The sequence below is a fragment of the Streptomyces sp. NPDC058741 genome (assembly GCF_042746715.1).
Lineage (GTDB): Bacteria > Actinomycetota > Actinomycetes > Streptomycetales > Streptomycetaceae > Streptomyces.
Map to the genome: position 1 here is coordinate 1 of NZ_JBHYQH010000030.1, position 57671 is coordinate 57671.

General features: G+C 70.2%; 37 protein-coding genes and 4 pseudogenes (1 of these 41 running past the window's edge). 20 read left to right on the plus strand and 21 right to left on the minus strand.

The window, feature by feature from the left end; genetic code table 11:
- Positions 1-105 precede the first annotated feature (105 nt).
- Positions 106-1395: an HRDC domain-containing protein gene (locus ACFW6P_RS22470; RefSeq protein ID WP_386347716.1), complete on the plus strand. Its 1290-nt coding sequence runs from the start codon at positions 106-108 to the stop codon at positions 1393-1395.
- Between the two features lie 11 nt (positions 1396-1406).
- On the opposite strand, the gene ACFW6P_RS22475 is transcribed toward ACFW6P_RS22470, so the two are convergent.
- The 3 genes from ACFW6P_RS22475 to ACFW6P_RS22485 are packed head-to-tail and all read right to left on the minus strand — an operon-like array spanning position 1407 to position 4494.
- Positions 1407-2237 (minus strand): carbohydrate ABC transporter permease, encoded by an 831-nt coding sequence (locus ACFW6P_RS22475; protein WP_386347713.1) that lies wholly within the window; start codon positions 2235-2237, stop codon positions 1407-1409.
- Positions 2234-3181, minus strand: a complete 948-nt coding sequence (locus ACFW6P_RS22480; RefSeq protein ID WP_386347710.1) for a carbohydrate ABC transporter permease — start codon at positions 3179-3181, stop codon at positions 2234-2236. Before ACFW6P_RS22480 ends, ACFW6P_RS22475 begins: the two co-directional genes overlap by 4 nt.
- Positions 3181-4494, minus strand: coding sequence for an ABC transporter substrate-binding protein (locus ACFW6P_RS22485; RefSeq protein ID WP_386424445.1), 1314 nt, complete (start codon positions 4492-4494; stop codon positions 3181-3183). Before ACFW6P_RS22485 ends, ACFW6P_RS22480 begins: the two co-directional genes overlap by 1 nt.
- Before the next feature lie 163 nt (positions 4495-4657).
- Between ACFW6P_RS22485 and ACFW6P_RS22490 the strand changes: the two genes are divergently transcribed.
- The 4 genes from ACFW6P_RS22490 to ACFW6P_RS22505 all read left to right on the plus strand — a co-directional run bounded on the left by ACFW6P_RS22490 (position 4658) and on the right by ACFW6P_RS22505 (position 11527).
- Positions 4658-7030: a glycoside hydrolase family 2 protein gene (locus tag ACFW6P_RS22490; protein ID WP_386424447.1), complete on the plus strand. Its 2373-nt coding sequence runs from the start codon at positions 4658-4660 to the stop codon at positions 7028-7030.
- Positions 7027-8064, plus strand: coding sequence for a LacI family DNA-binding transcriptional regulator (locus ACFW6P_RS22495; protein WP_386347701.1), 1038 nt, complete (start codon positions 7027-7029; stop codon positions 8062-8064). Before ACFW6P_RS22490 ends, ACFW6P_RS22495 begins: the two co-directional genes overlap by 4 nt.
- A gap of 119 nt (positions 8065-8183) precedes the next feature.
- Positions 8184-9401 (plus strand): thiolase family protein, encoded by a 1218-nt coding sequence (locus tag ACFW6P_RS22500; protein WP_386347698.1) that lies wholly within the window; start codon positions 8184-8186, stop codon positions 9399-9401.
- Entirely contained in the window at positions 9398-11527 is a 2130-nt protein-coding gene (locus ACFW6P_RS22505) for a 3-hydroxyacyl-CoA dehydrogenase NAD-binding domain-containing protein (protein ID WP_386347696.1), read from the plus strand. Before ACFW6P_RS22500 ends, ACFW6P_RS22505 begins: the two co-directional genes overlap by 4 nt.
- 87 nt (positions 11528-11614) lie before the next feature.
- Here ACFW6P_RS22505 and ACFW6P_RS22510 read toward each other — a convergent pair whose 3' ends face one another.
- Complete coding sequence (locus ACFW6P_RS22510) at positions 11615-12634, minus strand: hypothetical protein (protein ID WP_386347694.1); 1020 nt, start codon at positions 12632-12634, stop codon at positions 11615-11617.
- An 80-nt stretch (positions 12635-12714) separates the two neighbouring features.
- Here ACFW6P_RS22510 and ACFW6P_RS22515 point away from each other — a divergent pair, with 80 nt between their 5' ends.
- Positions 12715-13086 (plus strand): NTP pyrophosphohydrolase, encoded by a 372-nt coding sequence (locus tag ACFW6P_RS22515; protein WP_386347691.1) that lies wholly within the window; start codon positions 12715-12717, stop codon positions 13084-13086.
- Between the two features lie 18 nt (positions 13087-13104).
- On the opposite strand, the gene ACFW6P_RS22520 is transcribed toward ACFW6P_RS22515, so the two are convergent.
- From ACFW6P_RS22520 to ngcE, 11 genes are all read right to left on the minus strand, one after another.
- Positions 13105-14604 carry an amino acid permease gene (locus tag ACFW6P_RS22520; RefSeq protein WP_386347688.1) on the minus strand — a complete coding sequence of 500 codons (1500 nt, stop codon included), beginning with the start codon at positions 14602-14604 and terminating at the stop codon, positions 13105-13107.
- 154 nt (positions 14605-14758) lie between these two features.
- On the minus strand, positions 14759-16699 hold the full coding sequence (gene dxs, locus ACFW6P_RS22525) for a 1-deoxy-D-xylulose-5-phosphate synthase (RefSeq protein ID WP_386347686.1): 1941 nt from the start codon (positions 16697-16699) through the stop codon (positions 14759-14761).
- Positions 16700-16888: 189 nt separating this feature from the next.
- The gene (locus ACFW6P_RS22530) at positions 16889-18181 is read right to left on the minus strand and encodes a sugar ABC transporter permease (protein ID WP_386347684.1); all 1293 of its coding nucleotides are present in this window, start codon (positions 18179-18181) and stop codon (positions 16889-16891) included.
- The gene (locus tag ACFW6P_RS22535; RefSeq protein ID WP_386347682.1) at positions 18178-18969 is read right to left on the minus strand and encodes an ATP-binding cassette domain-containing protein; all 792 of its coding nucleotides are present in this window, start codon (positions 18967-18969) and stop codon (positions 18178-18180) included. Before ACFW6P_RS22535 ends, ACFW6P_RS22530 begins: the two co-directional genes overlap by 4 nt.
- 160 nt (positions 18970-19129) lie before the next feature.
- Positions 19130-20239: a substrate-binding domain-containing protein gene (locus ACFW6P_RS22540; RefSeq protein ID WP_386348091.1), complete on the minus strand. Its 1110-nt coding sequence runs from the start codon at positions 20237-20239 to the stop codon at positions 19130-19132.
- A gap of 134 nt (positions 20240-20373) precedes the next feature.
- Complete coding sequence (locus tag ACFW6P_RS22545; protein WP_386348088.1) at positions 20374-21585, minus strand: ROK family protein; 1212 nt, start codon at positions 21583-21585, stop codon at positions 20374-20376.
- Positions 21586-21754: 169 nt separating this feature from the next.
- The gene (locus ACFW6P_RS22550; RefSeq protein WP_386424449.1) at positions 21755-22516 is read right to left on the minus strand and encodes an erythromycin esterase family protein; all 762 of its coding nucleotides are present in this window, start codon (positions 22514-22516) and stop codon (positions 21755-21757) included.
- Between the two features lie 172 nt (positions 22517-22688).
- The gene (locus ACFW6P_RS22555) at positions 22689-23597 is read right to left on the minus strand and encodes an alpha/beta hydrolase (protein WP_386424451.1); all 909 of its coding nucleotides are present in this window, start codon (positions 23595-23597) and stop codon (positions 22689-22691) included.
- A 182-nt stretch (positions 23598-23779) separates the two neighbouring features.
- Positions 23780-24703 (minus strand): carbohydrate ABC transporter permease, encoded by a 924-nt coding sequence (locus ACFW6P_RS22560; RefSeq protein WP_386424454.1) that lies wholly within the window; start codon positions 24701-24703, stop codon positions 23780-23782.
- Positions 24703-25629, minus strand: coding sequence for a carbohydrate ABC transporter permease (locus ACFW6P_RS22565; RefSeq protein ID WP_386424457.1), 927 nt, complete (start codon positions 25627-25629; stop codon positions 24703-24705). The genes ACFW6P_RS22560 and ACFW6P_RS22565 overlap by 1 nt, the downstream gene beginning before the upstream one ends.
- Before the next feature lie 41 nt (positions 25630-25670).
- Positions 25671-27125 (minus strand): N-acetylglucosamine/diacetylchitobiose ABC transporter substrate-binding protein, encoded by a 1455-nt coding sequence (gene ngcE / locus ACFW6P_RS22570; RefSeq protein ID WP_386347671.1) that lies wholly within the window; start codon positions 27123-27125, stop codon positions 25671-25673.
- A 368-nt stretch (positions 27126-27493) separates the two neighbouring features.
- Here ngcE and ACFW6P_RS22575 point away from each other — a divergent pair.
- Positions 27494-28155, plus strand: a pseudogene (locus ACFW6P_RS22575) (discoidin domain-containing protein); the annotation flags it as partial.
- A 543-nt stretch (positions 28156-28698) separates the two neighbouring features.
- Here ACFW6P_RS22575 and ACFW6P_RS22580 read toward each other — a convergent pair.
- The 5 genes from ACFW6P_RS22580 to ACFW6P_RS22600 are packed head-to-tail and all read right to left on the minus strand — an operon-like array spanning position 28699 to position 35419.
- Positions 28699-29676: a formylglycine-generating enzyme family protein gene (locus ACFW6P_RS22580; RefSeq protein ID WP_386424459.1), complete on the minus strand. Its 978-nt coding sequence runs from the start codon at positions 29674-29676 to the stop codon at positions 28699-28701.
- On the minus strand, positions 29673-30317 hold the full coding sequence (gene ribA, locus ACFW6P_RS22585) for a GTP cyclohydrolase II (protein ID WP_386347666.1): 645 nt from the start codon (positions 30315-30317) through the stop codon (positions 29673-29675). Before ribA ends, ACFW6P_RS22580 begins: the two co-directional genes overlap by 4 nt.
- Positions 30314-32191 (minus strand): WD40 repeat domain-containing protein, encoded by a 1878-nt coding sequence (locus ACFW6P_RS22590; protein WP_386347663.1) that lies wholly within the window; start codon positions 32189-32191, stop codon positions 30314-30316. The genes ribA and ACFW6P_RS22590 overlap by 4 nt, the downstream gene beginning before the upstream one ends.
- 21 nt (positions 32192-32212) lie before the next feature.
- The gene (locus tag ACFW6P_RS22595) at positions 32213-33493 is read right to left on the minus strand and encodes an MFS transporter (RefSeq protein WP_386347661.1); all 1281 of its coding nucleotides are present in this window, start codon (positions 33491-33493) and stop codon (positions 32213-32215) included.
- A 12-nt stretch (positions 33494-33505) separates the two neighbouring features.
- Entirely contained in the window at positions 33506-35419 is a 1914-nt protein-coding gene (locus ACFW6P_RS22600) for a WD40 repeat domain-containing protein (RefSeq protein WP_386347658.1), read from the minus strand.
- 423 nt (positions 35420-35842) lie between these two features.
- Here ACFW6P_RS22600 and ACFW6P_RS22605 point away from each other — a divergent pair, with 423 nt between their 5' ends.
- The 10 genes and pseudogenes from ACFW6P_RS22605 to ACFW6P_RS22650 all read left to right on the plus strand — a co-directional run bounded on the left by ACFW6P_RS22605 (position 35843) and on the right by ACFW6P_RS22650 (position 49438).
- Entirely contained in the window at positions 35843-36625 is a 783-nt protein-coding gene (locus tag ACFW6P_RS22605; RefSeq protein WP_386347655.1) for a flavin reductase family protein, read from the plus strand.
- Between the two features lie 214 nt (positions 36626-36839).
- Positions 36840-37751: an isopenicillin N synthase family dioxygenase gene (locus ACFW6P_RS22610; protein ID WP_386424462.1), complete on the plus strand. Its 912-nt coding sequence runs from the start codon at positions 36840-36842 to the stop codon at positions 37749-37751.
- Positions 37752-37840: 89 nt separating this feature from the next.
- A pseudogene (locus ACFW6P_RS22615) lies at positions 37841-38873 on the plus strand (dihydrofolate reductase family protein).
- Positions 38870-39760, plus strand: coding sequence for a carbon-nitrogen hydrolase family protein (locus tag ACFW6P_RS22620; protein ID WP_386347649.1), 891 nt, complete (start codon positions 38870-38872; stop codon positions 39758-39760). The pseudogene ACFW6P_RS22615 and the gene ACFW6P_RS22620 overlap by 4 nt, the downstream one beginning before the upstream one ends.
- A gap of 253 nt (positions 39761-40013) precedes the next feature.
- Positions 40014-40676 (plus strand): annotated as a pseudogene (locus tag ACFW6P_RS22625) (glycoside hydrolase family 92 protein); the annotation flags it as partial.
- A 1397-nt stretch (positions 40677-42073) separates the two neighbouring features.
- Positions 42074-44297, plus strand: a pseudogene (locus ACFW6P_RS22630) (SpoIIE family protein phosphatase); the annotation flags it as partial.
- A 577-nt stretch (positions 44298-44874) separates the two neighbouring features.
- Positions 44875-45957, plus strand: a complete 1083-nt coding sequence (locus tag ACFW6P_RS22635; protein ID WP_386347646.1) for a sugar ABC transporter substrate-binding protein — start codon at positions 44875-44877, stop codon at positions 45955-45957.
- Between the two features lie 13 nt (positions 45958-45970).
- Complete coding sequence (locus ACFW6P_RS22640; protein WP_386424465.1) at positions 45971-46750, plus strand: ATP-binding cassette domain-containing protein; 780 nt, start codon at positions 45971-45973, stop codon at positions 46748-46750.
- Positions 46741-48021: a sugar ABC transporter permease gene (locus ACFW6P_RS22645; protein ID WP_386424467.1), complete on the plus strand. Its 1281-nt coding sequence runs from the start codon at positions 46741-46743 to the stop codon at positions 48019-48021. Before ACFW6P_RS22640 ends, ACFW6P_RS22645 begins: the two co-directional genes overlap by 10 nt.
- A 61-nt stretch (positions 48022-48082) precedes the next feature.
- Positions 48083-49438 (plus strand): ABC transporter substrate-binding protein, encoded by a 1356-nt coding sequence (locus ACFW6P_RS22650; protein ID WP_386424469.1) that lies wholly within the window; start codon positions 48083-48085, stop codon positions 49436-49438.
- Between the two features lie 81 nt (positions 49439-49519).
- Here the strand turns inward: ACFW6P_RS22650 and ACFW6P_RS22655 are convergent, their stop codons facing one another.
- Positions 49520-52333, minus strand: a complete 2814-nt coding sequence (locus ACFW6P_RS22655; RefSeq protein WP_386347634.1) for an aconitate hydratase — start codon at positions 52331-52333, stop codon at positions 49520-49522.
- A gap of 264 nt (positions 52334-52597) precedes the next feature.
- Here ACFW6P_RS22655 and ACFW6P_RS22660 point away from each other — a divergent pair, with 264 nt between their 5' ends.
- The 3 genes from ACFW6P_RS22660 to ACFW6P_RS22670 all read left to right on the plus strand — a co-directional run.
- Positions 52598-52798 (plus strand): DUF4236 domain-containing protein, encoded by a 201-nt coding sequence (locus tag ACFW6P_RS22660; protein ID WP_386347632.1) that lies wholly within the window; start codon positions 52598-52600, stop codon positions 52796-52798.
- 84 nt (positions 52799-52882) lie between these two features.
- The gene (locus ACFW6P_RS22665) at positions 52883-54412 is read left to right on the plus strand and encodes a helix-turn-helix domain-containing protein (protein WP_386347629.1); all 1530 of its coding nucleotides are present in this window, start codon (positions 52883-52885) and stop codon (positions 54410-54412) included.
- A gap of 226 nt (positions 54413-54638) precedes the next feature.
- On the plus strand, positions 54639-57671 hold the 5' end (the start) of the coding sequence (locus ACFW6P_RS22670; RefSeq protein WP_386424472.1) for a protein kinase. Its footprint extends 3336 nt past the window's final position; the window shows 3033 of its 6369 coding nt (coding positions 1-3033); the start codon lies at positions 54639-54641; its stop codon lies off the right edge, out of view.

The window sequence follows — 57671 nt, forward strand, 5'->3', positions numbered from 1 at the left end:
CGTCACCCGCCCGCTCCCCCCGGGGACGTGTTTTACGCCCCCCCGCGCCCCCCCTTCGAACCGTCCCGGCGCCGGCCGCCGTCCATCCACGGATACCCTTGACAGGTGACCGACGCCCACGACACCGCAGCAGACAGCCCACTGCGAACCACCGGAGGCGCCCCTCCGGACGACGGCGGATCTTCTGTTACGGAGGCGCCGATCCCTCTGCTGGAGCCGCGTGAGGGCATCCCGCCCGTCATCGCGGACGAAGCCGCCCTGGCCCGGGCCGTCGCCGCCTTCGAGACGGGCACCGGCCCCGTCGCCGTCGACGCCGAGCGGGCGTCCGGCTACCGCTACGGCCAGCGCGCCTACCTCGTGCAACTGCGCCGCGAGGGCGCCGGCACCGCGCTGATCGACCCCGTCGCCTGCCCCGACCTCTCCGCCCTGGGCGAGGCCCTGTCCGGCGCCGAGTGGGTGCTCCACGCGGCCACCCAGGACCTGCCCTGCCTGCGCGAGATAGGCATGGTGCCGACGCGGCTGTTCGACACGGAGCTGGCCGGGCGGCTGGCCGGGTTCCCCCGGGTCGGCCTCGGCGCGATGGTGGAGGGCGTCCTCGGCTTCGTGCTGGAGAAGGGCCACTCCGCCGTCGACTGGTCCACCCGTCCGCTGCCCGAGCCCTGGCTGCGGTACGCGGCGCTGGACGTCGAGCTGCTCGTCGACCTGCGCGACGCGCTGGAGAAGGAGCTGGACCGGCAGGGCAAGCTCGACTGGGCCCGCCAGGAGTTCCACGCGATCGCCTCCGCTCCCCCGCCCGAGCCGCGCAAGGACCCCTGGCGGCGCACGTCCGGCATGCACAAGGTGCGCCGCCGGCGGCAGCTGGCCGTGGTCCGGGAGCTGTGGCAGACCCGGGACCGGATCGCGCAGCGGCGGGACGTCTCGCCCGGAAAGGTGCTGGGGGACGCCGCCATCGTGGAGGCCGCGCTGGCACTTCCGGCCAACGTGCACGCGCTCGCCGCACTGAACGGTTTCGGACACCGCATGGGCAAGCGGCAGCTGGAGCAGTGGCAGGCGGCCGTGGACCGGGTCAAGGACCTGAGCGAGGCGCAGCTGCCGCAGCCGGGGCAGCAGGTGCCGGGCCCGCCGCCGCCCCGGGCGTGGGCCGACAAGGACCCGGCGGCCGCGGCCCGGCTGTCCGCGGCGCGGGCCGGGGTGTCGGCGCTCGCCGAGCGGCTCGCCATGCCGCAGGAGAACCTGATCACGCCGGACACCGTGCGGCGGGTGTGCTGGGAGCCGCCGGCGGTGGTGGACGCGCAGTCCGTCACGGCGGCGCTGGCCGGCCACGGGGCCCGGCCCTGGCAGGTGGAGCAGGTCACACCGGTGCTGGTGGCCGCGTTGTCCGCCGAGGCGCCGTAGAAGGCGCCTCGTCACCGCGTCGCCCCCTGGGTGAAGCCGTTGTAGATGTAGCGCTGGAGGCACAGGAAGACGATCAGGGTCGGGAGGATCACCAGGATCGCCCCGGCCGAGATCGTCTCCCAGTGGGCGCCGAAGGGGCCCTTGAAGCGGAACAGGGACGTCGAGATCACGCCAAGATCCTCCGAGGGCATGTAGAGGAACGGGATGTAGAAGTCGTTGTAGGTGGTGATGCCCTTGACGATCACCACCGTGGCGATCGCCGGCTTCAGCAGCGGAAAGATGATCTTGCGGTAGACGGTGAAGGAGTTGGCGCCGTCCAGGCGGGCCGCCTCGTCCAGGGAGACCGGGATGGACCGCACGAACTGCAGGAAGATGTAGATCGACACGATGTCGGTGCCCATGTAGAGGGCGATCGGGGCCCACAGGCTGTCGAACATGCCGAAGGTGTTCACGATCTGGAAGGTCGCCACCTGGGTCGTGACGCCGGGGACCAGCGCGGCGATCAGGAACAGTGCCACGACGAGTTTCCTGAAGCGGAAGGTGAAGCGGTCGATGGCGTAGGCGGTCATCGAGCCGATCAGGACCGTGCCGCCGATGGCGAAGAGCAGGATGACGGCCGTGTTGGCGAACGCCGAGAGCATCCGGCCGTCCTGGAACGCCGTCACGTAGTTGCCGAGGTTGAGCAGGTCGCCGGGCAGGGCGAGGGCCCCGCTGCCGTCGGCCATCTCCCGCTCGGTCTTCAGCGACGTCAGCAGCACGGCCGTCAGCGGCAGCAGGACCACCACCGTCGCGGCGATCAGGGACAGGTACACCGAGGCGCGGGCGAGTGCGCGGCGTGTCATGCGAGGTCCACCTTGTCGTCGGGGACGAGGCGCCGCTGGACCCAGGTCACCGCAAGGACGATCAGCAGCAGCACGATCGCGGCCGCCGAGGCGAGTCCCGTCTTGTTGAACTGGAAGGCCAGCTTCACCGTCTGGATCACGAAGGTCTCGGTGCCGGTCGCCCCGCCGGTCATGACGTACGGGATCTCGAAGGCCGACAGGGAGCCGGAGATCGACAGGATCACCGTGAGCGACAGCACCGGCTTGATGCCGGGCGCGATGATGTGGCGGAACTGGTGCCAGCGGTTGGCGCCGTCCAGCTCGGCCGCCTCGTAGAGCTCGCCGGGGATCGACTGGATCGCGCCGAGGAACAGCACGAAGTTCAGGCCCAGGTAGCGCCAGACCGAGACGGCGGCGAGCGAGGTGTTCGCCGACGCCGGGGTGCCGAGCCAGGCGCGGTCGGTCTCCACGCCGAGCAGGCCGAGGACGGAGTCGAGGGTGCCGCCGTCCTGGAAGAAGTAGAGGAAGACGAAGCCGATCGCCACCCCGTTGATCAGGTACGGGAAGAACAGCACGCCCTTGAAGAAGTTCCGGAAGCGGACGTTGAAGCTCAGGACCGTGGCGAACCAGAGGGCGGCGGCGATCTGGAGGACGGAGGCGGCCAGGTAGTAGCCGCTGACCCAGAACACCTCGAACAGGTCGGAGCGCGTGAAGAGTTCGGCGTAGTTCTCGGCGCCCGTGTAGTGCAGCTCGGGGCTCACGCCGTCCCAGTCGGTGAAGCTGTACGCGACCATGTTGGCGATCGGCGCGTACGTGAAGACGATCAGCAGCGTGAGCGGGGCGAGCAGGAAGAGCCACGGGGTGGCCCCGCGCCACCGGCGTGCCGGGCGCGGGGCGGGGGCCGGGACGGGGGCGGCCGGCCCCGGGGCCGGGGCGGCGGCCGCCTTCGCGGTCGTGTCCGTCATCAGGACCCCAGCGACTTCTGGGTGTCGGTCCACTTCTTCGCGAGGCCGTCCAGGAAGTCGTCCAGGCTGCCCCGGGTGGCGCCGCGGGCGAGGTCGACGAGGTCCTGGCGGTAGTCGGGCTTGTTGATGCCGACCTCGGACCGGTTGTCGATGGCCTTGACCTGGGCGCCCTTGGTGTCGTCCAGGTCGAGGATCCTGACCCCGGCCTCCTCGTAGGGCCTCAGGACGTCGGGCAGCGGGTCGGACTTCAGCGGGGACAGGGTCAGGTTGTCCGCCGCGTACCCGGACTTCTCGGTGAACCAGTCGATCCAGGCGCGGGCGGCGGCCTTGTGCTCGGAGTGGACGTTGACGGCCTGGTTGTAGTCGGGCAGCGCCACCGCGCAGAACCTGCCGTCCTTCTGGGCGGGGAAGGGCATGAACCCGATGTCCTCGGGGTCGGTACCCGCCTGCTTCGCCGCGGCCCGCATCTGGGTCACGGCCCAGGAGCCGAGCCACATCGTGGCGATCTCGCCCTTGGCGATCCTCGGCTTGGAGGCCTCCCAGTTGGTGGTGGTGGGGTCCTTCTCGATCAGGTCCTCGCGGACGATGTCGTGGAGCAGCGTGTCGGCGACGCGCAGATCGGCGCCCTCGGCCCAGGGGTTGCCCTCGGCGAGTCTGGTGGTGGCCTGTTCGTCGCAGCTGACCGAGCCGTTGACCTGGGTCCACTGGGTGAGCGGCCACATGTCCTTGAAGTTGGTGTAGTAGGGGATCGCGTCGGTCTTCGCCCTGATCGCCTTGAGGTCGTCGAGGAACTCGGCCGGGGTCGTCGGCCAGTCGGCGACGCCGGCCCGCCGCCAGACCTTCTTGTTGTAGAGGAAACCGGGGACGGCGCCGAGCGGGCTCTGGCCGTAGACCTTGCCGTCGACGGTGGTGTAGTCGGTGAAGCGGTACTTCTCGCTGCGCTCGGCCCGGCTGCCGAGCGAGGCGAAGAACCTGGGGTAGTCCTTCTTCTCGATCACACCGGGGATCATGAGGACGTCGCCGTAGTTCTCCGTGTTCATACGGATCTTGACTTCGCCCTCGTAGTCCGTGATGCCGTCGAACTCGACCTTCACGCGGGGGTAGGTCCGGTTGAACTCGGCCGCGTACTTCTTCATGGTCCCGTCCTGCACGAGGTCGGTCCGGTGGGTGAGGACGGTGATGGTCCCGGTGACCTTGGACGGGTCGTCGGGCGCCTCGGCGTCGGCGCCCTTCGCACTGCCCCCGGTGCCGGTGCAGCCCGAGGCGAGCAGGGCGGCACCCACGGCGAGGGCGAGGAGGGTACGGCTTTTCATGTGCGTCAGCTCCGTTCGCGGAGAGCAACTCTGGACGGACGAGCACGTGCGGTATGGCTGGTTCGGCACTCTGACAGCGTCAGCTCAACCGGTAAAGTCCCAATCGCGCCAACGATGCGAAACCGACACATGACTTGTCACTGAACCGGTTAAGGGAGTGCGCATGCTGGAGGCCACACCGCTCGGCGACGGATGGACCCTGCGGCACGAGTCGGACACGCTGCCGGCCGTCGTCCCGGGCTGCGTGCACACCGACCTGCTGGCGGCCGGGGCGATCCCGGACCCGTTCCTCGGCCGCGCCGAGAGCGAGGTGGCCTGGGTGGGGCGCCGGGACTGGACGTACGAGCGGGAGCTCGACGGCCGGTCCGCGCAGGAGCAGACCGACCTGGTCTTCGACGGGCTCGACACCGTCGCCGAGATCGCCCTGGACGGGCGGCCGCTGGGGACGGTGCGGAACATGCACCGCTCGTACCGGTTCGACGTCACGGGCCTGTCCGGGCGGCTGTCCGTGCGGTTCGTCTCCGCCTACGCCGAGGCGGAGGCCGTCCGGGGCCGGCTGGGCGAGCGGCCCGGCGCCTACGCCGAGCCGTACCAGTACGTGCGCAAGATGGCCTGCTCGTTCGGATGGGACTGGGGACCGACCCTGGTGACGGCCGGGATCTGGCGGCCGGTGCGCCTGGAGCACTGGTCGACGGCCCGGATCGCGCGGGTGCGCCCCCTGGTCACGGTCGAGGAGGACACCGGTGTGGTCGAGCTGGCCGTCGCCGTCGAGCGGACCCGGGTGGAAGTGCCGCTCGTCCTGGAGGCCACGGCCGGCGGGGTGCGGGCCCGCGCGCAGGTCGAGGGCACGGACGGGGTGGTGCGGCTGCGGGTGCCGGACGTGGCGCTGTGGTGGCCGCGCGGCTACGGCGACCAGCCGCTGTACGACGTGGAGTTGAGGCTGCTGCACCAGGACGGTGAGCCGCTGGACGCGTGGCGGCGGCGCGTCGGCTTCCGGACCGCCGGCCTGGACACCTCACCGGACGGCCACGGCACCGGCTTCACCCTCGTCGTCAACGGCGAACGGCTCTTCGCGCGGGGCGTGAACTGGATCCCCGACGACGTCCTGCCCTCCCGCGTCACCCGCGCGCGCTACCGGGAGCGGCTGGAGCAGGCCGCCGGCGCGGGCGTCGACCTCGTACGGGTGTGGGGCGGCGGGATCTACGAGAGCGAGGACTTCTACGACGCCTGCGACGAGCTGGGCCTGCTGGTCTGGCAGGACTTCCCCTTCGCGTGCGCGGCCTACCCGGAGGAGCAGCCGCTGCGCGGCGAGGTGGAGGCCGAGGCCCGGGAGAACGTCGTACGGCTGATGCCGCACCCCTCGCTGGTGCTGTGGAACGGCAACAACGAGAACCTGTGGGGCTTCAGGGACTGGGGGTGGGAGCCGCGGCTGGCCGGGGGATCCTGGGGCGAGGGCTACTACCTGGGCCTGCTGCCGCGCGTGGTGGCCGAGCTGGACCCGACCCGGCCGTACACGGCGGGGAGCCCCTGGTCCGGGTCGTGGCGGCACCACCCGAACGACCCGGCGCACGGCACGCACCACTCGTGGGAGGTGTGGAACCGCGAGGACTACGCCGCCTACCGGCACAGCGTGCCGCGGTTCGTCGCCGAGTTCGGCTGGCAGGCGCCGCCCGCGTACGCCACACTGCGCCGGGCGCTGCCGGGCGAGGAGCTCGCCCCGGACTCCCCCGGGATGCTCCACCACCAGAAGGCGGACGACGGCAACGGCAAGCTGGAGCGGGGGCTGGCGCGGCACTTCGCGGTGCCGGCGGGGGACTTCGGCCGCTGGCACTACCTCATGCAGCTCAACCAGGCGCGTGCGGTCGCGGCCGGCATCGAGCACTGGCGGTCGCACTGGCCGGTGTGCGCGGGCACGGTCGTCTGGCAGCTCAACGACTGCTGGCCGGTGACGTCCTGGGCGGCGATCGACGGGGACGGCCGGGAGAAACCGCTGTACCACGAGCTGCGGCGGCTGTACGCGGACCGGCTGCTGACGCTGCGGGCGGCGGACGGCCGGCTGGAGCTGGCCGCCGTCAACCAGGCGGCGGACGACTGGGCCGGGACGCTGGTCCTGCGGCGGATGTCCGTCGGGGGCGAGGCGCTGGGAGCGTCGGAGGTGGAGCTGACCGTCCGGGGGCGGAGCGTGGCGCTGGCCGGGGTGCCGCCCGAGCTGGCGCCGGCCGGGCCGAAGGAGTTCCTCGTCGCGGATCTGGACGGGCTGCGGGCGCTGCACTTCCCGGCGCCGGACCGCGAGGTCCCCTACCCGGCGCCCGAGTTCGAGGTCGCTCTCGCGCCGGGCGGCATCACCGTCACCGCCCGCACCCTGGTACGGGACCTGCTGCTCCAGGCCGACCGGCTGGACCCGGGGGCGCGGGCCGACCGGGGGCTGGTGACACTGCTGCCCGGCGAGGAGGTGACCATCGGGGTGCGCGGATGGAAGACTCCGGACGCGGAAGTCGCCCGTTCGGCCCTGTACTGCGTGGAGCCCACCCGATGACGGCAACGCCCACCCCTCGCGTCACCATCAAGGACGTCGCCGCGCGCGCCGGCGTGTCCAAGGGTGCCGTGTCGCTCGCCTTCAACCACAAACCGGGCCTGTCCGAGGCGACCCGGGACCGGATCTTCCGGGCGGCGCGGGAGCTGGGGTGGGCGCCGAACCCCACGGCGCGGACGCTGGCAGGCTCCCGGGTGGACGCGGTGGGGCTCGCGGTGTGCCGGCCGGCCCGGATGCTGGGTCTGGAGCCCTGGTACATGGAGTTCGTCTCGGGCGTCGAGAGCGTGCTGGCCGAGCACTCGTGCTCCCTGCTGCTGCGGCTGGTGCGCGACCTGGAGGAGGAGGTGGGGGTCCAGGAGGCGTGGTGGCGGGGTCGGCAGGTCGGCGGGTCGATCCTGGTCGACTTCCGGGACGGCGACCCCCGGGTGGAGCTGGCGGAGCGGCTGGGGCTGCCGGTGGTCGCCGTCGGGCACCCGTCGCTGACCGGGCGCCTCACGTCGGTGTGGACCGACGACGCCACGGCCGTGACGGAGGCGGTGCGTTATCTGGCCGCGCTCGGGCACCGGCGGATCGCGCGGGTGGGCGGGGCGGCGGACCTCGGGCACACCTCGATCCGGACGGCCGCCTTCGACGAGGCGGTGGGCGCGCTGGGCCTGGCCGGGGCGTGGCAGGTGGCGACGGACTTCTCGGGGGACGCGGGGGCGCGGGCGACGCGGTCGCTGCTGACGGCGGCGGCGCCGGACCGGCCCACGGCGATCGTGTACGACAACGACATCATGGCCGTGGCCGGCCTGTCCGTGGCGGCGGAGATGGCGCTGCGGGTGCCTCAGGACGTGTCGCTGCTGGCGTGGGACGACTCGCAGCTGTGCCGGCTGACGCATCCGACGCTGTCCGCGATGAGCCATGACGTGCACGGATTCGGCGCGGAGGTGGCCCGGACGCTGTTCTCGGTGATCACCGGCGGTGAGGGCGGGTCGCATCCTGTGCCCACACCGGTGCTGACGCCCCGGGGGTCCACGGCTCCGCCGATGGTGTGACCTTCGCCGCTCGACGGGTCAGGACTGGGCAGCTACGTTACCCACAAGTAGCATGGGCCTGAGCGCGCGCTCAGCGCATCGCAGCAGCACTGCAGATCTGACCCTGGAGGAGAGCCATCGTGCCTCGTACCGTCAGGGACGTCGTCTTCGTAGACGGCGTCCGCACCCCGTTCGGCAAGGCGGGCCCGAAGGGCATCTACCACGAGACCCGTGCCGACGACCTCGTCGTGAAGGCGATCCGGGAGCTGCTGCGCCGCAACCCCGGCCTCGACCCCAAGAAGATCGACGAGGTCGCCATCGCCGCGACCACGCAGATCGGCGACCAGGGCCTCACCATCGGCCGCACCGCGGGCATCCTCGCCGGGCTCCCGCAGTCCGTGCCGGGCTACAGCATCGACCGCATGTGCGCCGGCGCCCTGACCGCCGTCACCACGGTGGCCGGTTCCGTGGCCTTCGGCGCATACGACATCGCCATCGCCGGCGGTGTCGAGCACATGGGCCGCCACCCCATGGGCGAGGGCGTCGACCCGAACCCGCGGTTCGTCTCCGAGAAGCTGGTCGACGAGTCGGCCCTCTTCATGGGCATGACGGCGGAGAACCTGCACGACCGCTACCCGCAGATCACCAAGCAGCGTGCCGACGAGTACGCCGTGCGCTCCCAGGAGAAGGCCGCCAAGGCGTACGCCAACGGCAAGATCCAGGCCGACCTGGTGCCGATCTCGGTCCGCCGCACCTCCTCCGAGGCCGGTGAGACGGGCTGGGGCCTGGTCACCGCCGACGAGCCGATGCGCCCGGGCACGACCCTGGAGAGCCTGGCCGGTCTGAAGACCCCGTTCCGCGTCCACGGCCGGGTCACCGCGGGCAACGCGGCCGGTCTGAACGACGGCGCCACCGCCTCCCTCATCGCCTCCGAGGAGTTCGCGCGGGAGAACGACCTCCCCGTGAAGATGCGCCTGGTCTCCTACTCCTTCGCGGGTGTGGAGCCCGAGGTCATGGGCTACGGCCCGATCCCGGCCACGGAGAAGGCGCTGGCGCAGGCCGGCCTGTCGATCTCCGACATCGGCCTGTTCGAGATCAACGAGGCCTTCGCCGTCCAGGTCCTCGCCTTCCTCGACCACTACGGCATCGCCGACGACGACGAGCGCGTCAACCAGTACGGCGGCGCCATCGCCTTCGGCCACCCGCTGGCCTCCTCCGGCGTCCGCCTGATGACGCAGCTGGCCCGCCAGTTCGAGGAGCAGCCGCACGTCCGCTACGGCCTGACCACCATGTGCGTCGGCTTCGGCATGGGCGCGACGGTCATCTGGGAGAACCCGCACTTCGAGGGGGACAAGTGAGCACCACCGCCGAGCTTCTGAAGCAGGCTTCCGAGCTGTTCCCGGACGAGGTCGTCACCGCGGCGCACGTACGCCACTTCGACCTCCCCCTGGCTGCCGGGCGCTTCGCCCTGATCACCCTGGACAACGGCCACGACCACACCAAGCCGACCACCTTCGGCCCGGCCTCGCTGGCGAACCTCAACGCCGCGATCGACCAGGTCGAGAAGGAGGCGGCGGACGGCGAGATCGTCGGTGCCGGCATCACCGGCAAGCCGTTCATCTTCGCGGTCGGCGCCGACCTCAAGGGCGTGGAGATCCTCAAGGAGCACGAGCACGCCCTCGCCATCGGCAAGGGCGGCCACGAGGTCTTCAAGCGGCTGTCGCAGCTGGCCGTGCCGACCTTCGCGTACTACAACGGCGCCGCGATGGGCGGCGGTGTCGAGGTCGGTCTGCACTGCACCTACCGCACCGTCTCCGCGGCCGTGCCGGCGTTCTCGCTGCCCGAGGTCTTCCTCGGCCTGGTCCCCGGCTGGGGCGGCTGCACGCTGCTGCCGAACCTGATCGGCCCCGAGAAGGCCGTCTCGGTGATCATCGAGAACAGCCTCAACCAGAACAAGCAGCTCAAGGGCAAGCAGGTCTACGAACTCGGGATCGCCGACGCGATCTTCGAGGGCGCGGACTTCCTGGAGCAGTCGCTGATCTGGACCTCCGCCGTCCTCAAGGGCGAGCTGCAGATCGAGCGCCCGGTGATCGACCGCGGCGAGGGCTGGGACCAGGCCGTCGCCAAGGGCCGCTTCATCGCCGACTCCAAGGTGCACGGCGCGGCCCCGGCCGCCTACCGCGCCCTGGACATCATCGCCGCCGCCAAGAACGGCGACCTCCAGCAGGGCTACGACGCCGAGGACCAGGCGCTCGCCGACCTCATCATGGGCGGCGAACTGCGCTCCGGCATCTACGCCTTCAACCTGGTGCAGAAGCGCGGGAAGCGCCCCGCCGGCGCCCCGGACAAGTCGCTGGCCCGCCCGGTCACCAAGGTCGGTGTCGTCGGCGCCGGCCTGATGGCCAGCCAGCTCGCCCTGCTGTTCCTGCGCCGCCTGGAGGTGCCGGTCGTGCTGACCGACATCGACCAGGAGCGCGTCGACAAGGGCGTGGGCTACGTCCACGCCGAGATCGACAAGCTGCTCGGCAAGGGCCGCGTCAACCAGGACAAGGCCAACCGCCTCAAGGCGCTGGTGTCCGGCGTCCTGGACAAGGCCGAGGGCTTCTCGGACGCCGACTTCATCATCGAAGCGGTCTTCGAGGAGATGGGCGTCAAGCAGAAGGTGTTCGCGGAGGTCGAGGCGGTCGCCCCGGCGCACGCGATCCTCGCCACCAACACCTCCTCGCTGTCGGTGTCGGAGATGGCGTCGAAGCTCCAGCACCCCGAGCGGGTCGTCGGCTTCCACTTCTTCAACCCGGTCGCGGTGCTGCCGCTGCTGGAGATCGTCCGCGGTGAGAGGACCGACGACGCCTCCCTGGCCACGGCGTTCGGCGTCGCCAAGAAGCTGAAGAAGACCGCGGTCCTCACCAAGGACGCCCCGGCGTTCGTCGTGAACCGCATCCTGACCCGCTTCATGGGCGAGATCCAGAACGTCATCGACGAGGGCACCCCCGTCGACGTCGCCGAGCGGGCCATCGAGCCGCTCGGTCTGCCGATGTCGCCGCTGGTCCTGCTGGAGCTCGTCGGCCCGGCGATCGGCCTGCACGTCTCCGAGACGCTCAACAGGGCGTTCCCGGACCGCTTCACGGTCTCCCCGAACCTCAAGGCGGTCGTCGAGGCGGGCAAGCGCGGCTTCTACGTCTACGACAGCGGCAAGCCCGAGCTCGACCCCGAGGTCGCCGCGCTGCTGAAGCAGGGCGACACCGTCCTGGCGGAGGAGCAGGTCCGCGAGCGCGTCCTGGACGCGGTGGCGCAGGAGATCGGCATCATGCTCGACGAGGGCGTCGTCGCCGAGGCGCAGGACATCGACCTCTGCCTCATCACGGGCGCCGGCTGGCCGTTCCACCTGGGCGGCATCACGCCGTACCTGGACCGCGAGGGTGTCTCGGAGCGCGTGAACGGCAAGAAGTTCCTGGCTCCGGGCGTCGCGAGCGTCCCGGCGTAACGCGTCACTCCCCGAGGAGGGGCGGGGCGTACGGCAGTGGTCCGTACGCCCCGCCCCTCCCTCGTGTTCGGCTGCCGCGCGGGGAGTTCAGATCTCCCGCCACGCCTCCAGCGCCAGCCCGGGCTCGTCCTTGCGGCGGGTCAGGCGCACGGTCCCCGTGGAGGGCGCCAGGGAGGCCGCGACGACCTCCTCGTGCTCGTCGAGCGTCACCGACACCAGGGCGTCGGCGGGCAACAGCGGCCCGGACTCCGTCCACCAGGCCCCGGCCGGCTCCTGCTCGGTGGGGTAGGCGGCGAAGGCGACCCGGCCGCTCGCCGAGCGCTGTGCGAGCACGATGCAGTCGTGCTCCTCGATGACGCACCGTACGGCCGAGACGGGACCCGGTCCGGCGGCGGCGAGGAGGGTCACCGGCTTCTCCCCGGGGCGCCAGGCGCACAGGTCTCCGGACAGGTCCGTGAAGAAGAGGGTGGTGTGTCCGGCGGACGTCGCGAGCGCCCGCAGGGTTCCGGGACGTACGGGCGCGTCGATCCCCTCGGCCCGCACGGGCTTCTCGCCGTCGCCCTCCTGGCGCCAGCGCAGGATCCGGCCGGGCGCCGCGGCATACAGCTCCACCAGGCCCGACTCCCCCGTCACCGGGGCGAGCTCCCCTTCGACACCGTCCCCTTCGAGGTCGTGCCAGGCGCCCCAGCCGCCCTTCACCTTCTGGTTGCGCAGGCTGACCCCGCCGCCGCCGTTGCGCACGAAGACGTAGGCGCGCCCCGCGCCGTCGACGGTCACGGCGGGCGGGCCGGTGCGGTCGCCCTTCTTGTCCGGGTGGCCGATCGGGACCCAGTCGAGGGGCGCGAGGCGGGGCCGGAAGTGCGTGGAGTGCACCAGCCCCGACTCCCCCGGCACGGTGGGCCGCCAGGCGGCCAGATGGGCGTACCCGTCGGCGCCCTGTCCCACCGCCGCGGCCGGGAGCAGCCTCTGGGTGCCGCCGACGGTTCGCGGGGCGTCCTCCCAGGGGCCGCCGGGGCCCAGTTCCGCACGGCACAGGACGGCGTCGCCGGAGGGCAGATAGACGGTGAGGCGGCCGTCACGGCCGCGGATGAGCCAGTCGCCGTTCACGGCTTCACCTTATGCGGCCGGGCCGGCGGGACGTACCGCCCACCCCTGCCCTGGCCGTGTCCGCGTGCGACCCTGGCCGGATGGACGACACCGCGCCGCTCCTGCTCGTCGTCGACGCCGCCAACGTCGTCGGGTCCGTGCCCGACGGGTGGTGGCGGGACCGCAAGGGGGCGGCGGAGCGGCTGCGCGACCGGCTGGCGGTGGACGGGGCGCCGGGGGTGCCCGGGCCGGTGGAGATCGTGCTGGTGGTGGAAGGAGCGGCCCGGGGGGTGGAGTCGGTGCCGGGGGTGAGGGTGTCGCCGGCTCCGGGCAGCGGGGACGACCACATCGTGGAGGTCGTCGCCGCGGCCGGCGGGCGCGCGGTGCTGGTGGTGACGGCGGACCGCGAACTGCGCGGACGGGTCGGAGAGCTGGGTGCGGAGGTGGCCGGGCCGCGCACGGTCCGCCCGTAGCGGCCCGGCCCCCGCACGTCAGACCCGGTCCGCCGCCTGCGTCTGCTCGGGCTTGGCCAGCCGGCTGTGTGTACGGCCGTAGACGAAGTACACGACGAAGCCGACCGCCATCCAGATGCCGAACCGCACCCAGGTCTCCGTCGGCAGGTTGATCATCAGCCACAGGGACGCGCCCACCGACAGGATCGGGATGACCGGCACCCACGGGGTGCGGAACGCCCGGGGCAGGTCGGGCCGCGTCCGCCTGAGGATGATCACGCCGATCGCGACGACCACGAACGCGAACAGCGTGCCGATGTTCACCAGGGCCGCCAGCTCCGTGAGCGGCGTGAACCCGGCCAGGACGGCGATGAGCACGCCGAGCAGGATCGTCGGCCGGTGCGGCGTCTTGAAGCGCGGGTGGACGTGCGAGAAGAAGCGCGGCAGCAGCCCGTCACGGCTCATCGCGAAGAACACCCGGGTCTGCCCGAGCAGCAGGATCATGCACACCGTCGTCAGGCCGACCGCGGCGCCGAAGCTGATGAAGCCCGCGTACCACGGGTGCCCGGTGGCCTTGAAGGCGTCGGCGAGCGGCGCGTCGACGGAGAGCTTGGTGTAGTTCTGCATGCCGGTGACGACGATCGACACGAGGACGTACAGGGTGGTGCAGATCAGCAGCGAGCCGAGGATGCCCCGCGGCATGTCCCGCTGCGGGTTGCGCGTCTCCTCCGCGGCCGTGGCCACCACGTCGAAGCCGATGAAGGCGAAGAACACGACGGACGCGGCGGTGAAGATGCCCATTACACCGAAGTTGGACGGGGCCCAGCCGAACATCAGCTGGATCAGCGGGGCCTGGAGACTGCCGCCGGCCTCGACGGCCTTCGCCTCCGGGATGAACGGGTCGTAGTTGTCGGCCTTGATGAGGAACGCGCCCGCGACGATCACCACGAGCACGACGAGCACCTTGATGGCGACGACGATCGAGGTGATCCGCGCCGACAGCTTCATGCCGAGGACGAGGATGCCGGTCAGGACGAGGACGAGCCCGGCGGCGAGGATGTCGAACCCGAACACGTCGGCGCCCTCACGACTGCCCAGGGCCGCGGGCATCGTCCAGCCCGCGTTGTCCATGAGCGACTGGATGTAGCCCGACCAGCCGACGGCGACCACCGCCGTGCCGAGCGCGAACTCCAGGACGAGGTCCCAGCCGATGATCCAGGCGGGCAGTTCGCCGAGGGAGGCGTACGAGAACGTGTAGGCGGACCCGGCGACCGGGACCGTGGAGGCGAACTCGGCGTAACAGAGCGCGGCCAGCGCGCAGACGACACCGGCCACCACGAACGCCAGGGCCACCGCCGGACCGGCGTTGTCCTTGGCGACGGTGCCGGTGAGGACGAAGATGCCGGTGCCGATGATCACGCCGACGCCGAAGACGGTCAGATCGAGCGCGGACAGGGATTTCCTGAGCGCGTGCTCCGGCTCCTCGGTGTCGCGGATGGACTGCTCGATCTTCTTCGTCCGGAAGAGGGTGCTGCTCACGGGGGCCTCCACGCTTGTCGTCCTCGACATGATCGAGAGGTGGCTTCCTGCGTATGCCCGGGGCATGGACATATTCACGCCAATGGGCCGGTCGCACCACCCTCGCGGTGGGGAAACCGGCCCATCCCGAACCCGTTCGGCGGCTCGGCCCGCCTCAGTCGCGCGCGCTCTCCACCGGGTCGACGGCGTCCACGGCCTCGGCCGCGCCGCGCTCGTACCGTCCGTCCAGCTCGGCGACCAGCCCGGTCACCTGGCGGGCGATGTCCGGCGCGGTGAGGCCGATCTCGGCCAGGACCTCGGCGCGCGAGGCGTGGTCGAGGAAGCGCGGCGGGATGCCGAAGTCGCGCAGCGGCACGTCGACGCCCGCGTCGCGCAGCGCCTGCGCGATCGCCGAGCCGACGCCGCCGACGCGGCTGTTGTCCTCGACGGTGACGACCACGCGGTGTCCCTCGGCGAGCGGCGCCATGGCCTCGTCGACGGGCTTGACCCAGCGCGGGTCGACGACGGTCGTGGAGATGCCCTGCTTGTCGAGCAGACCGGCGATCTCCAGGCACATCGGCGCGAGGGCGCCCACGGAGACCAGCAGCACGTCCGGGCGGTCGGTGCCGGGCTCGCGCAGCACGTCCATGCCGCCGACGCGGCGCACGGCGGGTACGGCGGGGCCGACGGCGCCCTTGGAGAAGCGGACCACGGTCGGCGCGTCGTCGACGGCGACGGCCTCGCGCAGCTGGGCGCGGACCTGGTCGGCGTCGCGCGGCGCGGCCAGCCGCAGCCCCGGCACGACCTGGAGGATCGACATGTCCCACATGCCGTTGTGGGAGGCCCCGTCGGTGCCGGTGATCCCGGCCCGGTCCAGGACGAAGGTGACGCCGCACTTGTGCAGGGCGACGTCCATCAGCACCTGGTCGAAGGCGCGGTTGAGGAAGGTCGCGTACACCGCGAACACCGGGTGCACCCCGCCGGTCGCGAGGCCGGCCGCGGAGACGGCGCCGTGCTGCTCGGCGATGCCGACGTCGTAGACCCGCTCCGGGAAGCGCTTGGCGAACCTGTCGAGGCCGACCGGCTGCAGCATGGCGGCCGTGATGGCGACGATGTCCTCGCGCTCCTCGCCGAGCCTGACCATCTCCTCGCCGAACACAGAGGTCCAGTCGGCGCCGGAGGAGGCGATGGGCAGGCCCGTGTCGGGGTGGATCTTGCCGACGGCGTGGAAGCGGTCGGCCTCGTCCTGGAGGGCGGGCTGGTAGCCGCGGCCCTTCTCGGTGAGGCAGTGCACGATGACGGGGCCGCCGAACCGCTTGGCCCGCGCCAGGGCGGACTCCAGGGCCTCCAGGTCGTGCCCGTCGATCGGCCCGACGTACTTCAGGCCGAGGTCCTCGAACATGCCCTGCGGGGCGATGAAGTCCTTCAGGCCCTTCTTCGCGCCGTGCAGGGTGTCGTACAGCGGCCGGCCGACGACCGGGGTGCGCTCCAGGACCTCCTTGGTGCGGGCGAGGAAGCGCTCGTAGCCGTCGGTGGTGCGCAGGGTCGCCAGGTGGTTGGCGAGGCCGCCGATGGTCGGCGCGTAGGACCGCTCGTTGTCGTTGACGACGATGACGAGCGGGCGGTCCTTGGCGTCGGCGATGTTGTTCAGCGCCTCCCAGGCCATGCCGCCGGTCAGGGCGCCGTCGCCGATGACGGCCACGACGTGGTCGTCGCGCTTCATCAGCTGGTTGGCCTTGGCGATGCCGTCGGCCCAGCCGAGGACGGTCGAGGCGTGCGAGTTCTCGATGACGTCGTGCTCGGACTCGGCCTGCGAGGGGTAGCCGGACAGGCCGCCCTTCATCTTGAGCCTCGAGAAGTCCTGGCGGCCGGTGAGGAGCTTGTGGACGTAGGACTGGTGGCCGGTGTCCCAGAGCACCTTGTCCTTGGGCGATTCGAAGACCCGGTGCAGGGCGATGGTGAGCTCCACCACGCCGAGGTTGGGGCCGAGGTGACCGCCGGTCTTGGAGACCGCTTCGACAAGGAAGGTCCGGATCTCCTCCGCCAGCCGGTTCAGCTCTTCCAGGCTGAGCCGGTCCAGATCGCGCGGTCCCCTGATTCGGGTCAGCAGCGGCACCCGTGCCTCCTTGCAGTAGAGCTGTTGCCGGGCGTGTCGAGTCTAATCTTCCGCCATGGCGGACGGTGGCCGGGCGGTGGGTCGTACATCACCCGATAGCCGTACCCGGCGCGGCGCGTTCCACGACACGGCTGTGCCCGGCACCGCCATGGGTGCCGGGCACAGGTCCGGGGACGGGCGCCGATGCCGTCAGGCGCGGCCCGCCGTCCGCTGCGTCCTGCGGGTGACCGAGTCGATGACCACGGTCGCCAGCAGCACGCCACCGGTGATCATGTACTGGACCGGCGCGCCGGTGCCCTGGAGGGCCAGGCCGTACTGGATCGAGGTGATCACCATGACACCGAGCAGGGCGTTCCAGATGCGGCCGCGGCCGCCGAAGAGGCTGGTGCCGCCGATGACGGCCGCCGCGATGACGTTCATCAGCAGGTCGCCGGCGCCGGCGCTCTGGTTGGCGGCGGCGATCTTGGAGGCCCAGAACAGGCCGCCGACCGCGGCGAACAGGCCCGCTATGGCGAAGACCGAGACCCGGACCGCGACCACGTTGATGCCCGCGCGGCGGGACGCCTCGACGCTGCCGCCGAGCGCGAACACCTTGCGGCCGTACGCGGTGCGGCGGACCAGGAAGTCCATGGCGACCAGCACGACGATGAACAGCAGCAGCGCCAGGGGCAGGCCCTTGTACTGGTTGAACATGACCGCTGCGGCGAAGGCGACGACGGCCAGCAGACCGGTGCGCAGCAGGATGTCGCTCAGCGGCCGGGACGGGACGCCGGCGGCCTCGCGGCGGCGGCTGTCGAGGAAGGCGGCGGCGAAGTAGCCCACGACCGCGAGCGCCGCGAGGCCGTACGCGGCGGCGACGTCGGAGAAGTAGTGCGTGGTCAGCTGTCCGACCACGCCGTCGCTGTCGATGTTGATCGTGCCGTTCTCGCCCAGCAGTTGGAGCATGAAGCCGTTCCAGAACAGCAACCCCGCCAGGGTGACCGCGAAGGCCGGTGCCCCGATCTTCGCGAAGAAGAAGCCGTGCAGCGCGCCGATCAGCGCTCCGCCGACGACGGCGATCAGCAGGGCGAGCCATTCGTTGACGCCGTGCGTGATGGAGAGCACGGCGAAGACGGCGCCGGAGACACCGCTGACCGAGCCGACCGACAGGTCGATCTCCCCGAGCAGCAGCACGAAGATGATGCCGACGGACATCATGCCGGTGGCGACCATGGCGACGGAGATGTCGTTGAGGTTCTTCGCGGACAGGAAGGCCGAGTTCAGGCTCTGGAAGATGACGCAGATGACGACCAGGCCGACGACGACGGGGATCGACCCCAGGTCACCGCCGCGGATCTTGCGCTTGAACTCGCTGAGGTAGCCCGCGAGGCCCTGCTCCCGGACGAGCAGCCGGGGGTCGACGGCGGTGTCGGAACCGGCGGCCGCCTCGGGGTTCTCCATGATGACCTCGCCGGTGGGCGTGGAGGTCTTGTCGATGCTCACTTCTGAGCCTCCCCGTTGCTGCGCGCCGCACGGCGGGTCACGGCGTTGTCCGTGGCACCGGTGATGGCGGAGATGATCTCTTCCTGCGAGGTCGACTTGACCTCGAAGACGCCGTTGTTGCGGCCGAGGCGCAGGACGGCGACCTTGTCCGCGACGGCCTTGACGTCGGCCATGTTGTGGCTGATGAGGATCACGGCGTGGCCGCGCTCGCGCAGCCGCTCCACGAGGTCGAGGACCTGCGCGGTCTGCTCGACGCCGAGGGCGGCGGTGGGCTCGTCGAGGATGACCAGCTTGGGCTCGCCGAGCATGGAACGGGCGATGGCCACGGTCTGGCGCTGACCGCCGGAGAGCGAGGCGATCGGGATGCGGACGCTGGGGATGCGGATCGACAGCGTCTGGAGCAGCTCACGGGAGCGGCGCTCCATCTCGACCTCGTCGAGGACACCGCGCTTGCGGATCTCCCGGCCGAGGTAGAGGTTGCCGACGACGTCGATGTTGTCGCACAGCGCGAGGTCCTGGTAGACGGTCGCGATGCCCAGGTGCTGGGCGTCGTGCGGCTTGTTGATCTGGACGGCCCTGCCGTCCCATTCGATGACGCCCTCATCGATGGGGTGCACGCCGGCGATCGTCTTGACCAGCGTGGACTTTCCGGCGCCGTTGTCGCCGACCAGGGCGACCACCTCACCGGCGTGGACCTCAAGCTCTACGTCGGTGAGCGCCTGGACGGCACCGAATCGCTTGGAGACCCCGCGCAACGCCAGCACGGGCGTAGCGGACACGTGAACCATCTCCTTCGCCGCCTGACCCGGCGGGAGGTTGTGCAGAAGAGTGGGAGGGGGGTTCCGTCCGGCGCCCCGCCTAGCTTGCGGGGCTGGTGTTGCGGGGCGCCGGAGGAGCTGTGCGCGGCTGTCCCGCGGGCCGTGCGGCCGGCGGGAGTCGCGGGACCGCTTACTTGAGGCCGAGCTTGTCGCAGGCCGCCTTGAACTTGGCGGTGCAGATCTCGTCGACCGTGTAGACACCGTCCTTGATGACGGTGTCCTTGATGTTCTCCTGGGTCAGCGAGACGACCGGCACGAGGACGGACGGGACGCCCTTGGTGGTGGGGCTGTCGACCTTGTCCTTGGCGACGGAGTCGAGGGACTCGCCGCGGGCGAGCGCGACGGCCATCTTCGCGGCGGCCTCGGCCTCGGGGGCGTACGGCTTGTAGACGCTCATGTACTGCTCACCGGCGACGATGCGCTGCACACCGGCGAGTTCGGCGTCCTGGCCGGTGACGGGCGGCAGCTTGTCGAAGCCGCCGGCCTTCAGGGCCGTGATGATGCCGCCCGCCATGCCGTCGTTGGCGGAGTAGACGCCGACGATCTTGTCCTTGCCGAGGGCGGAGATGGCGCCCTCCATGTTCTTGTTGGCGTTCTCCGGCTTCCACTCCTTGGTGTCGTACTCCTTGCCGATCTTCACCTTGCCGTCGAGCACGGAGTGGGCGCCCTTCTTGAACAGGGCGGCGTTCGGGTCGGTGATCGACCCGTTCATCATGACGATCTGCCCGTCCTTGGCCTTGTCGCCCAGGGCCTTCAGCAGGGCCTCGCCCTGGGTCTTGCCGACCTGCTCGTTGTCGAACGAGGTGTAGGCGTCGATCGGGCCCTCGGCCAGGCGGTCGTAGGCGACGACGGGGATGCCGGCGTCCTTGGCCTTCTTCACCGAGTTGGCGATCGCCTTGGCGTCCACCGCGTCCAGGACGAGCACGTCCACCTTGTTGGTGATCATGGTCTCGACCTGCTGGTTCTGGACCGTGGCGTCCTGCTTGGCGTTGGCGTAGACGACCTCGCCCTTGTTGTTCGTCAGCTCCTTGATCTGCTTCTCGATCAGGACCCGGTCGAACTTCTCGTAACGCGCGGTCTGGTTCTCCGGGAGCAGGAGACCGACCTTGATGTTGTCGCCCTTCTTGGCGGCCGCGTCCTTCGAGGAGTCGCTTCCGCCGTCGGCCTCCTTGGCGCTGCCACAGGCGGCGAGGGAAACGGCCATGGCGGTGGCGGCAACGGCAAAGGCGGCACGGCGCATACGCGTGTTCACTTCTAGAAACCTCCCTGACGAGGCCGCGACATTGCGGCCGAGGTGGCTGGAAGTCAACTCGGCCATACGTGCGACGTCAAGAAGTAAATCCTTAACGAGATGGCAACGGTGCCATCCGTTCTCTAAGTGAAGGCAGGCGTGGCCGCCTGCAGCGCCCCGGCCGCAGTCCCGTCCAAAAGCGTCGAATCGCCCATCTCGCTGAGGGCCAGGGCGAGCGCCCCGAGCACCTCGGCGCGGCCGCCGAGAGCCCCGGGGAGCACGGACAACTGCCGTGCCGCGCTGGGGATCGCGTAGCGCGAGACGGACTCCCGGATGGGCCCGAGCACCAGCTCGCCGGCCTCGGCGAGATCACCGCCGAGCACGACACGGCTCGGGTTCAGCAGGTTGCAGAGGTTGGCCACCCCACTGCCGATGTGGCGGCCGACGTCGGCGATCACCCGACGGCAGCCCGGGTCTCCGTCCCGTGCGAGCCGCACGACGCCCTCCATGGTCAGATCGGTGCCGTGACTGGACTGCAGGAGCGGCAGCACGTAGCGCGCGGCCGTGAAGGTCTCCAGGCAGCCGCGGTTGCCGCAGCGGCAGACCGGGCCGGATTCGTCGAGTGTAATATGCCCTATTTCTCCAGCGGTGCCCCCGGGGCCCCGGTAGATTCTGCCGTTGATCACCAGGCCGGCGCCGACTCCGCTCGCGACCTTGATGTACGCCAGGTCGCGCTTGCCCCTGCCGCTGCCCCAGACCATCTCGCCCAAGGCGCCGAGGTTGGCGTCGTTGTCCACGTGCACGGGGACGCCGAGACGGCCGCGGAGCTCCTCGGCGGGCCTGGTGCCGGTCCAGCCCGGGAGGATGGCCGTCGAGCCGAGGGTGCCGGACTCGACGTCGATGGGGCCGGGGACGCCCAGGCCCACGCCGGCGATCTTGGAGCGGTCCACGCCCGTGGCCTCGATCAGGCGGCTGACCAGCTGTTCCGCGCGGTCGAAGCCCTGGGTCGACGAGGCGTCGACGTCGAGGGGCTCGGACTCCTCGGCGAGGACCTGGTGGGCCAGGTTGCCGATGGCGACGCGCAGGTGGGTGTGACCGAAGTCGACGCCGATGACGATGCCGGCGTCCCCGCTGAGGGAGACGCTGCGGGCCCTGCGGCCGCCGGACGAGGTCGGGGTGACCTCGACGGTGCCGTTCTCTTTCAACTCCCGCACGATATTGGAGACCGTCGCCGCGGACAGGCCCGTGGTACGGGCGATCTCGGCCTGGGTGAGGGAGCCCGCCAGGCGCACGGCACGTACGACCCGTTCCAGGTTGGCTCGGTGCAGCGATGACTGCGACCCCGGAGTCTCCACGACGACCTCCTGCGCGCGGGGCCGCATCGATGAGACCCCGTCCATGTCCAACTAGTGAACTCTAAGCTGAGCCGTTCGGGTTGCCTCCCGTCAAGAGGTTGAGCCGATTCCGGGGTGTGCGCATGTCGTCGCGGACCGCTACGGAAGGAGGCTCGGGGCGCTCCGGCCGTCATTCCGGCAGCAGCCGGGCCGCCTCCACCCGGTGCAGGTGCACCAGCGGGTCCGAACTGGGCCGCAGCGCCGTGGGGGCCGGCGGGACGGGCCACACGGTGCCGATCTCCCTGGTGGGGCGTGGCACGCTCAGCCACCGGCGGGCGGGTTCCGGGACGGTGCGCAGATCCAGCAGGCAGTCCCGGAAGGGCACCCGCTCCAGCCTGTGCTCGTTGCTGCCGGGGCCGGGGGGACCGGCCGTGAAGGTCCCCAGGGTGGTGTCGGGGCCGTAGGCCACGAAGGAGCCACGGCCGAAGCCGGTGCGCAGGCTGACGTAGCCGCCGCCGAAGCGGTCGCGGAGGAAGGCGCCCTGCGGGCGGGGGTACTCGGGGCTGTCGCTGACCAGCGCGCCATGGCCGTCGTGCGCGGCGAGCAGGATCCGGTCGCCTCTGAACCGGTGCCACCAGGTGAGACTGGCGGCCATCTGCTCGTCCCGGTACAGGTCCTGCTGAACGAGCTGCTCCTCGTCCTGCGTGAGGACGGGGACGGTGGAACGGCTCCAGGGTCCCGTGTAGCGGTGGGCCGCCCGCGCGGGCCAGGTGGCGCACGGTTCGGGCGGCCAGGCCCAGTACCGCCCGACCTCGCCGGAGCGGGCCCGGGCGTACCACCCGTGGGCGGGGTAGCGCCGTGGGTGGCGCGGGTTGGGGCTCTCCGAGCACTCCACGGCGTAGGGCGGCTCCACCTCCGGGTACACCGGCTCCTCGTCCCCCTCCGCGGGCACCGGGGGCCGGGGAGTCCCGACGGTGCCGCTGGGCCCCGCGAGCGAAGGCGTGCGGCCTTCCCACAGCGCCTGGAGGGCCTGGGCGCGTTCGGTCCAGCCGGGGTCGACGACGTAGAGGCCGTTGACGACCGCAGCGGCGGTGGCCGCACAGGTCCACTCCCCCCGGGGACGCTCACGCAGGCGCCGCAGCCGGCTGGTACTTGTCCCGGGTGGCCCGCGGGGTGCCGGCCGAGGAGGCGCGGCGGTCGGCCGTCGTGCCGCCGCGCAGGGCGAGGAAGCGGGACAGGGTCCGGGCCGACCCGACGTCGGCTCCCTGCCGCAGCTCGGTGGGCAGCCGAGGGCGCGTCCGCACCCACCGGACCGGATCGACGTTGCCGTGCAGGACCATCGCCCGGACCCGGTGCGGGAAGAGGTCGGCGTAGGTGGCGCCGAGGAACGTCCCGTGGGACACGCCGAGGTAGGTGGGCTTCCGGTCGCCCCCCGCCCGGCGCAGCAGATCCAGGTCGCGGGCGGTGTCGGCGGTGGAGGCGTGCCCCAGCCGGCCCGGGACGCGCTGCTCGCAGAGCCGGCCCAGCTCGGCGAAGGCGGAGATCCAGTCCTCGCGTTCCCGGCTGCCGACGGGGAAGCCGTCCGGCACCCGCGCGGCCCGGGCGGTGAACTCGTCCGCGGAGCGGTAGCACCTGACGGCCGTCGAGCGCCGGACACCACGGGGGTCCCCGCTGACGACGTCGAACCGCTCACGCAGCTCGCGGGGCAGCAGCTCGTACGCCCCGGGCAGGGCCGCCGGGGTCGAAGAACAGCGAACCGCCCCGGCGGTCAGGGGCGGTCGCCGGCCGCTTGACGACGGCCAGTCCGATCCGGCGCCCGCCGGGACGCAGGTGGTCGAGCGGGACCTCGACGGCCGCGCAGGAGTAGCCCGGTGCGTACGGGCAGGCGCGCAGGCCGGCGTGGGGACGGGGGCCGGCGCGGTCCGGCCGCCGGGCGCCTCGGCCGCGGCCGGGGTGGCAGCGGACAGGGCGCAGGCCACGGCCGCCGCGACGGCGACGCCCTTCCACCTCGGGCCCTGTCGGGGAGCTGGCACGGGTGATCCTTCCGGGTCTCCGGCTCTCGGGCACGCGCCCTCACCCGCAGCCTGTGCGGGGTGCCGCGCGAGACCCGCGCAGATGACCCGTACGGGCGCCTCCGCGGCTCCGTCCGGATGAGCCGGGCGGTCGCCCGCCCCGGTGGGTGCGCGCCGCATTACCGCCCCGGCGGCGCCCCGGGCTACTTCAGCGCCCCCGCCGTCAGCCCCTGCACCACCTGCCGCTGGAAGATCACGTACGCGGCGAGGACGGGCAGCATCGCCATCACCAGGCCCGCGAACAGCCCCGACCAGTCGCCCTTGTAGCCCTGGCTCACCGCCAGCTGCACCAGCCCCTGGGTGAGGACGCGCTTGTCCGGGTCGGTGTTGAGCACCGTCGGGAGCATGTACTGGTTCCACTGCCCCAGGAAGTTGAAGATGCCGACGCTGATCAGGCCGGGCTTGGCCATGGGCAGCATGATCTGGAAGAACGTGCGGCTGTGGGACGCCCCGTCCACGAACGCCGCCTCCGCCACCGAGGTCGGCAGGGTGCGGAAGAACGCCGTGAGGAAGAAGACCGTGAACGGCAGCGAGTAGGCGATGTAGACCAGGATCAGGCCGTGGAGGGTGTTCAGCAGGCCCATGTTGTTCACGACGTAGAACAGCGGGACCAGCGCGAGCATGATCGGGAAGCTCATACCACCGATGAACAGGTAGTAGATGAAGCGGTTGCCCGGGAAGTCGAAGCGGGCCAGCACGTAGGCGGCCATGGAGCCGAGGACGAGCGTGCCGACGAGCGAACCGCCCACCACCAGCACGGTGTTGAGGAAGTAGTCGCTCATGTTGGCCTGGGTCCACGCCCGCGACCAGTTGTCGAAGTGCAGGGAGTCCGGCAGGGACCAGGGGGAGCTGAAGATGGAGCGGTCGTCCTTGAAGGACGTCATGACCGCCCAGAGCAGCGGCAGGACCACCATGAAGGCCCAGAGGACGAGGACGCCGTGGGAGAAGACGTTGAGGACCGTGCCCTCCTTCTTCTCCCGGGTCGGCGGGGCCGGCGGGAGGTCCTCCTTGGCCAGGACGGCACCGGACTCGGCCGGGAGCGGAGCGGGGGTTCCGGTCGTCTTCATCAGTACTCCAGCCGCTCGCGGCGGCCCAGCCGCATCACCACGGCGGCGAAGGCCAGCGTGACGACGAGCAGGGCGACACCGATGGTGGTGGCGTAGGCGGCCTGCCCGTCCCGGAACGCCTTCTGGTACACGTACAGGACCATGACGGTGGTCGAGTAGTCGGGGCCGCCCGGCCCGGTCGTCATGATCTGCACGACCGCGAACGACTCGGCGCCCAGGGCGAGGATGCCCATGTAGACCCAGCCGGACTGCACGGTGTCCCACAGCAGGGGCAGGGTGATGCGGAAGAACGTGGTGACGCGGTTCGCGCCGTCCAGCAGGGCCGCCTCGTACATCTCCCCCGGGATGGAGGCCATACCGGCGGAGAAGAGGACCACGAAGAAGCCGACCGTGGACCAGACGAGGACCGCCGTCACGGCCCACAGCGCGAGGCCGGGATCGCCGAGCCACAGCGGCTGGACGCCGTCGAGGCCGATCCCGCGCAGGAGCGAGTTGATCGCGCCGCTGTCCGGGTTGTACGCGAACGCGAACAGCAGCGCGACGATGGCGATCGAGAGGACCTGCGGGAAGAAGTAGACGATCTTGTAGAAGGAGGAGCCACGGACACCGGTGACCACCGGGCCGTTCTTCCTCTTCCTGCCGCCCACGTTGATCATGAAGGCGAAGAACAGCGCGAGGCCGATCGTCACCACCGGCAGCAGGAGGGCGAACAGCAGGCTGTGCTGCAACGACTTCCAGAAGATCTCGTCGTCGAGCATCCGGCTGTAATTGCCGAAACCGACCATCTCGAATTCGGGGCTCAGGCCGGTCCAGTCCGTGAACGAGTAGTAGATGGACTGGAGGAACGGCCAGACCACGAAGAGCGCGTACAGCCCCAGGGGCAGCGCGAGGAAACCCACGATGAACCGGTACTTGCCGTGCTGCATCGCCACTCCGGTGCCGTTGCGGACATGAAAGTCCGGTGCCGTTACTGGTGCTTGTAGTGCTTGATGGAGTCGTCCTTGGCCGCCTCGTCGGCGAAGCCCTGGATCCTCTTGATGGCCTCGGCCGGGGTGAGGCGGCCGGCCATCATCTCACCCAGGCCGGACACACCGATCTTCTCCTTCTGCAACTGGACGTACCAGTCCTGCAGACGGGGGTTCACCACGTTCTCGCCGGCCTTGTCCAGCGCCGCGACGCCCGACTTCAGGCCGGGGGTGAGGGCGATGCCGTCGGTGCCGCCGTTGTACGCGGTCAGCGACTTCACCTTGCTGGTGAAGTTCTTCGACGAGGCCTCGCTGAGCATGATGCGCAGCTGCTCCATGCCGCCCGCGGCGTTCTTCGCCTTGGCCGGGACGATGAAGGGCTCGCCGCCGGAGGCCCAGATGGTGCCGAACGGCATCTTGTCGGAGGAGTCGAGGCCGGTGGGCGCGGAGACGGCCAGGTCGAAGTCCTTCGGGATGACGTTCGCCGACTCGTTCTCCACCCAGGAGCCGTTGGGGAGGAACAGCGCCTTGCCCTCGGCCCACGCGGTCTGCGACTGGATGTGGTCCAGGCCCGGAGTGCCCTTGAGGACGTAGCCCTTCTTGTAGAGCTCGTAGTACGCCTCGAAGCAGGCCTTGACGGCCGGGTGCTTCCAGGCGTTCGGCTCCAGGTTGTCGATGGCGTCGAGGACCTCGCGGCCGCCGACCTTGCCGATCATCGGGTAGAGCGAGAAGGGGATGTAGTACGGGTACTTGCCCGCGTACGTCCAGCCCGCCATGCCCTTCTTCTTGGCCTTCGCGCAGACCGCGAGCATCTGGTCCCAGGTCTCGGGGTACTGCTCGTCGAGCGAGTCCAGGGCCTTCTGCGAGTACCAGACGCCGTACACGGTGTAGGCGTAGTAGAGGATCCAGGCCTTCTCGCCGTCGAACTGGCCCATCTCGACGATGCCGGGACGCAGGGTGTCGCGGACCTTCTTGGCCGGGTCGTCGTAGGAGGGCGCGTCCAGCAGCGGGGTGAGGTCGCTGAGCTGGTTCTTGCCGACGAGGACGCCCATGTCCATCTGCTCGGCGCCGGAGTTGTCGATGAGGTCCGGCGGGGTGCCCTGGTTGAAGCGGGGCTGCAGGGTGGACTGGATCTTCTGGGTGGCGGAGAACTTCACCTGGGCCGTGGGGAAGTTCTTCTCGTAGATCTTCACCGCGTCCTCGGCGTACTCCTTGCCGAAGCCGCCGTCGAAGAGGACGAACTCCATGCCCGCGGTGTCGTTGACGGCGAGCGGGTTCTTCGCGGTCTTCTTGCCGGCCTTGGCCTTGTCGCCGCTGTCGCCGCCGCCGCTGCTCGCGCAGGCGGACAGGAAGCTCATGGTGGGGACGGAGATCAGCCCGAGCGCGGCGGACCTTCTGATCAGATCACGGCGGCCGACACCCTCGGTGCCGTGGTTCTCGGCGGAAGTGGATCCCATGCTCAAGTCCTCGCCTTCTCCAGGACTCAGGCGGTGAACCGGATCCTTCCCGGCACCGCGATCGGGTCAAGCTGGGTCGTGCAGGAAAGTGCGGGTGGTGACGTGTGCGTCGTGCGAATCGCCCGACAGGTATAGTCCACTTCCCGCCAGCGGATCAAGATCGAACGCAAGGTTGGCCGTGGGTCTTATCCGAGTTGAGACCTCGCGGAAGGATGAGCGGCTCGCAGGTCGCACGCAGAAAGAATGCTTGCGGTCGCGCTCGAACACCACAGGCAACACCCTTGACACCGCATGACACTTGAGCAACTACTGGTCCTTGCACAGAGATGGTGACAACGTTGTCCGCTGCGGAGGGAGGGTACCTGTTGATGCAGCGGAAAGCTCGGCGCAGATGGGGGTCGGCGGTCGTGTCGGCGACCGCCTTCGCTTGGCCCTGAGTTCGCAGGGCGTTGCGGTCGCACTGCCCCAGGCCCCCTGGAAACCCGATCGGGGGGGCACGTCCTCCTTCGAGGCGGACGGCCCGTCTCCGGACAGGCTGAACACCGTCGGCACCGGTGCCGACGGCGGCGAACGCGCCTCGGGCGTCGACGGCGGGTACAGCAGCGGCATACCGGGCAACGTGACCGACCGGGTCACCGATGTCCGCGCCAGTTCCGAGAACGCGGGCGGCGGGGAGGTGGAGGAGAACCTCGTCGACGGCGAACCGAGCACCAAGCGGCTCACCTCCGTGCCCACGGGCTGGGTGGAGATGGACCTGGACGAACAGGTCAGACTGGCGTGTTACGCGCCGACGTCCGCCAACGACGCCGACGAGCGCGACCCCCGGGACTGGCCCCTGAAGGGGCCGGCCGACGGCAAGGAGTGGACGACGCTCGACACCCGCTCCGGGGAGTCCTTCCAGGAGCGGTTCCAGACGAAGACGTACGACCTGGCCGAGCCCGCCGAGTACCGGCACGTCCGGCTGGAGGTCACCCGGAACAACGGCGGCGGCATCCTGCAGCTCGCCGACCTCCAGCTGTCCACGGGCGGCCCGACGGCGACCGGGTGGGCAGTGTCAGCGGGAGCCGGTACGACATCTGTCTGGACCGGATCGAACGCACCTGGGCTCACCACCGCGAGGAGATCTGCCGACCGAAGATCGACGCCTTCGCCCCTTTCTCCCCCCTCCCCCGCACGCCCGCCAGGCCCTCCAAGCCGTGCGCTGGAGGCACGATCCGGGCACAGCAAGCTGACGATCGAACGGATCTACCTGTTCACGAGCCTGCCACCTTGCGCCGCCACCGGCAGCGGACTCGTCGCCTGGATCCGCCGCCAGTGGCTCATCGAGACCAAACTCCACCACGTCCGGCGACCGCCCCTTCCACGAGGACGCCTCCAAGATCCGCACCTGGCACCTGCCCCACCGCCTCAGGGCCGGCCCACGCATCTCGCCATCGGCGTCCATCGCCAGGACGACCACACCAACATCGCCGCCCCCCTCCGCCGCACCACCCGCAACCACCGGGGGCCCTTCACCGCCCTCGGACTGACCTGACGAACCCCGACACAAGATCACTTCTCACATACCCTGCGGTCATGCCGGAGGGCATTCACTCGTGGCCAGGCGGAAGCCCACAGGGTAAAGCGGGCCGGGGAAGGCTCCGTGTCTGCGCCGAGTGCGGGTGAGATCCCCGAAGCGGGAGAAGCTTCCGCCCCGTGCGACCCGGTAGGCGCCCGTCGTCTCCACCAGGTGGTCTGCCACATAGGGACCGCCGGGGTAGGGGGTGTACATGTCCGCCACATACTCTTCGACGTTCCCTCCCATGTCGTACGCGCCGTACGGAGAGCGCCCGGCAGGAAAGGCACCGACGGGAGAGGTCGTGTGTATCCCCGTCTCCCGCGTGTTGGCGGCATGCGACTCGAACATATTTCCCCAAGGGAACTCTCTGTTCTCCCTCCCCTTGGCAGAGTGTTCCCATTCGGCCTCGGTGGGAAGGCGCCACGGATGGTCGGATAGGCCACTCAGCCAGGCCGCGTAGGCATCTGCGTCCTCGGGCTGCACCCCCGCCACGGGGTGGTTGCTGCGGTCATAGGGATAGGCACCGAGATACCAGGTACTCGGGCGCCTCTCGTGACCGGTGTCGTCGAGGAAGTCCCGGTACTCCTCATTGGTGACGGGATAGCGGCCGATCCAGAAGTCCTGCAGAACTACCGTGTGGGCAGGGGTCTCCTTGTCAATCCAGGACCGGACGACACCGACGTGCTCCCAGTCGGAGACGACTGTGTCGACAGAGTCGGGATCGAGGCCGATCTCCACGGTTCCGCCCGAGACGAAGCACGTCGCCGGACTGCCGCTGCGGATACGAGGGTCGCCGATCAGCGCCAGAATTCCGCCGGCGGCGAGTCTGTCCGGCAGCGGGGCGTCCGGGTTCTCCACATGGGAGGCCAGCTGTTCGGGCCCGAGCGCTGCCAGGGTCTGGGCCGCCTTGGCCGGTGGCCGCACGTCGGACCGCCGGGCCAGGGCTGCGTGCTCCTTAAAGTGCGGGGAATCCGCCACGTCCGTCAGTTTCACGATGCATCTCCTACCGAGATGGTGTGGCTGCCCCGAAGTGCCTTGGTTTCCAGATAGCGGGTGTTCTCCGCGGTGAGGTGCACCTCGGTGGGGACGGCGGACACGACATCGATGCCGTGCTCCCGCAGCTGTGCCACCTTGTCAGGGTTGTTGGTGAGCAGCCGGATCCGATCCATGCCCAGGACATGGAGCATCGTGGCCGCGACCGGGTAGTCGCGCTCGTCCGCGTCCCGGCCGATGAGCTCGTTCGCCTCGAAGGTGTCCGCTCCTTGGTCCTGGAGGAGGTAAGCGTCGAGCTTGTTGTAGAGGCCGATGCCCCGTCCTTCCTGACGGAGGTAGAGCACAGCTCCCCCCTCGGTTGCGATACGCCTTAGGGACTCGTCGAGTTGCGGTCCGCAGTCGCAGCGAGCAGAGCCGAGGACATCCCCGGTGAGGCATTCACTGTGCACGCGTACGACGGGAACGCCACGCGAAGGTTTCGCCACGATCATGGCGATGTGCTCTTCTGCGTCTGGAAGGCCGGTGAAAGTGACCAGCTCGGCCCGCTGGCCGTCGGCCCGGTGGAGGGTGACGCCCACACGTGCGCGTACAGCCGCTGGTGGGTTGAGCACTGCTGGAGTCCGGGGGGCGGGGGCATTCATGCTGTCGTAGCCTCCTCGCGGATGTCGGCCTGGCCAGCCAGATCGTCGATGCGCCAGTTCTGGCGAATGCTCGTCTCACCGTCCGCGCCGATGCCAACGACGAGGATGCGTCCGTCCCAGCCTGCAACCACGACGCTTTGACCGTCCAGCGGGGTCATGCAGGAAATTCCCTGGGCGAATTCCGTCAGTAGTCGGCCCGAGGTCAGGGTCTGCGCCGTGGTCCCCCATTCCACCTGCCACGCGTACAGGCCGAAGTCGTAGGACCCGGCCAGTACCACCGGGTTGTCGCGGTCTCCGAGCAGGCCGATGCACTTGACCGACTCGTCTGGCCCGAGCAGGGTCTGGACCTCCTCCGCTCGCCATGTGGCGTTGCCGGACGCAGCGATCCTGCCGACTTTGACCGTGTGGTCGCGGGAGGCGCTGGCGGCTACGCGGTCACCGAGCACCGCCACAGCGTTCACCAGGTTGCCGTGCTCCCACAGAGTGCTCCGCTCGTGCACGGTTCCTGCGGAGACGGTGCGGTCGGTGGCCCCAGACAGGAAGCCGCCGTGCAGAGCGGTGAGTGACTTCACCGATCCGTCGTGAGCCCGCCGGCGGGCCGTCACGGTGAGCGTCAGCGTATCGAGCACGACAAGCTCACCGTTGTAAGTACCGGCCACCAGGGAGTCGCCGTCGAAGCAGAGGGAAGGCAGAGGAGCGCCAAGCTGCTCGCTGACGATCCGGCGGCCGTCCCGCAGTCCGATCACATGGCCGGCGTAAGTACCCGCGTAGATGGCGCCGTCGCGGGCGGCGAGAGAGAGGACCGGCCCCTCGGACAGCTGCAGCGCACGGACCGCCGGGGACCCGGATGCGTTCGCTGTCTCACCCACGTCTACGGTGAAAACCACACCCGAGTCACAGCCAATGAAGAGCTCGCTGCCATGGGCAGCCATCGCGTTGGGCCCGTGATTCGGGGCATCCGGGACCGCGACCTCGGTGGCGTCAGTGAGGCTGTAGAGGTGCGGGCCGTTCCAGAAGCTGCCGACTGCCACCACGCCTGCGGCCACCGACACCGAGCGCGGCCACACCCGGGCGTCGTACACCTGGTGCGTCCTGTCGCCGTCGACGTCGAAGAAGTGCAGTGAGCCGTCATACGCCCCGACGACGAGGGACGAGTCGTCCTCGGACCAACCGACCGTGCGAGCCGCGGAGTCGGAGACTCCCAGCGTGCGCAGGTGTTCCAGCCTGCCGGTCAGCAGGTCGACTGAGCCGTCGTCGCGGGCCACTGCGAGGATCTTGCCGGAGTGGGACCAAGCGCAGCCCTCGATGGAGGAGTCGTAGTGTCGGACGGCGGAGTCGGCTTCTGTGCCGGGCCGGCGCACGGCCACCATGCCGTCCTCTCCAACCGTGGCGACCAGTCCTTCTGGACTGACCGCCACCGCCATGCAGTGCGCAGTGTGAGAGCCGGCCTCGGAGAGAAAGGCGCCGCTCAGCGCATCCCACATGGTGGCCCGGCCGTCCTCGGACACGCACACGAGGCGTTCGCCGTCGGGCATCCAGTCCACGGAGTTGATGTCGTCGGTGTGCCGGGCCAGGACGTTGATCAACTCGGCCGGCCCACCCTCGCTCGGTATTCGCCACACGGCGACGGTCTTGTCTGCCGACGCGGTCGCCAGCAGACCTGGGGCGACGGGGTTCCATGCGGAGGCGTTGACCAGGCGCCGGTGTCGCAGCCGGTGCAGTATCCGAGGCGTTGCGGGCTCGGTGGTGTCCCAAATCAGAACGGTCCCGTCATAGGAACAGCTGGTCAGCCGCTTCCCGTCGGCGCGCAGGGCGACATGAGTGACGGGGGCGGCGTGTCCGGTGGGGTTGGGAAGCAAGTTGATTGTGCGCATATTGCAGTCCTCGCTGTTCGGCTACTTGACGGGCGGGTTGCCGAGCACGGCGCTGCTCGGGTCGGCGTCCGCATCGCTCCAGGAAGACCAGAAGCGGGCCAGGCAGATCAGTGACAGCCCCGCGGCCAGGCCCAGGAGAACCAGGACGGCGGTGCTGCCCCACGTCTGCTGCACCAGGGGGATCAGGAGGGGAGCGAGAAGGATCGGTATGCCACTCATGAGGTTGAACAAGCCTTCGGCCCTGCCGACGACGTCTGATGGCAGATACTTGACGACGATCATCGCTGTGACGGCGGTCATGGCCGATCGCATGGTGAAGAAGGCCACCATGCAGAACACGAAAGCCCCGGCGGAGGGAAGCGCCATGGCAAACAGGGCGGTCGTCATGATGATCGCCGAGAAGGCCAGGACGATGCGAGGTCGGGTGCGGGCCCGAGCCGCGATGTAGATGCTTCCAGCCAGCGCGCCGACGTTCGCGACAGCCTGGGCGGCGCTGACCCCACTTGCGGGCATGTGCCAGTGGTCGCGCAGGTACCACACCATGAAGGACAGCACGCCGATCCCGCTGGCGAAATGCAGCGGCAGCGATGTCAGCTGTACGTACAGCACTCGCTTCTCGGCTCGTACGATGCGCCAGCCGTCCAGGATGTCGCGGCCTAGGCTCGGCCGGCGCCCGGCCTCGCCGTCTCGTCGTACGTGCTCCTTCGCTGGCGGGTGGATACCGAGCAGCCAGACGATGATCGGGGCGAGGAAGGTGGCGGTGTTGAACCACAGCAGTCCGAGGTATCCGATGAGCCCGACGCCCACCGCGACGAGCAACGGGCCGACGATGTTGGATGTCACGAACAAACTGCTGAGGACGGCCCGGGATCGGGCGGCGTTGTTCGGGAACATGGTCGGCACACCGGTGATCCAGCCCGTCCGATACATTTCGCCACCCAGCTGCACGAACGCGGCCAGGCAGAACAGCACCGCGGTGGAGGACCGCCCGGTCAGCACGGTGAGGTTCAGCGCCACCGCGCTCGCAAGCTGTATCAGCAGCCCGGGGACGACGAAGACACGGGGTCCCCAGCGGTCTGCCACCGCTCCCAGCCATGGGCTGAGCAGCAGCGTGAGGGGGGCTAGGGCCGCGAGCAGCGACATCGTCGCCAGGGAGCCGGTCAGCTCGTACACGAACAGCGGAAGGCCCACCTTGTAGGCCGCCTCACCGAGGTTGTTGACGAAGTTTCCGGTGGCGAAAACCAGGAAACGGCGGTTCCGCCAGGGGGCAGTTGAGGGCTCCGGGACAGTTTGCTGGGTCATTCGTACGTTGTCTCAGTCTGCCGCGATGTCTTCGTGGGTCAGTGTGAACCGTGCCGGCCGGCCCGGCAGCCAGCGGTCCTCCAACTTGGCGAACGTACCTTCCTCCGCCGGCTTGTCCATCCGGTACAGCGACATCAGGCCCGTGCGGCAGCCAACGAGCAGGTGGGGTCGACCGTCGGTGTCGCGGACGATGGTCAGCGCCTTGGGGTAGTCCGGCAGGTCTTCCATGAAACCCACGAAATCGTTGCTCTCGTAGGTGTAAGCGGCGACTTGCATGCCGTACGAGCTGGCGCACACCAGACCGTCGCTGATCGTGGCGTTCTCGGCGGTGTTGGAGAGTAGATCCTTCCACCGGCGTGTGACGCCTTGGCCGATGGCGATCTCCTTCACTCCGCCGTCTCCGACGACGTAGAGGAAGCCGTCCTGAGCCCACATGCGCTTGGGGTATTCCCCCTGGTCCAGGCGCCACGTCGGTTCGTCGCCGCTCTTGTCGAAGACCGCAATGACGCCATTGCGGGTGGCCAGTACTCGTTCACCATCCGGCAGATACGTCGCGGCCCACACCGGCAGCCCGTCCACGCCGAGCCTCGCCAGCACTTGGCCACGCTCGGCATCAAGCTCCACGGCGCCGGCGTTGCTCGCGATCAGGAGGCGCGAACGATCGGGGGAGGCCGCGACAGTGTGGAGCAACCCCTCAGGTAGGTGCTTGCTCCAGAGGATCTGCCCACAGGGTCGGGCCCGGAAGACACGCCGGTCCCGGCTGATCCCCACCCAGCCACCGTCGACCGGAGCGATCCGGCGGGTGAAGCCGAAGCCCGTTTCGTGATTTTCCAGGATGCGCAGGGTCGGCCCGCTCGCCACCTGCTGCACCTCGACGACCGCGACACCGGAATCCGTGGCGCAGTACAGGACGGTCGGGTCCTCGGCCGAGGGCTGGATGTCCCAGACGGCCTGCCGCCGGAAGCCCATTGACCGGACGAAGGAGCCGTCCTGAGTGAGTTGGGTGATCTCCCCATCCTGGCACAGAACGTATACATCGCCGGATGGGCTTACGGTGATGTCGCTGAGCTGGTGCGAGAATCCGCTGACTACACGTTCGACCCGCAGGTCACGTGTGGTGTTGTCGAAGATGTAGAGCTCGCCGTCGAATCCGCCGGAGTAAGCTCGCGTGAAGTCGGGCGAGAACCCAACGAATTCAACATCGTCGCGCGCGAAGAGGAACTCGCTTTCCTTCACGCCACTCGGTGACACAGTGACAACACCATTGGCAATGTCAGCGTTTTCGCCCTCGCCGAAATCCTGCGTGCACCAAAAACGGTCGTGCCGACGATCGTAGCGGACGCGGTGGATGTTTCCGTCGTCCAGCTTCACATGATTTGGAAATTCCAGATCCTTGAAGCTGCCAAAGCGGAGGTTGCCTTCCTTGTCGGATATGGCATGCAGGGTCGGGTGGTCGGTACTTGCCCATTCCATGGGACTGGTACCGCATACATTGGGCCGAATCTCCAGCACGTCGAAGCTGTTCAGGTCGATGACCAGCATCTGGTGATGGTAGCCGCTGGTGACAAAGACGCGGCCGTCCCACACTCCGATGCCGCGGGAGCTCGCCGGGGACGGTTCCTCGCCCTCGATCAGCGTCGAGGGATCGCAGATCGTAGCCGGATCCAGGCGGTTCACCAGGTCGAATGTGTCGAGAGACCAGCGCAGGACGGCACCCATGCGGTCCTTGCCGATCACCCAACCGCCGGCGACGGTGAGGCCATACAGCGGCCGCCCCTCGCTCACCCGGGGCGAGGAGCGGATCACCTTCAGTTCGCCGTCAAGCAGGTGGATACGGCCGAAAGAGTCCGAGGCGAGGAGTCCCTGTCCTTCGACATAATGAATACGCATGACGCGGTCTGTGAGCTTCAAGGCAACCTTCTGCATCTCTGTGTGAAGATTCTTGCCGGATCAGCAGTCCGGTCGACCACGATAATCGTGGTCGACCGGACTAAAGGATTCGCGGCACTGCAGACCGCGAAAGTGACCACCTAGATCACTTGTTGGCAAACACGTTGCGACGGATCGGCTTCTTCATGCGAGAACACCCCCTTCCAGAATTCGGTCTCCATTGCTGTCGATCAATAGAATGACGAATTATCCAGGGATGGCAAGCGGTTGGGATGTGACGTACATCACTGCCTGTCGCCTGCTTATCTGGGGACCGATTCGGGTATCCCGGCGGAACACTTGATTCCGGAAGGAGTATGGCTGAAAATATTCGCCGTCGCCTCGCAGATGCGAGATTAAAGTGAGTAATCACCAACGGCTCCACGAGCCGGATCGACGCAGGAAATAAGGGCGGTACGCGTGTCCCTGGAAGTCCCTGGCCAGCTGTGGAAGAAGGCCACGAGCACAATCGGCCTCGTGGTCGTACGCCACGACGACGGCGCCAACGTGATGTCAGCGGAATGGTCGTATTTCGTGAACAAGGATCCGCTGTACGCCGCGGTGGTCCTCAGCCCTCGAGCGCGGTCCCGGGAGCTCCTCCCGCTGAGCGGCGAGTTCAGTCTCACGTTGTGCTCCGAGGAGCAGGCCGAACTTGCCGACTTCGCCGGCAGCTTCTCACTCGCAGAGATCGACAAGACCGGCAGCGAGCTCATCGCGTTCGGTGCACCTGAAGCCACCGGCACCCCGTGGGTCGACGGCGGCCTGGTCGCCCTGGAATGCGTACTGCGCGACACCGTCCCCTTCCCTGTCCACACCATGTTCGTGGGCGAGGTCGTGGCCGCGCACGTTTCCGAGATCGACCGCAGGCCGCTGGTCAAGCACGGTCCCATGCACACCCTCGGCGAACGCGTGCAGCGCACTGCCGTCGCCACCGCCGCACAGATCTTGCCGGATGGCACACTGCGGGTGACAGCCACAGGCCCAGCGGCCCAAGGGGCCGACCTCTGGCGGGTGAGCCTGCTCAGCGCGACCGGGGCCGAAGTCGACCTGGGGGAGCATCCCTCGGCCGACTACGGCGACTTCCTGATTGATCTACCGCTTCCCGAGGACATTCCGCCGCTCGCCGGGGCGCGGATCAAGGTGGAACGCAACGGGGCGAAGCCAGGCTTCGCACGCCTGCTGCGTCGGGAAGCGACGTCGTGAAGGACGCCGCGCTGAAGTTGCCCTCCTCCCCGCTGCGGCTGGCAGTCCTCCAGGTCGAAGCGACCCCTGCGGATGTCACTGGCAACGCCCGGCGAGCAGTCGGCCTGATAACCGCCGCCTCCCGGCGGGGAGCCCGACTGGCGGTGCTTCTCGAGCGAAGGGACCTCCCGTGCTGCGTGAAATAAGCCTCGGTGGAAAGCCCGACACCGTCACGGTGCGCAGCGCCCTCCGCGACGGCTTCTTCCTGGTCCGGAACTCCGTCCCGGAAGGCCTGCTCGACGAGTGCTACAGCTTGCTGCAAACCTTCTTCTCCCTTCCCATGGAGGCAAAGCTGGGCACTCGGATTGCGGGCACCAATGGGCAGTCGGGGTACACGCCGCCGCTGGTGGAGACAGCCGAGAAGTCGAACCGGACCCCTGACTGGAAAGAGCTCTTCCACTGGGGAGCGCCGCTTCCCGCAGACCACCCACTGCGCACCCGCTTTCCCGCCCGCTATCCGGACCCCTGCATGCCCGACGATCTGGTTCCGGGCATGGGGCAGTCCATGTCCGAACTCCACACCCGCATGAAGGAGTTCCAGGTCCGGGTCGTCGAAGTCCTCGGCGAGGCTCTGAACGTCCACTCGGGCTACTTCGAGGAGATGCTCCAGGACGGGCCGGTGGTTAACCGCGCCGCCTGGTATCCCCCCATGGAGGGAGCGCCTTCGCAGGATCACACCTGGGCTGTGGAGCACAAGGACTTCGACCTCATCACGGCACTGCCCCGGGCGACCTCCCCCGGCCTGCAGGTGCTCGGGCTGGACGGCGAGTGGCTGCCGGTGCACGCCCCCGAGGGCTACGCGATCGTCAACGTCGGCATGGTCCTGGAACGGCTCACCGACGGTCTGGCACGCGCCGCGGTCCATCGCGTAGTGGCCGACCCTCAGCAGGAGGGCGCTCGGCTGTCCATCGTCCAGTTCTGTCACCCGACCCCGTGGACCGTGCTGACGCCCCTGCGGTTTCCCGGCTCCCAGGACAGGCCGCAGCGCTTTCCCACACTGACCGCTGACGCCCTCTTCGAGCGCACCATGTACCGCATCAACCGGCTCGACACGCAGCACGGCTCCGATGCACGAAGGACAAGGTGAGATGTCATGGCCGAAAAGCCCCTCACTTCTGAGGATCCACTTGCGGCGAGCGCCGGAGCCGGACACCGGAAATCGGAGGGAGACCCGGTGTGAGCCCGGATCTCGTCGTCGCCGCGGCTACTCCCGGACACCGACCCGGAGTGATCGACGACACGTCTTCGGAGCGTCGCCTGTCGTCAAGCGCGGAGGACTTCAACGGTGTCGACGCGGTAAGGGCAGAGCGCGATGCCCTCTTCATCGTTTCCGGCACTCTGCGCCAGGACAACCAGCGGCTGCTGGTCGCCTCCGCGCAGCGCCGGACACCGCGAGTGGAGCGAGGGCTTCCCGCGCACCCACTGAAGGTAGTGGTCAGCGCGAGCGGTGACCTCGACCCCGGCCTACGCTTCTGGCACTGTGGCGGCCGGAAGGCCGTCCTCTGCACCGGCTCCGCCCCGGGCAGGATGAGTGATCGTTTCGGGGAACGGCTGAGGTCATGGAACTGGGCGTCCCCCTCCGTCTCGGTGCCGTTCTGGACGACCTGGTGGCGCGGGGTGTGGGCCGTCTGCTGGTCGAGGAAGGCGGCAGCATCCACACGCAGTCCTTCGAAGAGGACCTGGCGGACGAAATGCGCTCCGCGCGTTTCCCCACACCCCCAGGGAGTTGCCGCATGACGGATGCGATAACGGAGAAGGACAGGCTCCGGCTCGCCGAGGCAGCGCGCCTGGCACGTTTGTGTCCTTCGTCGGACACTGCTTTCAGCGTCGGAGCGGTCATCTTCGAAGCTGCGGGGCGGGAATTGTCCCGGGGCCATAGTCGAGAGTCCGATCCGGTGGTGCACGCGGAGGAATCCGCACCGGCCAAGCTCGACCCGCGTGACGCACGACTGCAGAGCGCCACTCTCTACAGCAGCCTAGAGCCCTGCTCCGAGCGAGCCTCCCGGCCCTGGAGTTGTACTCAACTCATCCTGAACGCGGGTATTTCCCGGGTGGTCATTGCCTGGCGAGAGCCGGACACGTTCGTGGCCGACCGCCAGGGCATGGACGTTCTCAGGGAAACAGCACAGAGGTCCTCGAAATGCCCGAACTGGCCCTATTGGCGATGAAATCCAACAACCATCTCCTTCGGATCGGGGAGGGCCGATGACCGTGCACACCCCAAGCGGCATCCCCACCGTCCCGCTCAAGCTCGCCGTCCTCCAGGCGGAGGCAACTCCGGCGGATGTGACCGGGAACTCTGAGCGGGCGGCCCGGATGGTCATCGAAGCCGCCCGTCGGGGCGCGCGAGTGGCCGTCCTGCCGGAACTCCACCTGTGTGGTTACGACCTTCCCACGCTGGTGGGCAATCCTGGTGCCTGTGAGGTGTCGGCCGACGAAGCGGGCGCCATCACCGACGTGCGCCTGGACGCACTGACCGAAGAAGCGGTGAGGACGGGGACACTGGTCCTGGCCGGGGCGGCGGTCCGGTGTGCCGACGGCCGGCTCGTCAACGGCCTCCTGGGGTTCGACCCCTCCGGTTCGGTCTCTCTCGGATACACGAAGCAGCATCTTTGGCACTCGGACGAAGCCGCAGTCTTCACTGCCGGCACGGGCGGGGACGGCCGCTGGGAGGTTGACGGTTGGCGGCTCGGCGGAGCCATCTGCTACGACATGTCCTTTGCCGCACACGCCGGAGTCTCTGCTCTTTCCGGTGCGCACGCCTATGTGTGCGCGAGCGCGTTCATCGTCGGAGCCGAGCGCCGAGCCGCCGTCTACATGCCGGCCCGTGCCCTGGAGAACACCGTCTACAGCGTGTTCGCCAATGCGGTCGGCGGGCCAGCCGACCGCCGAACGGGAGGTGCGAGTGCTGTCTACGCCCCGGACGGCACCCTGATCGACATCGCGGGAACGGACGGCGATCAGATCCTGATCAGCGAACTGGAGCCCGACCGGATCACCTCCGCCCGCACGTTTCTGCACATGCTTGCGGAACGGTCGGAGAGGCAAAACCGGCTGGCCATGCGGGGCTTCACCGACTGCAGCACCACAGCGTGACGAAGAGGATGACCGCGAGAGCGTCGACACCCTCTACCGCACCTGGGAGCATCTGGTCTTTCGGCTGCGCAGAAACGGCGACGAGGTTCGTGCTCTCCACGCGCGCATGACACCGTGGCACGGGTCGGAACCGCGGCGCGCGGCCGACTGGGTGCGAGAAAGCCCCAACCGCCAGCGAAGGGGACTACGACCCGTTCGGGCAATTCCCAGGGACTTCTCCGCCGCCCCGGACCAGCCGGGACGCACCCGTCTCGACGTGAACGTGGCCGTCGGCCGGAACACGCGGCTGTCGTACCGGATCTTCCCGTCGATGGCCGACGGCGACCTCGACCACGACGCCACGAACGTCTCCGTCGACCTGGCCTTCACCGACGGCACCTTCCTGAGCGACCTGCGCGCCACCGACCAGCACGGCCTCCCGCTGACCCCGCGGGTGCAGGGCACTTCCAAGGTCCCCTACGTCAACCAGTGGAGCGACGTGGCCTCGCGGATCGGCTCGGTCGCGGCCTGCAGGACCGTGGACCGGATCCTGGTGGCCTACGACTCCCCCGAGGGCCCGGCCAGGTTCCGGGGCTGGCTGGACGACGTGAGCATCGAGTCCGTCGCGCCGGGGCGGCCGAAGGCGCACCTGTCGGACTACGCGGTGACCACCCGCGGTACCCACTCCAGCGGCGGCATCTCCCGCGGCGACACCTTCCCGGCGACGGCGGTCCCGCACGGCTTCAACTTCTGGACGCCCATGACCAACGCCGGTTCGCTGAGCTGGCTGTACGACTACGCGCGGGCGAACAACGCGGACAACCTGCCGACGATCCAGGCGTTCAGCGCGAGCCACGAGCCGAGCCCCTGGATGGGCGACCGGCTGACCTTCCGGGTGATGCCGTCGGCGGCCCCCGGGACGCCGGACCTCGGAAGGGCGCCGGCGGGCTGGACGCTCCAGGGCTCCTCGGACGGTGAGACCTTGCGGACCCTGGGCCGGCGCTCCGGGGAGTCCTTCGCCTGGGACCGGCGGACCCGCGCGTTCTCGGTGCCGCACCGGGTGCGTACGAGCGGTACCGCCTGGTCCTCGACGCCGAGGCGACGCTGGCGGAGGTCGAACTGCTGTCCTGATCCGCCGCCGCGTCGGGATCCGGTGGGCCGGGGCGCGCGGGACACGCCGGACGGCGGCTCGTACCACCCGGCCCACGGGTCCTCGTTCCGGTTGTCGGCCTGCCGGGGCTCGGGGCGTTTACAAGCGCACCGCACGACGCTACCTTGCCCATCACGCGGGGTGGGAGCGCTCCCATGACGGCGGACCGGAACCCGCCCTCCTGGAGCTCCCACTCCGCGCCCGCGGAGGGTGAGCCGCACCCCCCTCCCCCGCGGTGGGCGGGGGTGCGCCTCCGCCCCTGGTTTCCCCTGAACCCCTCCAAGCCTCTGCCGTCAGCGCCATATGTCGGGTTTGTCAAGGTGTGCGATTCTGATGTGTGGGTGCCCTGCCGCTCATGCGCGGCGTGGCTCGCCTTGACGGCGCGGCCCGGCGCCGCCGGCCCCGGGCCCGCGTCGCCGTCGCCTGAGTTCCGGGACTCCCACCTGCCGGTGGCCGCGGCACGGACGGGAGGTGGCTGCGACATGTCCCACGACGGCGACGACCGGGCCGCAGCGCCCGGTGCCGCAGCGCCCGGAAACGGGGGCACCGGTCCGGCTCGTCCCACGCCGGAGCGAGCCGCCAGGGAGCGGGTCCTGGCCTTCGCCGGGGTGACCCTTGCCGCGGTGTACGTCCGCAGCGAGGACGGCACGGAACTCCGGGTGGTCGAATCGGTCGGGGGCGAGCCGGAGCGGTGGGGGCTGCCGCGTCACGTGCCGGTGGCGGCCGGGTCACCGGGGTCGCCGCAGGGGCACCTCCGTGTACCGGGAACCGGGGGCGGCGGCCCGGGCGTGGCGGCCGATCGGGGTTCGCCCGTGGCGCGTGCGGGCGCGAGTACGACGGGGGCGCAGGCCGACTCACGGCCCTCCGGTCCCGATTTCGGCTCGGGCTCCGGCACCGGCTCGGGCTCCGGTGTGGGTGGTGAGGCGTCGGGTGGTGAGGCGTCGGGTGGTGGAGGCTCACGGCCTCCCGATGTCGACTTCGGCTCCGGCTCCGGCTCGGGCTCGGGCTCGGGTGCTGAGGCGTCCGGTGGCGGGGGCTCGCCGCCCTCCGGTCCCCACTTCGGCTCCGGCTCCGGCTCGGGCTCGGGTGCTGAGGCGTCCGGTCGCGGGGGCTCGCCGCCCTCCGGTCCCCACTTCGGCTCCGGCTCCGGCTCCGGCTCGGGCTCGGGTGCTGAGGCGTCCGGTGGCGGGGGTGCTGTCGCCGAGGCCTTCCGGCAGGGGCGGCCGAGGTGGCTGGGGAGCTTCGTGCCCGTCGGCCCGTGGGAGGGCAGGGGCTGCTCCTCCCCGCTCGGGGCTTTGCCGCTGGGGGCGGCGGGCGGGTGGCTGGGGTGTCTGGTCGTGGTGGGTGAGGCGGGCGAGGGCTTCGGGGGCGAGCAGCGGGAGTTCCTGGAGCGGTACGCCGAGGCCGTCGCCGGGCGGCTGCGGGGCGAGGCCGACCGGTGCGCACCGTCGCCCCTGCTGGATTCCGGGCTGCGGGCGATGGGCGTCGGCTCGTTCGCGCTGACCCCGGGCACCGGGCTGGTGGAGACGGACCCGGCCCTGCTCGAACTGGTCGGCGTTCCCGAGGACGGTTTCGACGGAAAGACCGACACCCTGCTCTCCTACAGCGTCCCGGAGGACGTCCTCGCCCTGATGTCGGTCATCGAACCGTCCGCGCAGACGCCGGGGCGCCGGGAGCTGGAGTTCCGTATCCGCCGGCCCACCGGCGAACTGTGCTGGCTGCGCCTGAGCTGCCGCGTGCTGAAGGGGCCCGAGAGCGGCCCCAGGCGGGTGCTCGGCGTGGTCACGGCGGCGCCCGTGCTGCGCCGCGGTGCCGGTGACGTCGCCAGGATCCAGTGGCTGACGGCCGCGCTCGACGACGCGACGACCGTGCGGGAGGTCAGCCGTGTCGTGGTCGCCGCCCTGCGCGAGCCGCTGGGGGCCGACCGGGTCGCGCTGGCCGAACTGCTGGAGGACCGGCTGGCCGTGACGGTGCTGGATCCGCCGGGGGCCGGTTCCTGGCCGGAGCTGTGGCGTGCGGAGTGGCGCTCTGAGTGGCCCGACGCGCCGGTCACCGCGCTGCCCACGCTCCAGGCGGCCGTGCGGGACGGCCGGGTGAGCCTGTGGCCGGCGGGTGCCACGCTGGAACCGGGCCTCGCGGGGATCGGCCCCGGCGGACTCGCGGTGCTGCCGCTGCCGGCGAAGCGCCGGGTGGCCGGGGTGTGCCTGGTCGGCTGGGACGCTGCGCACGCCTTCGCCCCCGAGGAGCGTGCCCTGCTGACGGCGACCGCCGGGCTGGTGGGCCAAGCCCTGAAGCGCGCGCACGCCTACGACGCCGAGCAGGAACTCGCGACCATGCTCCAGCGGAGCCTGCTGCCGCGCCGCCTGCCCCGGCTGCCCGGGGGCACCGCCGTGGCCCGCTATCTGCCGGCCCGGCGCGGGCTGCAGGTGGGCGGCGACTGGTACGACGTGATCGCGCTGTCGGAGAGCAAGGTGGCCCTGGTCATCGGGGACGTGCAGGGGCACAGCGCCGGGGCCGCGACGATCATGGGCCAGATGCGTACCGCCGTGCGCGCCTACGCCGTCGAGGGGCATCCGCCGGACGTGGTCGTCGCGCACGCCAACCGGCTGCTCGTAGGCATGGAGACGGACCTCTTCGCCACGTGCTGCTACGTCGAGCTGGACATGGAGGAGGGCAACGCGCTGTTCGTGCGGGCCGGGCATCTGGCTCCGATGGTGCGGCATCCGGACGGCTCCACCGAGGAGGTCGAGGTCGAGGGCGGGCTGCCGCTCGGGGTGCTCGCCGACGCGGAGTTCCCGCTCACGGCACTCGCGCTGGCGCCGGGCTCGGTGCTGGCGCTGGTGACCGACGGGCTGGTGGAATCGGCGGACCTGCATCTGGACGAGGGCATGCGGCTGGTGCGGGAGGCGCTCGCCGCGGCCGACCCCTCCGACACGGGCCGGATGGCCGACGGGCTGCTGGGCGAGGACGGCCGGCGTGAGGACGACGTGGCGTTGCTGCTGCTGCGCTACGACGGCATGCGGATCCGGCCGGTACGGGCGGGCTGGGTGGTGTGGCGGCTGCCGGACGCGGTGATGCACGCCCGCCGGTTCAGCGCGCGCACGCTGCGGTCGTGGGACCTGGTGGACGAGGCGGACGCCGTCCTGCTGGTGGTCTCGGAGCTGGTCACCAACGCGCTGGTGCACACCCAGGGCGCCGTCCGGCTGGATCTGACCCTGGCGGCTGACCGGCTGCGGGTGACGGTGAGCGACTCCTCTCCGCGTACGCCGGCCAAGCCGGTGGTCGTCGACTGGGAGTCGACGGGCGGCCGGGGCCTGTTCCTCGTCGAGGCGATGTCGGCGGCCTGGGGCTCGGTGCCGGTCGGCGGCGGCAAGCAGGTGTGGAGCGAGATGGTCGTGTCACCGCCGCGGGAGGAAGCGGGGGCGAGGGCGGGTGCAGGGGCGGAGGCGAAGCGGGGGGTGCGTGGAGAGGCGGCGGACACGGAGCCGGAGCGGGGGGTGCGTGGAGAGGCGGCGGACACGGAGCCGGAGCGGGGGGTGCGTGCAGGGGCGGAGGCGGACACGGAGCCGGCGCCTCGGGCCCGGGCCGGGGCCGGGGCCGGGGCCGGGATGGAGCCTGGCGCTGGAGCCATGGCCGGGACGGAGTCCGGGGACGAAGCCGAGACCAGCGACGAAGCCGAGACCGAGGTCGGGTCCGGGCTCCGGAGGGGGCGCGCCCCTGGCCGGTCCCGGGCGCGCGGCTGGGGCGGGGGACGCAACCGGGGCCGTGGCCGGGACCGGATAGCGGACCGCGAGGAAGAGGAACAGACCCCGGACCAGCCCCCGGACCAGAGCCCGGACCAGAGGGCGGACCAGCCCCCGGACCAGGACCTCAACCGCGCCACCCCCACCCGCCTCTCCGCTCGCGCCCCCGCCCGCGACCCCGCACAGCCCCGCGGGTGGGGTTTCGGACGGGGGCGGCGGCGTTCCGGCGAGGGAGGTCCGCGGTGAACGGACGGATGTGGCGGGTGGCCGTCGCGGCGATGGCGGCCGTGCTGGCCGGAGCCCTGGCGGGGTGCGGCGGCGACGGTCCGGAGAGCGGGGAGGGGACGACCGTCGGTCTGCTGCTGCCGAGCCGCGCGCTGCCCCGCTGGGAGCAGTCCGACAAACCCATGATCGAGAAGCGGGTGGCGGAGCTGTGCTCCGACTGCACCGTGCTGTACGCCAACGCGGAGAACGACGCGGTGAGTCAGCGGCAGCAGCTGGAGACCATGATCACCAAAGGGGCCGCGGCCGTGATCCTGGACGTCGTCGACCCCAAGGCGCTGCGCTCCTCGGTGCGGGCCGCAGAGCGGGAGGGCATTCCGGTGATCGCCTACGACCGGCTCGCCGAGGGACCGATCTCGGGTTTCGTCAGCTTCGACGGCGCCATGGTCGGAAGGCTGCAGGGCGAGGCGCTCCTGCGGGGCATGCGTGCGCGGGCCGACGGCCGCGGCGTCGTCATGATGAACGGCGACCCGTCCAGCCCCAACGCGGCCTGGTACGAGAACGCCGCCCGGTCCGCGCTCGGCGACCAGGTGCGGGTCCTCAGGTCGTACGACACCCTGGGGTGGCGCACCGAGAACGCGCACGACCACATGTCCGCCGCCATCGGCTCCCTCGGACCGGACCGGATCGACGGGGTGCTGGCGGCCAACGACGCGATCGCGGGCGGGGTGATCTCGGCGCTCAAGAGCGCCCGTGTCGCGCCGCTGCCCCCGGTCACCGGCCAGGACGCCGACCTGGACGCCGTGCGGCGAATCGTGGAGGGCGAGCAGTACATGACCGTCTACAAGCCCTTCCGGCAGGAGACCGACGCGGCCGCCGAGATGGCCGTGGCCCTGGCGCGCGGCCACGAGGTCGGCTCCCTGGCCACCACCAGCGTGGACAGTCCCACCACCGAGGACATCCCGTCGATCCTGCTCGATCCGGTCCCGGTCACGCGCGACGACATCGGCCGGACGCTCGTCCGGGACGGCGTCTACACCACCGACGAGATCTGCACCCCGAACCTCCGGCCGGACTGCGACCGGATCGGGCTCACCGGGTGAGGAGGTGATCCCCGTGGCCCGTCCGCCCGTGCTGGCGCTGCGCGGCATCACCAAGCGGTTCGGCGGTGTCCAGGCGCTCGTGGACGTCGACCTGACGGTCCGGGCCGGTGAGGTCGTGGCCCTGGCGGGCGACAACGGCGCCGGCAAGTCCACGCTGATCAAAGTGATCTCGGGGGTCGGTCCGGCCGACCACGGCCTCATCGAGTGGGAGGGGCGGCCGGTGCACATCAAGCGCCCGCACGACGCCCAGTCCCTGGGCATCGCGACCGTGTACCAGGACCTCGCGATGTGCGGCAACCTCGACGTGGTCGGCAATCTCTTCCTCGGCCGGGAGATCGACCGGATCGGCATCCTCGACGAGGTGGAGATGGAGCGCCGTGCCCGCGAACTGATGCGGACCCTGTCCATCCGTATCCCGGACGTGCGGATGCCGGTCGCCGCGCTGTCCGCAGGGCAGCGGCAGGCCGTCGCGATCTCCCGCTCGCTGATGGCGGCGCCCAAGGTCCTGCTGCTCGACGAACCCACCGCCGCCCTCGGCGTGGAGCAGACCAGCCATCTGCTCGATCTGATCGAGGAGGTGCGCGACCGGGGCATGGCCGTCATCCTCATCAGTCACAACATGGGCGACATCAAGGCCGTCGCGGACCGGGTCGCCGTGCTGCGGCTGGGCCGCAACAACGGGCTGTTCGACGTGAGCACCGTGACGCAGGAACAGATCATCTCCGCCGTCACCGGGGCGGCGGACAACGCCCTGGCGTACCGCGTGAAGGGCGACGCGGAGGCGTGGCCGTGATCGGGGGCCGGCCGCACCGGGACGGCGGGCCGGCCGGTCCGGTCACCGCGCAGCCGCAGGGCCGGGGCTGGCAGGACAGCCTGCGCGCGTACGCGCGGGAGATCCGCGGGACCGTGCGCGACGGGGGACGCGGGCCGGTGCTGGTCGTCGCCGGGCTGATCGTGATCTGGATCGTCTTCCAGGCGCTGGACGACAAGTTCCTCTCGCCGCGCAACCTGTCCAACCTCAGCGTGGACATCGTGGGGACCGGTCTGGTCGCCGTGGGCATCGTGTTCGTGCTGCTGATCCGGGAGATCGATCTGTCGGTCGGCTCCGTCAGCGGCCTGGCGGGAGCCACGTTCGCCGTGCTGAACGTCAACCAGGGGATGACGGAGTGGCTCGCGGTGATCGTGGCGGTGGCGGTGGGGATGGCCGTGGGCGCCTTCCACGGGGCCTTCTTCGCCTGGCTCGGCGTGCCGGCGTTCGTGGTGACGCTCGCCGGGCTGCTGGTGTGGAACGGGCTGACGCTCTACCTGCTGGGCGCGAGCGGCACGCTCAACATCGACGAGGACGGGCTCGTCGCCTCGCTGACCAGCCGCCACTTCGGTGACGACCTGGCGGCGTACGCGGTCGCGGCCCTGGGGACGGCCGGGTACCTCCTGGCCGCCCGCCGCCGGCAGAGCCGTCTCCGGGCCGCCGGGATGCCGCGTCGGCCGGACGCGGTGATCTGGCTGCGCACCGCACTGCTCGCCGTGGTGGCCTTCGCCGCGGCCTGCACCCTCAACCGGTTCCAGGGGCTGCCGCTGGCCCTGCTGATCTTCCTGGTGGTCCTGGTCGTCTCGGACTACGTGCTGCGCCGCACCCGCCACGGGCGGCGGGTGTACGCGCTCGGCGGCGGGGTGGAGGCGGCACGGCGCGCGGGCATCGGGGTGGAGCGGGTGCGGATCGCGATGTTCATGGTGTCGGGGACGATGGCCGCGGCCGGCGGGCTGTTCGTGGCGTCGGGGCTGACCTCGGCGAGCCCCACGACGGCCCGGGCCGCCGGGTCCGGGATGCTGCTGATCAACGCGATCGCCGCGGCCGTCATCGGCGGGACGAGTCTGTTCGGCGGGCGGGGCTCGCCCTGGTCGGTGCTGCTCGGTGTGCTGGTCATCCAGTCGATCGCCTCGGGCATGGGGCTGCTGGGAGTGGAGGACGCCGTGCAGTTCATGATCACCGGTGGGGTGCTGCTGGCCGCCGTGGCGGCGGACGCGCTCTCACGGCGGGCGGCCGCGCGACGGGAAGGGACTTGAATTTTATTGTTTGACCAGATATGTCTAAAAAATGCCAAGGGTGGGTACGCGGCACGGCTCCATGAAACGGAGCCGCCCCGGCACGGCGGCCGTGGCCGTCACGGTCGCGGCGGGCCTCGCCGTCGCCGGGTGCGGCGGCACCGACGCGCCGCGCGGTGAGGAGCGGGGCGATCTCAAGGTGCTCGCCATGGACGCGCCCCAGATGAAGACGCTCAAGAAGCTCACCAAGGAGCACTTCACCGCGCAGACGGGCATCACCGTCGACTACACGCTGCTTCCGGAGAACGAGGCGCGCGACCGCATGAACAGCGAGTTCGCGACCCAGGCGGGGAACTACGACGTGGCGAGCATCAGCGCGTACGAGGCGCCCATCTACTCGGAGAAGGGCTGGCTCGCCCCGCTGGACCGCTATGTGAAGGCGGACGGGCACTTCCACCAGGACGACGTCTTCCCCCACCTCGTGGAGTCGCTGACCGGCGAGGACGGCAAGCTCTACGCCGAGCCCTTCTACGGCGAGGGTTCCTTCCTGATGTACCGCAAGGACCTGTTCCGCAAGGGCCACCTGACCATGCCGGCCAAGCCGACCTGGAAGCAGGTCGCCGACCTCGCCGCCCGGGCCGACGGCATCGACGGCGCGAGCGGCATCTGCCTGCGCGGCCTGCCCGGCTGGGGCCAGAACCTCGCCCCGATCAACACCGTCGTCAACACCTTCGGCGGCTCCTGGTACGACATGAAGTGGAACGCCCGCCTGACGTCACCGGAGTTCAAGGAGGCCGTCCGCTTCTACGTCGACCTGCTGCGCTCGCACGGCCAGCCCGGCGCCGCCCGGATGGGCGTGATGGAGATCCTGGAGAGCTTCGTGGCGGGCAAGTGCGCCATGATGTACGACGCCACGTCACTGGCCTCGTCCGTCGAGGCCGACGGCTCCTCGGTCAAGGGCAGGGTGGGCTACGTCCCCGCCCCGCACGAGCGCACCGAGCAGGCCGGCTGGCTGTGGACCTGGGCGTGGGGCGTCCAGCAGGCCTCGGACAGGAAGGACGACGCCTGGAAGTTCATCTCCTGGGCCTCCTCCAAGGAGTACCAGGAGCAGGTGGGCCGCGAGCTGGGCTGGACGTCGGCCCCCGCCGGCAACCGCAGGTCGCTGTACGCCAACCCCGAGTACCAGCAGGCCGCCCGCGCCTGGTACCGGCAGGAGTACACGGCGGCGACGGACTCCGCCGACCCGAAGAACCCCGGCGTCGGCCCCCGCCCCTACACCGGCATCAGCTTCCTGGGCATCCCCGAGTTCGCCGCCCTCGGCACGGCGGTCTCCGAGCAGATCGCCGCGGCCATCGCGGGGCAGCAGTCGGTGGACACGGCGCTGGACAAGGCGCAGGACCTGGCACAGGCGGCAGCGGCCGAGTACCGGGGCGGGTGAGGGGGACCGCCCCGGCGAACGGCGCGGGCCGCGCCCCCGGTCGCCCGGGAACGCGGCCCTCGAACCTGCCTGCCGCTGCGCCTACTTGCGGATCAGGCTGCGCAGCACGTACTGCATGATGCCGCCGTTGCGGTAGTAGTCCGCCTCACCCGGGGTGTCGATGCGGACGACCGCGTCGAACTCGACGCCGGTGCCGGTGGTGACCTTCACCGTGCGCGGGGTGGTGCCGTCGTTCAGCTCGGTGACGCCCGAGATGGAGAAGGTCTCCTCACCGGTCAGGCCGAGGGACTCGGCCGACTGGCCATCCGGGAACTGCAGCGGGAGGACGCCCATGCCGATGAGGTTCGAGCGATGGATGCGCTCGTAGGACTCGGCGATGACGGCCTTGACGCCGAGGAGCGCGGTGCCCTTGGCCGCCCAGTCGCGGGACGAGCCGGAGCCGTACTCCTTGCCGGCCAGGACGACCAGCGGGATGCCGGCGGCCTGGTAGTTCTGCGAGGCGTCGTAGATGAAGGAGACGGGGCCGCCGTCCTGGGTGAAGTCGCGGGTGTAGCCGCCCTCGGTGCCCGGCGCGATCTGGTTGCGCAGGCGGATGTTGGCGAACGTGCCGCGGATCATGACCTCGTGGTTGCCACGGCGCGAGCCGTAGGAGTTGAAGTCACGACGCTCCACACCGTGCTCGGTGAGGTACTGGCCGGCCGGGGTGTCGGCCTTGATGGCACCGGCCGGGGAGATGTGGTCGGTGGTGACCGAGTCGCCCAGCTTGGCGAGCACGCGCGCGCCGGAGATGTCGGAGACCGGGGTGGTCTCCATCGTCATGCCCTCGAAGTACGGGGGCTTGCGCACGTAGGTGGACTCGGCGTCCCACTCGAAGGTGTTGCCGGTCGGGATCGGCAGCGCCTGCCACTGGGCGTCACCGGCGAAGACGTCGCTGTAGGACTTGGCGAACATGTCCTCGCCGATGGCGTTGGCGACGACGTCGTTGACCTCGGCCTCGGAGGGCCAGATGTCCTTCAGGAAGACCGGGTTGCCGTCCTGGTCGGTGCCCAGGGCGTCCTTGGTGATGTCCACCTTCATGGACCCGGCGAGGGCGTAGGCGACGACCAGCGGCGGGGACGCCAGGTAGTTCATCTTGACGTCGGGGTTGATCCGGCCCTCGAAGTTCCGGTTGCCGGAGAGGACCGAGGTGACGGCGAGGTCGTGGTCGTTGACGGCCTGGGAGACCTCCTCCGGCAGCGGGCCGGAGTTGCCGATGCAGGTGGTGCAGCCGTAGCCGACGAGGTTGAAGCCGACCTTGTCGAGGTACGGGGTCAGGCCCGCCTTGTCGAAGTAGTCGGTGACGACCTTGGAGCCCGGGGCGAGGGTGGTCTTGACCCACGGCTTGCGGGTCAGGCCCTTCTCCACCGCCTTCTTGGCCACCAGGGCGGCGGCGACCATGACGTACGGGTTGGAGGTGTTGGTGCAGGAGGTGATGGCCGCGACCGTCACCGCGCCGTGGTCGATCTCGTAGGTCGAGCCGTCGGGGGCGGTGACGGTGACCGGGTTCGACGGGACGGCGGCACCGGTGCCGTCGGCGTGCTGCGGCGCGCCGGCGCCGTTCTCCTGGCTGCCGTAGGCCGGGGCGTCGGAGGCCGGGAAGGACTCGGCGCTCGCCTCGTCCACCGGGGAGGCGGCGGCGCCGGGCTGCTGGGCGACGTGCGCGTCGACGTAGTTGAGGACGTCCTTCGCGAACTGCTGGGCGGCCTCGGCGAGGACGATGCGGTCCTGCGGGCGCTTCGGGCCGGCGATGGAGGGGACGACCGTGGACAGGTCGAGCTCCAGCTTCTCGGAGAAGTCCGGCTCGGCCTTCGGGTCCAGCCAGAGGCCCTGCTCCTTGGCGTAGGCCTCGACCAGGGCGAGCTGCTGCTCGCTGCGGCCGGTGAGCCGCATGTAGCTGATGGTCTCGTCGTCGATCGGGAAGATCGCGGCGGTGGAGCCGAACTCCGGCGACATGTTGCCGATGGTGGCGCGGTTGGCCAGGGAGGTCGCGGCCACGCCCTCGCCGTAGAACTCGACGAACTTGCCGACGACGCCGTGCTCGCGCAGCATCTCGGTGATGGTGAGCACCAGGTCGGTGGCGGTGGTGCCGGGCTGCAGCTCGCCGGTCAGCTTGAAGCCGACGACGCGCGGGATCAGCATGGAGACCGGCTGGCCGAGCATGGCGGCCTCGGCCTCGATGCCGCCGACGCCCCAGCCGAGGACGCCCAGGCCGTTGACCATGGTGGTGTGCGAGTCGGTGCCGACCAGGGTGTCCGGGTAGGCCTTGCCGTCGCGGACCATCACGACACGGGCCAGGTGCTCGATGTTCACCTGGTGGACGATGCCGGTGCCGGGCGGGACGACCTTGAACTCGTCGAAGGCGGTCTGGCCCCAGCGCAGGAACTGGTAGCGCTCCTTGTTGCGGCCGTACTCCAGGTCGACGTTCTGCTTGAAGGCGTCGTTGGTGCCGAACTTGTCGGCGATGACGGAGTGGTCGATGACCAGCTCGGCCGGGGCCAGCGGGTTGATCTTGGCCGGGTCGCCGCCCAGCTCCTTCACGGCCTCACGCATGGTCGCGAGGTCCACGACACAGGGCACGCCGGTGAAGTCCTGCATGATCACGCGGGCCGGCGTGAACTGGATCTCCTGGCTGGGCTGGGCCTGCGAGTCCCACCCGCCGAGGGCACGGATGTGGTCGGCGGTGATGTTCGCGCCGTCCTCGGTGCGGAGCAGGTTCTCCAGCAGGACCTTGAGGCTGTACGGAAGGCGGGCCGCGCCCTCCACCTTGTCCAGCCGGAAGATCTCGTACGACTCGTCGCCCACCTGCAGCGTGCTGCGGGCGTCGAAGCTGTTCGCCGACACGACAGTCTCCTTCATTGATGTGCGCGTACCACCACGATCCTGCCGCCACGGCATCTGGGCCGATCCGCTAAGGTAAGGCTAAGTTAGGTAACCCTTACCGCCGGACTCGATGACGGCGTGCGGCTGCGGTGCTCCTCGGTAGATATCTCGATGTCGAGATAACTCTAGTACACCAGGGCCGGATGGTCATGCCCCGGCGTCCACGAAGCGGTCATGTACACCTCTGTCCGGGGCATCCGCACCACGTAACGACGCCACGAACGGAGAGGGGACACGGGCATGCCGCTCACATTCCGCAAGAGTTTCCGGATCCTTCCGGGGGTGCGACTGAACATCAACAAGCGCTCCTGGTCCATCACCACCGGCGGCGGGAAGAACGGCCCGCGGTACACCCGCAGCAGCACGGGACGCCGTACGACGTCGATGGACCTGCCCGGTCCCTTCGGATGGCGGCGCACGACCGACGCCAAGCGGCACTGAGGCGGCCGGGCGGGCTTGGCGGGACGTCACCCGACCGGCCCCCCCGACCGGATGTCATCTCATATGTGAGATAACCTCATGCGCATGGCAGACGACTACCTCGTACGCATCGGCAAGCTCATCCGCGACGCCCGGCAGCACCGGGGCTGGACCCAGTCGCAGCTGGCCGAGGCGCTCGGCACCAGCCAGAGCGCCGTCAACCGGATCGAGCGCGGCAACCAGAACATCAGCCTTGAGATGATCGCGCGCATCGGGGAAGCCCTCGACAGCGAGATCGTCTCCCTCGGCTACGCCGGTCCGATGCATCTGCGGGTGGTCGGCGGCCGCCGGCTGTCCGGTGCCATCGACGTCAAGACGAGCAAGAACGCGTGCGTGGCGCTGCTGTGCGCCTCCCTGCTCAACCAGGGGCGCACAGTGCTGCGCCGCGTCGCCCGCATCGAGGAGGTGTACCGCCTCCTGGAGGTCCTGGGCTCCATCGGCGTGCGCACCCGGTGGATCAACGACGGCGTCGACCTGGAGATCGTGCCGCCGGCCGAGCTGGACCTCGCGTCGATCGACGCGGACGCGGCCCGCCGCACGCGCTCGATCATCATGTTCCTCGGCCCGCTGCTGCACCGCCTGGACCACTTCAAGCTGCCCTACGCCGGCGGCTGCGACCTCGGCACGCGCACGATCGAGCCGCACATGATCGCGCTGCGCCGCTTCGGCCTGGACGTCGCCGCCACCGAGGGCCAGTACCACGCCCGCGTGGACCGCTCGGCCAGCCCCGACCGCCCGATCGTCCTGACCGAGCGCGGCGACACCGTCACCGAGAACGCGCTGCTGGCCGCCGCCCGGCACGACGGCATCACCGTCATCCGCAACGCCTCCTCCAACTACATGGTCCAGGACCTGTGCTTCTTCCTGGAGGCCCTCGGCGTCAAGGTCGACGGCATCGGCACCACCACGCTCACCGTGCACGGCGTGCCCACCATCGACACCGACGTGGACTACTCCCCCTCCGAGGACCCGGTCGAGGCGATGAGCCTGGTGGCCGCCGCCGTCGTGACGGAGTCGCAGCTGACGGTCCGCCGCGTCCCGATCGAGTTCCTGGAGATCGAGCTGGCGGTCCTGGAGGAGATGGGCCTCGACCACGACCGCACGCCGGAGTACTTCGCCGACAACGGCCGCACCCGGCTGGTGGACCTCACCGTCCGGCCCTCCAAGCTGGAGGCGCCGATCGACAAGATCCACCCCATGCCGTTCCCCGGCCTGAACATCGACAACGTCCCGTTCTTCGCGGCCATCGCGGCGGTCGCGCAGGGCCAGACCCTCATCCACGACTGGGTCTACGACAACCGCGCGATCTACCTGACCGACCTCAACCGCCTCGGCGGCCGCCTCCAACTCCTCGACCCGCACCGCGTCCTGGTCGAGGGCCCCACCCGCTGGCGCGCCGCCGAGATGATGTGCCCGCCGGCCCTGCGCCCCGCGGTGGTCGTCCTGCTGGCGATGATGGCGGCGGAGGGCACGTCGGTGCTGCGCAACGTGTACGTCATCAACCGGGGGTACGAGGACCTGGCGGAGCGGCTGAACTCCATCGGGGCGCAGATCGAGATCTTCCGGGATATCTGACCCGCCATCGACTCAAAGAGGTTGGGCAATCACCTCGGCACCTGTGCGGGATCGCGGAAATGCCCTGCCGCCGAGAGCGGGACGTCGCGCTGTCCGCCTGCCCCGGCACCCCACCCATCCGTTGACAACGTCAACAGGAAGGTGTGATGCTCGTCACCGGGTGACGGTATACGCTTCCTACGGGTGTACCCACCTTGTCTGTGACGGGTGGAGCGGGGAGGGGTAAGTGGGGCTGGAGACAGTCGGCGGACGGTTCCGGATCACGGGGGCCTTGGGGCGCGGGAACATGGGGGAGGTGCACCGGGCCGAGGACCTCGAGGCCGGCCCGGACTCCCCGCACCGCCAGGTCGCCGTCAAGACGGTGCTGCGTGGCCGGACCGGGATCGCGGTCGACACCTCGGGGCCCGGCAAGGAGGTCGACCGCTTCCGCCGCGAGGTGCGGATCATGCGGATGCTCTCCCAGGGCCACCCGAACCTCACCCTGCTGATCGACGGCGGCGTGGACGACGCCCCGGGCGGCAGCGGTCTGCCCTACCTGGCCATGGAGCTGCTGGACGGTCATCCGCTCGCGGACCTCATCGACGAGGAGCCCCAGCTCCCGGTCTCCTGGGCCGCCGCGATCGGGGCGCAGATCGCCGCCGGGCTCACCGCCGCGCATACCGCCGGGGTCGTCCACCGCGACCTGAAGCCGGCCAACGTGATGCTGACCGGGGACGGCACCGTCAAGATCCTCGACTTCGGCATGGGCTCGATCGTCGAGGACCCCGACCAGACGCGGCTGACCAGCACGGGCGTCAGCCTCGGCACGGCCCGCTACATGGCACCCGAGCAGTTCCGCGCCGAGCGGGTCTCCGCCCCGGCCGACCTCTACGCGCTCGGCTGCATCCTGTACGAACTGCTGATAGGCCGACCGCCGTTCTCCGCCCGCACCCACTACGAGCTCTCCGAACAGCACCTGCACGAGCGGCCGCCGCAGCTGACCCTGGTGCGCCCGGACCTGCCCGCCGGGCTGGTCCGGCTGGTGGAGCGCCTCCTGGAGAAGGACGCCGAACTGCGGCCGGAGAACGCCGCCCTGGTCCGCGAGGTGCTGGTCCCCCTCGCGCTCGCGCCGGACGCCACGGCCGCCCTGCTGGCTCCGCACTGGCAGGCGATGGACCCGGTAGCGCGGTTGCGCGCCCTGCTCCCCGAGCGAACCCCCGCCGCGTCCGCGCCTGTGCCACGCCGGGAGCCGCGCCTGCCCGAGGCGATGGACGTCTTCGGTATCCACGCCGACCTGATCGCCGAATACGAGAGCTTCACCAGGAGCGGGACGGTGATCCGGGACGCCCGGATCGAGGGCTTCGTCGCGGACGACCTGAAGGCGAAGTCGCAGTGGCCCGACCCGTGGCTGTCGCTGAACCCGTTCTTCGCGGACGGCGGCCAGGTCACCGACCTCGTGCGGGACGCGGTGCTGCACCCCAGGTGCGCGGAGATCTTCCAGGCGGGGAAGAAGGAGACCTCGCCGCGCCCGGACGGCCGGCCGCTGACCTTCCACCTCCACCAGCGGCAGGCGATCGAGGCCGCGCAGGCGGGCGACTCCTACGTCCTGACCACCGGTACCGGTTCCGGCAAGTCGCTGTCGTACATCGTGCCGATCGTGGACCGGGTACTGAAGGAGCGTCAGGCCGCGGGCCCGGGCGCCGGCGGCCGAGTGCGGGCGATCGTCGTCTACCCGATGAACGCGCTGGCCAACTCGCAGCTCGGAGAGCTGGAGAAGTACCTGCGTCACGGCTTCGGGAAGGGCCGCGAACCGGTCACCTTCGCCCGCTACACGGGCCAGGAGTCCACCGAGGAGCGCCGTGAACTGCGCAAGAACCCCCCGGACATCCTGCTGACCAACTACGTGATGCTGGAACTGATGCTGACCCGGCCGGACGACCGGTCCAGCCTGATCCGCATGGCCGAGGGGCTGCAGTTCCTCGTCTTCGACGAGCTGCACACCTACCGGGGCCGGCAGGGCGCCGACGTGGCGTTCCTGATCCGCCGGGTCCGTGAGGCCTGCCGGGCGTCGGCGTCCCTGCAGTGCATCGGCACCTCGGCGACGATGTCCACCGAAGGCTCCTGGGAGGACCAGCGGCGCGAGGTCGCCAAGGTCGCCGGGCGTCTGTTCGGCACGACGGTGCTGCCGGAGCGGGTCATCGGCGAGACCCTGGTCCGGGCGACGGAGGAAGCCCCCGAGCGCGTGCCCGCCGAGCGGCTGCGGGTGCCGGCGGCGCCGCGCGCGTACGAGGCGCTGACGAAGGATCCCCTCGCCCGCTGGGTGGAGTCGCGGTTCGGGCTGGAGCGCGAGGAGGGCACGGGGCGGCTGCGCCGCCGCGCCCCGGGCACCGTCGAGGAGGCGGCGGCCGAGCTGGCCGCCGCGTCCGGGGTGGCCGAGGAGAGCGTGCGCGAGGCGATCCGGACGACCCTGGAGGCGGGCGCGCAGGCCAAGCACCCGGTGACGGAGCGGCCTCTGTTCGCGTTCCGGCTGCACCAGTTCCTCTCCAAGGGCGACACCGTCTACACGACACTGGAGGATCCACTCACCCGGCCGTTGACCCGCACCTACCAGCTGGAGCAGCCGGGCAGCGACGGCAAGCCGCTGTTCCCGCTGGCGTTCTGCCGCGAGTGCGGCCAGGAGTACCTGACCGTCTGGCGTACCGAGGACGGCGGCGCGTTCCGTTACGAGCCGCGCCGGGACACCTCCGCCTCCGGGGGCCGCGAGGGCGAGGGCTACCTGTACCTGGGCATGCCCGGGCAGGACTACGAGTGGCCTGCCGACCCGCAGAAGGCCGTGGACGACCGGCGGCTGCCGGAGTCGTGGCTGGAGCCGGACGCGCAGGGCGTGATGGTCGTCAAGAAGTCCTACAGGCCGCGCGTGCCCAAGCGCGTCGTCGTGGACACACGCGGTGACGAGTCGGGCGAGGGCGGCCTGGTGGCGGCGTTCGTGCCGGCGCCGTTCCTGTTCTGCGTGCACTGCCAGGTCTCTTACGAGCAGACGCGCGGCCGGGACTTCGCCAAGCTGGCCACCCTGGACCAGGAGGGGCGCTCCTCGGCGACCTCGCTGATCTCCGCGTCCATCGTGAAGTCCCTGCGGGCGGTGCCCGAGGAGAGCCTGGGCAAGGAGGCGCGCAAGCTCCTCACCTTCGTCGACAACCGGCAGGACGCCTCGCTGCAGGCCGGACACTTCAACGACTTCGCCCAGGTCACCCAGTTGCGCGGCGCGCTGTACCAGGCCGCG

Bases quoted from the DNA above. Each gene is read 5' to 3' on its own strand.
- ACFW6P_RS22560 (WP_386424454.1), bottom strand. From the start codon at position 24,703: ATGAAGACGACCGGAACCCCCGCTCCGCTCCCGGCCGAGTCCGGTGCC.
- ACFW6P_RS22565 (WP_386424457.1), bottom strand. From the start codon at position 25,629: ATGCAGCACGGCAAGTACCGGTTCATCGTGGGTTTCCTCGCGCTGCCC.
- ACFW6P_RS22485 (WP_386424445.1), bottom strand. From the start codon at position 4,494: ATGAAAAGCCGTACCCTCCTCGCCCTCGCCGTGGGTGCCGCCCTGCTC.
- ACFW6P_RS22490 (WP_386424447.1), top strand. From the start codon at position 4,658: ATGCTGGAGGCCACACCGCTCGGCGACGGATGGACCCTGCGGCACGAG.
- ACFW6P_RS22665 (WP_386347629.1), top strand. From the start codon at position 52,883: ATGGCAGACGACTACCTCGTACGCATCGGCAAGCTCATCCGCGACGCC.
- ACFW6P_RS22650 (WP_386424469.1), top strand. From the start codon at position 48,083: ATGAAACGGAGCCGCCCCGGCACGGCGGCCGTGGCCGTCACGGTCGCG.
- ACFW6P_RS22595 (WP_386347661.1), bottom strand. From the start codon at position 33,493: ATGACCCAGCAAACTGTCCCGGAGCCCTCAACTGCCCCCTGGCGGAAC.
- ACFW6P_RS22620 (WP_386347649.1), top strand. From the start codon at position 38,870: ATGACCGTGCACACCCCAAGCGGCATCCCCACCGTCCCGCTCAAGCTC.
- ACFW6P_RS22655 (WP_386347634.1), bottom strand. From the start codon at position 52,333: ATGAAGGAGACTGTCGTGTCGGCGAACAGCTTCGACGCCCGCAGCACG.
- ACFW6P_RS22495 (WP_386347701.1), top strand. From the start codon at position 7,027: ATGACGGCAACGCCCACCCCTCGCGTCACCATCAAGGACGTCGCCGCG.
- ACFW6P_RS22590 (WP_386347663.1), bottom strand. From the start codon at position 32,191: ATGCGCACAATCAACTTGCTTCCCAACCCCACCGGACACGCCGCCCCC.
- ngcE (WP_386347671.1), bottom strand. From the start codon at position 27,125: ATGGGATCCACTTCCGCCGAGAACCACGGCACCGAGGGTGTCGGCCGC.
- ACFW6P_RS22535 (WP_386347682.1), bottom strand. From the start codon at position 18,969: ATGGTTCACGTGTCCGCTACGCCCGTGCTGGCGTTGCGCGGGGTCTCC.
- ACFW6P_RS22475 (WP_386347713.1), bottom strand. From the start codon at position 2,237: ATGACACGCCGCGCACTCGCCCGCGCCTCGGTGTACCTGTCCCTGATC.
- ACFW6P_RS22480 (WP_386347710.1), bottom strand. From the start codon at position 3,181: ATGACGGACACGACCGCGAAGGCGGCCGCCGCCCCGGCCCCGGGGCCG.
- ACFW6P_RS22540 (WP_386348091.1), bottom strand. From the start codon at position 20,239: ATGCGCCGTGCCGCCTTTGCCGTTGCCGCCACCGCCATGGCCGTTTCC.
- ribA (WP_386347666.1), bottom strand. From the start codon at position 30,317: ATGAATGCCCCCGCCCCCCGGACTCCAGCAGTGCTCAACCCACCAGCG.
- ACFW6P_RS22515 (WP_386347691.1), top strand. From the start codon at position 12,715: ATGGACGACACCGCGCCGCTCCTGCTCGTCGTCGACGCCGCCAACGTC.
- ACFW6P_RS22600 (WP_386347658.1), bottom strand. From the start codon at position 35,419: ATGCAGAAGGTTGCCTTGAAGCTCACAGACCGCGTCATGCGTATTCAT.
- ACFW6P_RS22660 (WP_386347632.1), top strand. From the start codon at position 52,598: ATGCCGCTCACATTCCGCAAGAGTTTCCGGATCCTTCCGGGGGTGCGA.